Origin of the sequence: Micromonospora halotolerans (assembly GCF_032108445.1) — a bacterium.
In the GTDB taxonomy this organism is placed as follows: domain Bacteria; phylum Actinomycetota; class Actinomycetes; order Mycobacteriales; family Micromonosporaceae; genus Micromonospora; species Micromonospora halotolerans.
On record NZ_CP134876.1, the window covers coordinates 4,353,107 to 4,410,777 of the forward strand.

Below are 57,671 nucleotides of genomic sequence, written 5' to 3' on the forward strand. Positions count from 1 at the left end.
GCCCATCGGGAGCGACCACTGAATTACCAGGTTCTGGAACTCACGCTCTCGAATGCCCTTCGCCACGGCTCAAGCCTCCAGTTCGGCAGCCTCGATATCGATGGTGCGGTCGAGCAGTCCGGACAGCAGGGCCGCCCGGACTTCACGGAGACGGGAGGCCTCTGTGCGAGTCGCCTGCAAGGCCGACTCCATCGCGTCAAGTTCCACAGCCATCTCGCGTTGGCGGTCGAGTGACGGCAGGTGCACGGCCATGCCCTTCGCCCGTTTGGCGCTGATGTGCTTAATGTTGGTGCCCCCCGCGACGTCGAGGAAGGCCCTGGACTCGTAGGCCCACATGCTCCAGTGGAAGACAAACTCAGGGATGCAGACGCCGTCGAGCGCCCGGAGACGGAGCAGGGTCATCTGGGTGCAGACGGGTGCTGGCAGCTCGTCCCGCCACATGGCGGGCATCCCCACCGCATTCGCGCTTGCGCTTCCCTCGGAAACCAAAACGTCGCCGTAGCGAAGGCCGAACTTCTCGCGCTCCGCAGGGTGGTAGTTCATCTCCAGCACGTCGGACAGGTCGAGTGTCCCGTAGCCAACGTTCGCGGAACGCAGGTAGGGCGTCATGTAGGGGCCGGTCGCCCTGTCGGGTGTCCTGCGCACGCCGGTGGAGAAGTCGAAGGCGTGCTCGGCCCTCACGGCTTCAACCGAGCCGTCGGTGATGAGGTCGGCTCGTCGGCGACGCAGAACCGCTGTCAGCGCTCCCGCCTCGGCGTCGAGTGCGGTGATCTGGTCGTCCACCGCACCGATGACCTCGACGATCCGCTCTTGCGTGGGTGCGGGCGCCAGGGTGAGGGTAGCGGCGTAGAACTCGTTCAGGCGGACGTTGAGCAGGCCGTGGGCACGCGCACCCTCCCGGAGCATGCCAGCGAGCGAGCCAAAGAACTGGTCCGAGTTGAGGGCAAGCTCCAGGTACTCGGGAAGTGCAGCCCCGTCCTTGGCCTCGAACACGAAGTACAGCGGGGAGACGATGCCCGGCTCGTCGCTGAGGTTACGAGCCACCGTGCCGTACGCGGCCGACTTGGACGTGCTCTTGTTGTAGACGAACTGCCCCGGCGCAACAACGTAGTAGCCCGAGGTGTCTTTGCTGGCGACCTTCTTTGTGAAGAATGATTCCTGCGCGATCAGCCCGTGCTCGGCGGAGACGGTCAGAACCTTCTCGTTGGTGCCGTCCACGTTCTTGGTCGTGACGCGCGTGACGACTTCCGACAGCGAGACCTGCCGCCAGTCACTCATCGAAGCCCTCGATCCCGGCGGCAGCCAAGACGGCGAGCATGCGCTGCTCAGTCTTCTGGCGCTCGGCTCGAGCGATGTTGTAGGCGTCGATGAGAGTTCCGAGGTCTTCCTGCTCGGCGGCGGCCTGCTTGACGTAACGGCCGATGTTGAGGTCGTACCCGTTCGCCACGATCTCCGTGGTGCGGACGAACCGCGCCGAGAGGCCGCCCTCTCCGTCGGGGTCGACCGGGTTGCCATCGGCGTCGAATTTCGACTGGTAGGCCGTCACCGTGTCGGCGATGTCGGCGTCGGTGAGGACGTTGCGGTTCTTGGCCTTAATGAACCGCTTGGAGGCGTCGATGAACGGCACCCCGTCCCGCCGCTCTTCGGCCTTGGTGCCAGGGGCACGGAACACGAGGATGCAGGTCGGGATGGCAGTCGAATAGAAGAGGTTCGCCGGCAGGCCGATTACAGCTTCCAGGAGGTCGTCGTCCAGGACACGCTGACGGATGGCTGCTTCCTGGCCACCGCGGAAGAGGACGCCGTGGGGTAGGACGACACCGGCGCGCCCCTTGCTTGGGTCCATCGACGCGATCATGTGCTGTACGAACGCCCAGTCGGCCGACGACTGCGGGGCGACACCACCGATGGCGCGCAGGTCCTTGGTCCAGGGCTTCCACTTTAGACTGTAGGGCGGGTTGGCGACGATCACATCGAACTGCGCGATGGACCCGTCCGGCTTCTTGAAGCGCGGGTCCTTGAGGGTGTCGCCGACTTCGACTTGGAACTGGGTGAGGTTGTGCATGAAGAGGTTCATGCGTGCCACACCCGCAGTGTCCGGTACGGCCTCCTGCCCGTACAGCTTGAGCGTGTAGCCACGGCCGCCGTGGGCCTTCAGGAGGTTCGCGGAGGCGATGAGCATGCCGCCCGACCCGCAGGTCGGGTCGTATACCGATTCGAAGCTCTTGGCGGCCAGGACTTCGACGATTAGCTCGACGACCTCGCGCGGGGTGAAGAACTGGCCGGCGCGGGTGCCAGACCCGTCAGAGAACCGCTTCAGCAGGTACTCGTACGCCCCACCGAGCACGTCGTGGGACATGTTGCCCTCGTGCATCTTCGGGGTGCGGTCCATCGCCTGCATGACCGCCGCCAACACTTCCCCCGACAGGACCTCTTCTGAGGTCCAAGTCATGGACCCGAACAGGCGGGAGAACTTGTCAGGGTTGGCCGTCTCGATGGCTTGCAGGGAGGCGCGGACCCGCTGGCCGAGGCCGGGCTGGGTAATGGTGGCAAGGATGGACGACCAGGAGGCGCGACGCTGCTGGACGGTGCCGGGGTGGATGAACGGAATCTCGAACGATTGGTAGTCGCGGTACTCGATCTCGTGGGCTTCCTCGGCGGAGAGGCCGTCCAGGCCCTCGTTGTCGGCCAGGAACTCCTGGTGGTGGTGCTCCCAGGTGTCCGACAGGTACTTCCAGAACATCAGCGGGAAGACGACCGAGGCGTATTGCGCTTCGGGCATCGCCACGCGCAGCTCGTCGGCGGCGTCCCATAACCGGTTCTCGATCTCCTGCTGGGTCACTGCCATCAGTCGGGGTGTCCTTGCTCGTCAGGGGTGGCGACCCGAAGGCCGCAGTGTTCCTCGCTGCTCACCCTATTTCGGGCGTGCCCGGCATGTACACGCCGGGCGTGTCCTGCCAGGTGAATACACGCGGCGCGTTTTGTCCCCGTTCGATCGCTCCGCTCGCCCGGCCACCGCTCGCTGAGCAGCCATCGCGTTCACGATTAGTCGGACTTGGAGGGTGCGTCGCCGATGCCGTCCCGGCGAATGAGCGCCAGCCTTTCGTCTAGCGCCTGTTTTTCGCGCTGCCATGCGAGGCGCATCTGTTCGCGGCCCTCCGGAGTTTGCAGCCTCCAGAGGTATTGGCTCACGCCGGCTGGTCGGCCGTCCCATCCCGGACCCCACGATGCCTTGCGCCATGTCACGCGGTCGTGGCAGAGCTCATACAGTCGGTTACGGATGTACGACAAGCTCCACGAGTCGTAATGCTCGAGCTCGCCCCACTCGTCCTGGAACACGATTCGCGTGCGCCCGGTCTTGACTTCCGCCTGCACTTGCCAGGTCGTCATTTCTCCGTGCTCGGCGAGTAGTTTGAGGATTTCGCGCTCGACTGCCTCTTGCATTTCTCGTGCCGCTTGCCTCCTGCTCACGAGTTGTTGATCTTAGTCGCTGCCACCCGACGTGTTCCTCCTCCAATCAGGTCGCCATCGCTGGGATGTACGGCTGCTCAACACAGCAGGGGCCGCTGAGCGGGCCGCCAGGGGGTAGGCGGTACCGGAGGGAGACGGCGCGGCAAGACTGCGGGGGCGTCCCTGAGGAGGCCTGGTTCGCTACGAAGCTTGCTCTGGCCCGGCAGATGATCGCCGCCGCGTTGAACGCCGGCGTCCCGGCCGGTCGGGTGACCAGCGACGAGGTCTACGGCGCCGACCCCGGCCTGCGTGCTGACCTCGAGCAGCGTGCGATCCGCACTACGTGATGACTTCGTCGAGGCCTGGCATACCAGGGCGAGGCCCAGTCACCCCAGCAAGGGAGCCCATCCGATACCCGCTGGGGGGCACCCTCCTAAGCCTCGCCGTGGCAAACTCAAACGATCGCTGGCTGTCCTGAGTCGCGAACAACAGAAGCATCCCTGACAACAGCGAGAACGCGTCGCCTCGGACCCGCTGCGGATCCGGCTCGAAGACGGCCGCCGGATAGCCACTCTCATCGACCAGCAGCACCCCGCCAGCGTACCGAGGATCGGCTGTACTCCAGCCCACGTCCGCTTGGATTCCGTGCGCCGCTTGAAGCATGGCTATGGCAGTTGCAATCTCGGGCTGGCGGGCAAGTCGATCACGCCGAGCCGCAGCGATCGGGTCGGAACGTGCCGCGGCCTCTGCCTCGATGGCCGCTCGCAGCACCTCCGCCCTGGAGGCCGCATTCGTCCTCCGGGCAGAGGCCCTGCGGCGTTCCTGTGCCCACTGCCACGCTGCCTCACGGCCGTCGGTGAAGAAGTCAACTTCCGCCTGTACGTACTGAGGTGCTGTCCAGATCACCGCCACCGGTTGCTGTGGACACCGCAAGGGCGGGACACGTGGCACATGCGGAATCACCCGGCCGGTAAACATCAACCCCAGAAACCGGGCGAGCGGCAACGTAGGCACCACGTCCCAGCTACCGCTGCTGAACCGCGCCACGCCCTCGACGACAGCGAGCCCAATGCCGTCAGCGTGGGCAAGCCGAACGGACGGAACCGCCCCGAGCCAGGGCGCCCGCAGCCGGTCGGTAAACCAGCAGCAGGAAATGCCTTCTGCTCGCATCCGCTCAGTCCGCGCGAGGAGATTCGAAACCGTGATGGCTGCCAGCTGCGCCTCAAGCGCAAACTCCTCGCCACCGTCGGCACGGGCGAGCACATCAGCCCGCCAAGCACCCGTGGGCGAGCGCACCTCAAGCTCGGCCCACGCGCCAGCGTCTCGGGCCGCCTGGGCCAGCTCGAGCTTGAGGAGGTGATGGGCCTCGGACTCTCGTCCTGATGCACAGGCTGGAGCGCCAGGAGCGTGGGCGAAGAATCGAAACCCCGTCCGGGCCACCTTGGCATACATTGCATGGCCGCACTCATCACAAGCCAGTGGTGCGGGAGGCCGAACCTTCCACACCGCGTCCCAGCTACGCGCGCATCCCAGGTCCGGCAGATGCGCGAGAACCGTTCCCCAATGCTGGTGCACCGCTCGGAATGCCACCAGGTTCCCCCTAGTCAGACCAGCGGAAGCCTACCGGGAAGAGGAACGTAAAGATCTCCTGCAGGCAGCCGGCCGCCGACTACCTCCGACGTCCGCAAACACTGAGCCTTCACCAAGCTGATCTAGCTGTCGACGGTCCTCATCGCGGAGGCAGCGCTGGACGGCACGGCGTCAGGGGGCGCGCCGGTACGCCTCGCCCAAGACGTCTTGCATCAGCTCGATCGGATCGGCGAACGTCACCGCGCCGTCGCCGGCACGGCCTCGAGTTCGGCTTCTGGACGGAGGATCGGCGCTGCTGCGGGCGGCCGAGGGGTTCGTGTTGAGAACGGGTCGCGGACTCCGATGGCGGGCCGGATCGTCAACTGACCGTGGCTTGCGGGCCGGAACAGGCCGCCCCGGCCGCGGCCTGTAGGGCCAACTCGGGGCAAAGCCCGGCGAGCACCGGCAGTGGCACCAGCCAGTGCCCGGTGGCCAAGGCCTCGCCCAGCAGGCGGCCTGCCTGGTCGGCGTCGCCTGCGGCGGCGGCCGCCTGGGCGATCGCGGTGAGCGTCTGGGCCAACTCGTCCGGGTCGGTGATGTCGCGGGCGAGTGTCTCGGCGTGGGCGAGGTCCCCGGCCGCGGCACTTGCCTGGGCGACGGCGGCGAGGGCCTGTGTCCGCTGGAACGGTTCGGTGATGTCGCGGGCGATGGCCGCGGCCTCGCTGGTCCACTGCCTGGCCTGGGTGGCGTCGCTGGCGGCGACCGCTTGGGCGACGGCGGCGATGATCCATGCGCGCTGGAACGGCTCGGCGAGGCCGGGAGCGAGAGCTTCGTCGGTCAGATGCTTGCCGTGGGCGGCGTCGCCGGCGGCTGCGGCCGCCTCTGCGACGGCGGCGAGGATCCACGCCCGGGGGAACGGCTCGGTGACGGTACGTCGGGTGAGGGCTTCGGCCTCGCCGGTCAGTCGCCGGGCCCGATCGAGGTAGCGGGAGGCGACCACCGCCTGCCCGACGCGGTAAAGGGCCACCGCGCGCTGATCCCGGTGTGGCATGGCGCGGGCCAGCGCCTCGGCCTCGTCGATCTGGCCTGCGGCGGCCGCGGCCGCGATGATCCTGACCACCGCCCTGGGATGTTCGTACCCGAAAATCAGCTTGGGTTCTTCATATGAGTCGGAGATGGCCTCGATGAGCGTCCTGGCCCGTTCGATGTCTCCGGCTGCGGCGGCCGCCTCTGCGGCGATGGTCAACGCCTTCGTCGACTCGTCAGCGACGGCGTTGGTTTCCCAGTCCTCCCGGTTCAGCATGTCTAGAAAGGGCTCATACCGCTGCGCGTGCCGGTTTCCGACGGTGATGGCGCGGGCGTGGGTCTCGGCGCGGTCGACGTCGCCTGCTGCGGCGGCCGCCTCGGCGAGGCAGCTGCGTGCTTGCGCTTTATGACGCGAGCCGGAGATGGCCTCGACGAGTGCTTCGGCCCGGCCGATGTCGCCGGCGGTGCAGAACCCGTGGATGACGGCCAGGAGGGCATCCGCCCGGTTAAAGGAGTCGGTGACGGTGCGGGCGATCGCCTCGGCCCGGTTGAGGTGGCCGAGGGCGAGTGCCGCCCGCGCCACCTCGGCGAGCGCATGTTGCTTCCCGTGGTGGTCGGTGATCTCGTGGGCCAACTGTTCGGCCCGGTCGATGTCTCCGGCGAGTGCCGCAACTTCGGCGACCCGGCCATGCATGCTCCATTTGATCTCACGATGCGTCTGCTGGTCGGCCTCGATGCTGGCCTGGGCCAGTTGCTCGGCGTCCGTGGCCAGGCCGCGAGCCCGATCGGCGTCGCCCGCGCCGGCCACAAGCGCGAGTCCTGCCAGGGCTTTAGCCTGCGCGTACGGCTTGATGATCTGCCGGGCCAGCGTCTCGGCATGGTTGACGTCGCGGGCGGCAACCGCCCGCACCAGGGCCTCAAGTGCCGTCGCCTGGTGGTAGGGGTCGGTGATGGCGCAGGCCAGGGACTCGGCCCGCGCGAGATCGCCGGCGGCGATGAGTGCCTCCACGAGCACCACCTGGGCATATGGCGCGCCGAACTTATGGGTGATGGAGCCCGCGAGGGCCTGGGCCCGATCGAAGTCGCCAGTGGCGGCAACCGCCCGCACAAGGCTGACGGGCGACTCCCAGCTGTAATGATCGTCGGTGAGGGAGTGGCCGATGTCCTGGGCCAGGTCGATGTCGCCGGCCGCGGTAGCCGCCACCGCGACTCTCGCTAGGGTCCGATCCCGGAGGTCGCGGTTGTCCATGGCCAGGGCGGCAGCCCTGGCGTCGGCGGCCAACCGGCGTGCCCTGTCGCTCTCGCCGACGCTGGCCACGATCATTGCGACGTCGACGAGGCCCTCCGCATCCCCGTTTCGGCCGTTTTGCGCGCGGACGAGTTCCTCGGCGTCGCTGGCCAGCCGGCGGGTTCGGTCGAGATCTCCGGCGGCAGCGGACACCTTCGCGAGCTCAATCAGTGCGGACCAGCGGCCGAAATCGCTAGGACGGTCGGGGGCACGGGCGATCGCCTCGGCTTCGTCGGTCAATCGTTGCCCCAGGCCGCCGTAGCGGCTGGCGATGAGTTTCGCGACGTGCGCCAGTGTCCACGCTTGCAGGCCCTCGTTGGTGAGGGCGCGAGCAATCGTCTCGGCCCGCCCCAGTTCCCCGGCGGCCACCATCGCGTGGGTGACCTCGGCGAGGGAGACCATCCGACCGAGCCGCCCGGTTTGAGCGCGGGCGACCGTCTCGGCTTGTGCGGCCAACCGGCGGGCCAGGGCGAGATCGCCGGCGGCGGCCGCGGCCTCGGCCAGTACCGCTCTTGCCTTTGCGGGCTGGAGCTGCCTGGTCAGGTTGCGGGCGACCGCTTCGGCCCGCGCTGAGTCGCCCAGCATGGCCCGTACGACGGGCAGCGCGGAGGGAAGGTGCCGGTGGCGGTCGACGTGGGCGTTGCGGTAAATCGAGAGTTTTACCAGCGTGGGCAGGTCAGGGGGGCGGGCGAGCATGAGTTCCTGGGCGATCGCGATCTCCGCGAGGGCGACGGTGTCACTGCCGGTGCGGGTACGCATCCGGTCGTGCCGGACTGGATCGGTGACCACGGCGATCAGCCGGTCCACGTCACCGGTGGTCGCCAACATCCGAGGGTAGTCGCGCAGCAGGTACTCGGGGGTGTCCGCCGGCCATGGCTGCCGGTCGCCGTCAGGTGCGAGATAGCGCTCGGCCCAGATGTGCAGCCGGTCCTCAAATTCACTAAGGCGTTCGGCGCCGAGATAACGGCGCGCGGCCATGGTCAGTTCCTGGTGGGCGAGCGAGTAGAGGTCTGGTGCACCGTCGGTGGCGTGGCGGGTCAAGCTGCGGCCGGCCGTGGTGTGTAGGACATCCTCGACGGCCACGAGTTCGGCGCGGGTCAGCTCGCGCAGGTCGGCCACGGAGAGACTGCCGCCGGCAGCGGTGAACAGACCCAGCAGGTCCTGGGTGAGCGGGCCGCCTTTGAGCATGCCCTTGATTTCGCGACCGGCTAGGCGGGGCAGGCCGGTGACGTACCGGGAGGGGGTCAGGGTGCGAATGATGCCGGTGTCGCGCAGCGGGTGCCAATCCGGCACGTCATCGGGCACCGGCGGGTTGGCCCTCCCCCCGACGATGACGCGCATCCCGGCCATCGGTCCGACCGGCAGCAGCCCGGCGATGCTGTGCGCGTCCGGGCCGCACGTGACGCCGGAGTCCTCGTCGAGGCCGTCGATCACCAGGACCAGGCGTCCGCCGCCAGCCTGACAGGACTTAGCGGCCCGGTTGAGGCCGTCGCGCAGCAGCGAGGATAGGCGGACTGGGTCCGCTCCGGCCTCGGGCATCTCCCGGCCGGTGAGTTCGCACAGCTGCTCCAGCATGACAGCGGCGAACCGGTCCCGGGTGTCGTGGCCGGAGATGAAGTACGACACCACCCGAACCTGCTCGGGCGCGTGCAGCACGAACGTCGACAGCAGTGCAGTCTTGCCGGCCCACGGCCCAGCCTGCCACCACACGTACGGGCCGCGGTCGTCATCGAGACAGAACGCGGTCAGCTCGGTGAGTTCCGACTCCCGATCGAAGAGTTCTGGCGGTGCGATGCGTTTGACCTGCTGCAGGTAGGCGGACCTGGCCGGGCGCACCGGTCGCCTACCGACGTGGACATTAACGTTCCCGACGACCTGGCCGAACCCGAACCCGCCGCCCTCCCCGCGCCCGGACATCGGCGGCACCTGCGCAGGGCGGGACGACCACCGCGGCGCCGAGTCCGCGCCGGAGCTGCCGGGGACGGTCGGTGGCGTTACCGGCCCGGCCCCGAAGGGCCCCGCCGCTCCCCATCACGGCCGACGGTCACGTCGCCGCCGACCTGGCCGACCGCGAGCCCGTCGCCCATAGCCCGGGCATCGGCAGGCCCGGTGAACACCCTCGACTGATCGCCGGCGACCACCGAAATGGAACTCCCCGCGACGCCGTACCTCGCCGCCAGCTCCGGATCCGCAAGCAACAACAGCCTCTGCGCCGCCGCCACCACCTCGTCGTCCTCGGCCGCGCCTGAGACCTGCAACTCCTCGCCGAGCTGAGCCTGCAGCACCAGCGGCTCCCGCTCGTCAGCGTTCAACGCCGCCCGTGCCTCGCCCCGCACCCACGGCCGAAGCAGCTTCTTCAAACCCGCGTAGGCATCCTGAACTGCGGTACTGGCCGTGGCGGTAACTCCCGCGCTCGCGCCGGCAGCCAATGCCGCCACCACCAACTCGACGTCCGACACCCCATGCCTCGATTCGTCGGCCCCACCGGACCACACCAGTGTGACCCGGCCTCGCCACCTTGCGCACACCTGTCGGATCCACGACACCGCCCCCGAGTTCAGCGTTCTGGCGGCACTACCGAACTCGGCCAGGTCGACCCGGCCGTGCTCGTCCAAGAGGTTCAAGGACCACGGCGACTACTGCTCGGTGGCCGGACCTGGCACGTCACTTACATCGACTGGACCAGGCGTCGCTGCTTCGTTGAACCCTCAGAAGGCGGCAGCCGGGCTCACTGGACCGGCACGGGCGTCCCTGGCCCGTCCTTTGAGCTCAGCCGAGCCATGCGCCAGGTTCTGGTCGGCGCCGACCCACCGGTCAGGCTCACCCGACGGGCCGCCGAACGGTTGGCGGAACTCCCGGGTGAGGACGCCCTCCAAGTCGATGGGATCCCTGCCTGCTGCGCAACCTCGTCCCGCCTCATCGGCGTCCCCTTCCTGTGCATCTGCTGGTTCGAAGACGAATTTCAACTGCCGGAACTCACTGCAGGTTGCGGCCTAATTCGATACAAGGGAATGCGTCCGCCGCGAGCTTGATCAGTTAGCTGGGTGGCGACACTCCACCGCAGGATCTTTGCGATTGTTTCGTCGGCGATGTCGATGCCGAGCCTGTCGCTCGCCGCGTCAGCAAGCTCTGCTACGTCACCGACGAATTGGCCCTCTGAGTCGGCCGCCGCGAGGATGGCCTGCCACACAGCCCGCCAGGTGCGGCGTCTTTGCGGGCTCCATGCCTTGGCACGGATGTCGAAGGCCTTGAGCCGGTGATCTTGCGCGGGTCGCTGCCGTCGGGTCGATCCCCTTGGCTTTGGGATGCAGAGTTGGTACGTGTTGCAGCGCTGGCCGTTGCCATGGTCAACGATTCTCAGCAGTCCAGCCTCCTTGTAGCCGTTTCAAGGAGGCCTGGATGTTGGCCCTGTTCGCCGGACGTCGTCCAGACGCTGTTGCGATCGCCGCGGCCAGCTGGGTCGGTGACAGCGCTACCTGCATGGCGTCGTCAGCGCGGTCCACGAGTACCCGCCAAACCGCACGACGGAGACTTGCCATTCGGCCAGCGATGGTGTGGGTGTGGACCCACGGTGCGGACGGATGGCGGTCGTCGAAGGCTCGGTAGGCCCGCTCACGGTCGATCATCGCATCGCCGTCCTGCAGGCACGGGCGCCGGTGGTCCAACTCGTTCGCGACCAGCCGGAACCTGGGGGCCGCACTTGGTTGCCGAAAGGAGCTGCAGTGGAGGGATGGGCGACGGCCGCATGTTCAACAATTTAGGGCATTATGCTGCACTGACAAGAGTTCTGGTGGCGACTTGCCTGAATCCTTGTGATCGAGCCCCCGCCGCCCGTGGATCTCGCGGCGCTCGGCCATGCGGTCGCGAAGGCCAGACACGCGGCCAATCTCACCCTCGACGGCCTCGCCGAGCGCAGCGGCGTCTCGCGCCGGATGCTGGTTGAGGTCGAAGGGGGCCGCATCAACTGCACGATCGGCGTCCTGCACGGCATCGCGCATGCCGTCGGCGTCCCATTGGGCGACCTAGCCCAATCGGCCTGCAGAGACGACCGCACCAACTAGCTGGCATCGCAGCAGACCGAGGACGGCGCCGATGCCCGTAAAGCAGACGTCGGCCGGACGCTAGACGCGTCGAAGCACACAGACGACCTTGCCCAGAATGACCGCGTGTTCGGCGGAGATCACCTCGTAGAGCGGATTCCGCGGGACGAGCTCGGCGCGGCCGTCGCGGGTCCGGTAGACCTTGACCGTCGCCTCGCCCTCGATCATCGCGGCGACGATGTCGCCGTTCTCAGCGACCGCCTGCTGGCGCACGACGACCACATCTCCCTCGCAGATCGCCGCCTCGATCATAGAATCGCCCTTAACTATCAGAGCGAACAACGTACCGTGCCCGACTAGGTTGCGAGGCAGCGTCAGCTCGTCCTCCACGTGTTCCTCGGCGAGGATCGGGACGCCGGCAGCAATAGTGCCGAGCACCGGAACTTTGACGCCTGGCTGGCCTGCTCCGCTCGATGTCGCACCAACCTGCGCCCTGCGGATATCGACCGCCCTGGACGCGTTCGCCTCACGGCGCAGGAGGCCACGCCGCTCCAGCAGGTTCAAGTGGTACGCCACCGACGAGGGAGAGCCAAGCCCGACAGCTGCACCGATCTCGCGGACCGTGGGTGGGTAGCCGTGCCGCTGGATCCAATCGTGTATCACAGTCAGGATGCGCTTCTGTTTGGCGCTTACGTGGGGCGGCTCGGCCTCGGCAGCATCGGAGGTTGTCATCCACGGACAATACAACGGATTTTAGAACGCGCGTACTAACCCGCTCGGTGCGGTTCGGGTATTCGAACGCCTCGGGCTCCCGCCGGAGCCGAAGCCGTTTCCGGAAGTGCGTCCTGAGGGCAGACGTGGATGTAGTCGAGGTCGTCGCCGATCGCGGTCAGCCATAACCGACCTGGGTGTTCCTACCGACGTACGCGTCGTTCCTGAACTGGATCGGGGCCAAATTCGCCCCCTTCATCCCGTACAGCGAAGATCATGACCGCAGCCGCAGCCGCAGCCGCAGCCGCAGCCGCAGCCGCAGCCGCAGCCGCAGCCGCAGCCGCAGCCGCAGCCGCAGCCGCAGCCGCAGCCGCGGCCCGGCTGGTTCACGCGTTGATGCCGCCCCCGCCGTACTCAGATCTGAACATCGCCCACGTTGGCTATCACCTGGCCCACCATGAGAAGGCAGCCGCTGGAATAGCGATCGCTGCGCCGCCGCCGGTTACCGGTGCTCGCGGACTTTGTCGACCGACCAGCCGATGAACTGTGGCAGCTCGGAGAGGCGGGCGTGACCGCCGCCCAGAGTCTACGGGTGTCGGCGCGCGATGCGAAGCACCACATCCAGCGACCGCACGTCAGCCTGGGCACAGCGGAGGCATGACTGCTGCCTGCCCTAGCCAGCGGTATGAACAACCGGACAACCGCATCCGGGATGGCCGGCGCAGGCGTGACACCAGGAACACCGGAACCGGGCACCCGGCGCAAGGCTGCGGTCAACGCAAGGCGCGGCGAGCAGGTCGGCACCCGCCGTCACGTCGAGGCGATCGCCGCCGGTCCCGTCAGGCAGGACGTTGTGCAGCCACAAAACGGGATAGACTTTGCCGCACGATCCGCAGATCCGGGTACCCCAGCCCGTCGAGCAGACGTCACAGCGGCATTGGAATGTGTTCCGGTCCCGAGGCTCGAACTCGGTCATCTTGCTGTGGCAGATGGGGCACGTCTCGAACAGGTCGAACGACCGCGCCGCCGCCTCGACCGCAGCCACAGCCCCTGGCGGCGACGACGCCGTGGGCCGCTGGCCCCGCTCACGTCCGGTTGTTGCGCGGACCAGCGCTTCCACCTCGTCCATCGACGGCCGGCGGGTCACCGCGACGCGCCTCGGACCAGCCGGGCGCCACCAGCCATCGCTGCTCTTCGGCACTCTCGCGGACAGCTCCGCAGCGGGCGGATACTCGGCGACGAACCGGCGGCCTTGCAGGACCCACCGCAGCGCCCGGGCGAGTCGCTCCTCGCCCTCGATCTCTAGCGGTGTGACGGGAACCAGGCAGGGCAGCGCGCCGAAGCCGGCCGGGTGCACGAGGCGCCCCGTGGTGGACGGCAATGCCGCCCGGGCGGCGCGGAGGCCCGGATACACAACGATCGTGGAGTTGGCCTGCATGCCGAGCGCGGCGGCGCGCGCCCGTTCGGCGGCGGGCTGGCCGAGGTCGTCGCCGACCGGCGCCAGCCGGGCCAGGTGCCGTCCGTCGGCGGCGACACGCAGGGTTCCGTCTTCCGCCATCGACCACGTGGCACTGCCGGTCGGACCGTTCAGGAGCACGGGGGAGCCGACGACCGGCAGTGCATCGGCCGGGTCGTCCGGCTGGTAACCGAGGATCGCCAGCGCACGTAGGGAGAGCGCGGCGACGTAGTGCGCGTACGCCTCGGGGAACGTACGGTCCGCCGACCTCACGCCCGCCAAAACGGAGGACTCATGGACCGCCCATAGCTCCCAGAGCGCGCCGATCTGCCGGTACCGCCCATCGCCTAGGAACAGGTTGGTGCGCATGAGCCGGATCGGCACGGGCACCCGGCGGTTGGCCCGCCGCAGCACCGGCGATCCGTGCAGCGCCGCTAGCCGTGCCCGGGCACGGCGGAGCACGTCGAGGGTTTCGGTGATCGCCAGCGCCGACGCGGTGGTGTCGGAGACCGCCTTGGCGACGAGGCGGGCGACCCGGTCGAGCCGGCGCCACGACTGCGCGTGTCTCAGCGCCCGGTTGTACTCGTCGAGGTCGGCTAGGCCGTCGGCGAGCGTGGTCAGCTCGCGGATGCGTCGGGTTAGGTGCTCGCCGAGCCGGTCCACGAGCTGCGCGGCCACCCGGTTTTCGTAGAAGTCGACGTCTTCGGCGAACCGCTGCGACAGTACGCGCAGCGGCATGATGCGCCCGTGCTCCACGCCCGCCCAGTCCTCGGTGTGTCCGGCTAGGCGGGCGAGGCCGGCAGGCGGCACCCGGCGCGCCAGGTCCGCCCGAACCAGCTCGTCCACCCGGTCGAGCCGGTCGTGGGGTCGGAGGCAGACGTCGGCGAGGACGTCGAGCCCGTCGAGAACCGCGCGCTCGAACGGGCTCAGCTCGGCGTGGTGCGACGCGTCGGGCACGAACATGTTGTCAGCTAGCCACGCGCCGAGGGTCGTGTTCCTGGTCAGCGCGCGGGCGACGTCGATGACGGTGCTGACGACGAGCGGGTCCGGTCCGCCGGGGCGGTCGGCCATCACCCTTCCCTGCGCCGCTGCTCATCGTCGAGGAGGCGCACGCACCGCACCGGGGCACCGCGCAATCCGCGCAGCTCCCAGACGGTGCAGACGACGTCCCGAATCTTGTTGAGGCCGCCGGGGGTGACGTCGTACCGACCGCGCAGGGAACGAAGGACCTTCCGGGCCAGGAAGTGGTCGGCGGCGAGCGACCGGCCGTCCTGTCCGCTGTCTTCGCCCTCCGGCCGTTCGGCGACCGGGTCGCCGGCGTGGGCCGCGACGACGACAGGTACGAACGCCTCCAGCTGGCGCTCGAGCCGCGGGCCCATGACCGCCCGGCCGTGCTCGCGCAGGTCGTCGGCTATCTCCTCCAGGAACTCGCGCACCTCGGTCGTGTCTGTCCGGTGCGTCTGCTTGGCCTGCTCGAACGACTTGCGCAGCGCGACAGCGCCGTACGGCTCGATCTCCGGGACCGTTGCCGCCTGCGGCAGCCAGGGACGCTGGGCCGGCAGCTCCATCAGGTGCGCGCGATTGTAGGTCTTGTCAGCGAACTCCAGCGTCGACTCGTCCTGGTTCGCTGTGCCGATGAACCAGACGTTTCGGGGCAGGCGGATCCGCCAGCCGTCCACGAACCACTGGGGCGCCCGGCCGGTGCCGCGAGTGACCAGCTGGATCGGCTCGCCCTCGTGCTCGAGCTTCGACAGTAGGACCGAGAAGTATTGTTCCGGCCGGGCGAGGTTCATTTCGTCGAGAACGATGAAGAACGGCCGTTCCCGGTACCTCGGCGTCTGCGCCAGGTACAGGGCTTGGAGGAATTCGGACTCCTCGAAGCGGCGCTCGAATGTGTTGTGGTGTCCGAAGAGGTCCGTCCGGTCGCGCCAGCCGGCTTGCACCTCGACGACGGTGCACTCGGTGCCGAGCGCCTTGGCGAGGGCGACCGGCAGCGATGTCTTGCCGATGCCGCTCATGCCCTCCAACAGGTGCAGCCGGCTCATCGCCAGTCCGCCGAGGAGGACGCACACGTCGTTGAGCCGGTAGGCCCGCCGGCTGTCGGCGAACATGACCGCCTGCAGCGACCGGGCCAGCTGCGAGAGGTTGGGCCGCTCGGCGCTGATCGCTCCGGGTTCGTTCAGCTGCGGGTCGTCGTCCATCGCAACGCAGCGGGGGAAGAGCGGCGTGCCGGGGTCGGGACGATCCCGGGTCAGCTGCTCGACGGTGCCGTGCAGCTCGGCGATCCGGCTCTCGTAGCCGCGGGCGACCACCTCGAAGTGCCGCTCAGCGTCGCTGAGCTGCTTCAACTGCAGGTTGTTGATGCGGCTCGCGAGGGCAGCACCCTCCAGCTCCTGTACACGGTAGGCGAGGCGGTCGCGCTCGCCGGTCACCTCCCGGTGCTGCCGCTCCAGCCAGCGCAGCCGGTGCAGGTCGTCGTCGGCCAGCCGCTCGGCGAGCTTGCCGCGCAGCTCAGCGTTGTCAGCGGCCAGCCGGTCGCGTTCGTCGATGAGGTACTGCGGGTCAGTGCCACCGATCCGCAGCAGTTGCTGCTCCTGGTCGGCCAGCTGCTTGCGCAGCTCGTCGATTGTCTTGATCCGAGCGTCGGACTGGATCCGCAGGACTTGCAGCTCGCGGTCGAGGGCGGCGACGTCGGCCGCGGCGCGTGCCTGAATCTCCGCCTCCAAGTCGTCGAGCTTGCGTTGCAACTGGAACTGCTGTCCCAGTACCGCCCTGCGTTGGTCATTCAGCTCCTCCTCGGACCGGCGGAGCGCCGCTTGGTCCTCCTGCAGCCGGGCCACCTGTTCCGCGTGCTCCTCGGCGAGCCCGCGCCGCCGCTCCTCCTCTTCGATTTGTGCCGCCTGCCGGCGGCGTTCCAGCTCGGCATCGAGCTCGGCGTGGGCCGCCTGGGCCTGTGCGGTGAATCCGTCCCGGGCCTCCTGCTCGCGGGCGCTCACCTGCTCGCTCCGGAGACGCAGCTGCGCCAGTTCGGTGGTGGCCTCGGCCCTGAGCGCCTCGGCGGCGTCGCGGGCCGAGGCGGCCTCAGCGATATCCGCGTCGAGGCGCTGGCGGGCGGCGTCCGCAGCAGCCTCCGCGTCCGCGGCCGCCTGTATCCGTTCCCGAGCCGCTCTCGCCGCGCGCTCGTAGTCGGCGGCTTGGCGCAGCAGGGCGTCGTACGCGGACAGCACCGCGTCGTCGTTCGTGGTCGGCTCCAGCCCCTGCTCAGCGAGGGCAGCTCTGACCTCCGTGTCGTCCTCGGCCCGCTTATCGGCCACCGCCAAGTCGGCAATCTTGTCAGCGGCCGCCTGCTGAGCCGAGCGGCGCTGATTCGGCGGCCAGTTCGGCTTACTTCTTCGCCTACCCATTGGTGGAGCGGTCCCTTTCGCTAGGCGTCCGGAGATCGGGCAGCGGCACGCCGAGGTAGGCAGCCGCGGTGTCTTGCGCAAGCCGCCAGGCGGTCTCACCGTAGTCGAGGTTCAACGGCACCGCGGCGGCGTGGGCACCACCGATGTTCCGGTCCATCGATACATTCGTGAGGTCGCTGAGCAGCGTCGGCCGAGCCGCGGCCACCTGGCGGAACGGATGGTCGGGCGTGCTGTTGGCGGCGCTGACGAGCGAGGCGGCTAGCAGCACGGGGGTCGTCGCCCGGTCAGGGTGTCGGATTCCCCGCCGGAGCTTTTCGGCCTCCACCACGCCAAGCTGCGCGTGTTCGCCGAACGACATGCCGAGCTGCCGGCAGTAGGTGCCGAGCTGCCGGGCGAGTGGATCCCGCAGCTGTTCGACGACCCGTGGCGGTGGCCGATGCCGAGCCACGAGGTCGCGTAGCACGAGCTCGTGCAGCCGCCAGGAGTACCGCGCGACGTCGCCCACCTCGGGACTGCCGTCGCCGCGCCGACGTGCCCGGTCGATCTCTCGCTCGAGCAGCGTGAGCAGCTCAAACACGGCGTCGTGGTCGCGTACCCGGGCGGTGAACCGGTGCTCGAGCGTCTCGGCGATGCTGCGCCGCAGCTTGACCTCGATGAGGTCGGACTCGGCCAGGAGGCCCTCAGTCCGGCGGCCGATGAACTGTTGGATGTGGTCGCGCAGCCGGGCCGACCGCTGGATCTGGGTCGCCACCAGCCGCCGCAGGTAGGGGCTGGTGTGCCCGCCGAACGGGCTCATCGCGTCCCACGTCACCGTGGTTTCGCCACCCTCGTCACGCCTCCGGGCGAGCAGTGGCAGTGGGATCCACACCGGCTGCCCATCGGTCATCACTGACACGCGCGAAACTACCCGCTCGGGCGGGCCGGCCTGCCAACGCCGCGTCCGTCCGCCGCCCTGCCTTTTGGCGGTTTCGCCGCGGGAGACGGCCTCCACGACCTGCTCGTGAGCCGGTGGCTCGGTACTGTTCCAGCCGCCGGGATAAACGGCGAACGCGTGCATCCGCAGCGGCGCGCCTGCGGTGCGCAGCTGCAGCGTCGCCGCTGTCCGACTCTGCCAGTCGCATTGGCAGTGACCCGGTTCGACGGTCGAGGCCGGCCAGAGCGTGCCGGTCGTCACGTCCTGGTAGACGTAGGTAGTGATGACCCGTGTGGGGTCGGGGAATCCACCCTGCAGGACGTGGCGGCCGTTTGTCGTGATGACGCCATACTGGTCGAGGTACTTCAGCGCGCGCAGGTCGGAGCGGACCAACTCGACGAGGTCGTCCTGGAGTCCGAGGAGCCTGCCGATGTCGGCCGCCTCACGTAGGCCAGCGCGGGCCAGGCCCAGCACCGCTGCCTGGAACACGTTGAGCCGGTCCTCGTGCACCAGCGGCGACACGACGCGGTACCGCAGCGCCGGCCAGAGGAGCCACCGCTGCCGACCCCGGAACTCGGCGAAGTCGGGCCGGACGACCGGGCACTCAGGTCCGAACCCCGGCACCTTGCACCCCCTCACAGAATTCGCGAAACGCGACAATACCCTCGGCGACGGACCGGCCCGGCCGGCCTGGCAGCTCCGGCGTGGCCGCCCGGTCTGCCATGGCGGCGTCCCCGACGGCGATAAGCAACCGGCGTTGTCGGCTCATCGCCACACACATGCGGCTGTCGCTGAGCAGGTGCCCGTACCTCTGCACGGCCTCGGCGGGACCGCCCAGGGGCCGCGGGACCTGACTGCTGCGCGTCACGGACAGCAGCACGACGTCGAATTCCATGCCCTGAAACGCGTCCACGGTGCCTACCCGCAGCCTCTGCCGCGGCCGCTCCTCGTTCGTGAACTGCATCGCCGGCACGGGCATGAAGGTGCCGTCGTCGTCGACCACGGCCAGCCCGGCCTGCTGCAACTCAGCCTCCAGCAGCTCCTGCTGGGCCTTGTAGAACGTGATTACACCGAACGAGAGCCGCCGCTCCCGGTCCAGCTCGGCCAGCTCGGACAGCTCCCGGACCAGCCGACGGGCCTCGGCGGGCCGGGTCCAGCTCGTCCCGGACCGCTTCTCGTCTCCGTCCCGTCGCGGCACGTCGATCCAGGCCGCCACCTTGCCGGCGTAGGTCGACAACTCGTGGGTCAGCCGTGCTGTCGACGGATCGGGCTTGATCACGTCGGGGCCGCCGTAGAAGACCTCGCTCACGAACCGGCCGAGTGCGGGATGCATGCGGAACTGCGTGTCCAGCACGATCGTTCGCGCCGCCGGCTTCTCGTCGGCGAACAGGTCAAACCAGCGCTCGAAAAGGCTTTGCGACAGCTCCGAGCCGTCGAGGGAGCGGTTGCGGCGCAGCTCCCGCTCGACCTTCTGCTCCAAGACGTGCGGCAGCTGCTTGTGGTCGCCGACGAGGACGATGCGCCGACGAGCGAACGCCATCGGGATCATCAGGTCGAGCGGATTCGCCCGCGCCGCCTCGTCGACGACGACGGTATCGAACACGGGCAGCGGCGCGTCGAGCAGCCGCGACATCTCCTCCGAGTTCGACTGCTGGACAGTCGAGGCGAGCACGGCGTTGTAACGGGCCAGCGTCGACTCCACGAGGGCCAAGTCCTCCCGCAGATCGTCGCGGTAGGCCAGCAGGACCTCGTCCGCGCTGTCGGCAGTCTCGGCGGCCTCCTCCGCCACCGCGTCCGCGACGAGGTGCAGCAGCGCCTCCACGTCGGGATCGTGCATCGGCGCGTGGAGCAAGGCGGTGTCGGCGGCGAGCCGACCGAGCAGCTCGACGCGTAGCGCGGCGAGTTCGGCCAGCAGGCCGTCACCGCTGTCGCCGACCTCCGCAGCGGCCTCCAGCAACTGCCGGGCCGGCTTGTCGAGCAGCCGGTCCAGCTCGCGCAACGCCCGGACGGCGCGCTGCGGACCGTCGTCGGCGAACGCGACCGCAGTGACGCGCAGCGACCGCGCCTCCCGCGCCAGCCGTTCCCGCTCGTCGCCGGCCAGCGTCACGGCGACCCGGTCGACCACGGCCCGGTCAGCCAGCAGGTGGTCGAGCTCGTCCCGCAGCACGCCGGGCAAGCGGGTACCCGCCAGCTCCTTGACGGTGCCGAGGAGCGCGACCAGGTCGGAACCGCTCATCGGGTGCCGCTCGTAGGCCGACGCGAGCTCCCGCAGCTTTCGCGCAGCGTCGTGGCGGGCGGACGCAGGCCGGTGCTCCTGCAGGTACCGCTCGACCGTCGCGACCACGCCGTCGCGCCATTCGCGGGAGCTCTCCCAGTCGCGGCCCGGCCGCGCCCCGACCCGCGTCGGTGGCAGGCCGTGCCGGCGTGCCTTGCGGGCGACGTTGTCGACCGCGTCGTGCTGCACGCTGGAAAGCAGGATCCGCTGCATCGACACCGTGCGCTCGCCCAGATCGTCCAGGCAGCGCAGCAGGTCCGCGATGAAACGGGTCTTGCCGCTGCCCGGCGGCCCCTGCACGAGCAAGACGTCTGGAGTTCGCAGCGCCATGTGCAGCGCGGCCCGCTGGACATCGGTGGGGGCCGGGCCATCAGAGCCATTGATAGCCGCAGCGATAGCCTTCTCGTGAGCCCTCTCAGCGCGCGGATGCGCTCCCGGCCGCGGCACCCCCTCGATAAGCAGCCGCAGCCCGGGCATCTCGGCCTGGTCGGTCTCAATCCGTTCGCGGGCTAGGTCTCGGCGGCGCAGGCGGACCCGGTCCCCGGAGAGCGACTGGAACAGGTGGCCGGTCGGCGGGGGCGCGTCCTCTCCGCCAACAGCGAGGTCGACGGTCCAGTTGTTCCTGACCACGTACCGCACCTCGCCGTGCACGCCGGCACCCGGCCGCCCGCGTCCGCCGTGCAGCTCGGGCGGGAGGTTGGCGGACGCCTCTAGCTGCAGCCTTCCGCTGAACGAGGCCACCGCCCGGAGGAAGGCTGCGGCGCGATCGTCGGGCTGCAGCTCGAAGCGCCAGAGCCCATCCGCGGTGACCTGACACGAGCGGTATCGGGCGGAACCCATACGCCGGGCTTCGTCGACCAGCGACTCGCGCTCAATCTCGTTGTACGCCTGCCAAAGGTCCAGATATGTCCGCCCGTTCGAGGTGAGCCCCTGCAAGGCGGCCCGGATGACCTCACTGGCGGCGGCCTCATCACCCCGGTCGACGAACCGCAGGTCGATTGGGCTGAGCCGGAACCAGCGAGCGTGCTGCCGAGAAGACGCGTCGGTGAGGCGCACGAGGCGCAGGGCGTCGTCAGCGAGGGCGATGTCGGCGACCCATCGCCGACCGTGCAGAGTGAGGGCGCGGACGCCGGATCCCAACTCACTGCCCGGCCCTCCGCTATGGACGAACCGCTCCTCCGTCTGACCCGGCAGCGCGGGAAGGGCGAATTCCTCGCGCAGCCAGTCCCGGATCGGGTCGAAACCCGTCACCGCCCGCTGAGTGGCGATCCGCACCTGTTCGGCCACGCCGTCATCAATGCCGACGGTCATGCTCGCTCCGATATCCGCGGTAGCGAACGCGTGGCACTGCAGGCCGATTTGCTGCGGGGTGACGTCGACGACCCACGACACGACCCTGCGCCCAGCTGCGGTGAGCCAATCCACCGTTTCCTGGTCCGTGACCGGAAGCCGGATTGGCTGGCCGCCGCCGATTGCGGGCGCCACCTCGAACTCCGCCCGGCCGGTCCGGTGGCGGAGCACGACCTCCCGGTTCTTGGCGTACTTGTCGGCGAGCTTAATTAGCCACCGCGGGACCGAAGTGGCCGGGCCGGTGGGCAGCGACACGATGCGGATCTCGCCCGGCCTCAACTGCTCAGCGAACACGTGACCTCCGCTGGCTGCGGCACCAGCATTCGGTGCGGCCGGCTGTCGTCACCGAAGTGCCACGTCCACGCCGCGGACAGCGGCTCGTCGGCGCGACCGCCCGGCAACAGCGACCGCCCCAGGCCGCCCTTCGGCGGAACCCGGCGGATTACGCTAGTGCCCCGGTTCCGGACGACCAGGCTGTCCCCACCGTCCCAGTCAACCTCAGCGACCACCGCAAGAGGATCCGCGGCCCCGCGGTGCACGGTACGAGCAGTGACGAGCAGCGGCCGGTCCGCCTGAACAAACAAGGTCAGGCTCTTGTCCTCCAGCGTCAGTGGACGCCGGTCGCCGAGCCACGGGAACTGTTCTCGTACCAGCACCGGGACGACCGCCGGGCGAACGGCGCCGCACCACGGGCAGCGGTCCTTCGCCACAACGTAGCTGTGCGGACACTTTGAACACTGCACACACCGGTCGGCCGCGCCGTCGAGTGCGGCGGCCCATTCGCCGGCGCCCGGCCGGGAGCGAGGGTCGTGCATGCCGTCTTCGAAGGTCCGCCGGAACAGGGCCAGCAGCTGCCGCGTCAGGACCCGCTCGGCCGGGTAGCCGTAAGCGGTCCGGTTTCGGTCGTCTGTGCTGTGCTCGATCCAAGGCAGGAGGCCGTGTAGGGCGTCGTCCTCCAGCTCAGCCGGTCCCTGGTCAACGTAGTCCCCGATGAGCGGGTGATTCGTGGTGAGGGTCTCGTAGGCCAGGACCGCGAACGAGTAAACGTCGCTGAACACGGTGTTGCCGGATGCGCCCCGCAGCACCTCCGGCGCCGCGTAGTAGGCGGTGATGAGGCGGTATGAGCCGGGACCGCTCTCCGTTTGAAGGTTGTCCGCATCGACGAGCCACACCTCGTCGTGCTCCGGCTGGGCGGAGACGAGCACGTTGCCGGGCGAGACGTCGCCGTAGACGATGCCACGGTCGTGCAGCGTCCCGAGGATCGCGGCGCACCGGGCGAGCAGCCGCAGCCGACGGCGCAGCCCGCCACCCTGCGCGTACCAGCCCGCGACGTCGTCGCTTGTAGGTGCGCAGACCGCACTGAACGCGACCATGTCCTGCAGAAGCTCCATCACGTAGCCGACGTGAGGTGCGGCCAGTGGCTCCAAGGGGCGACAGATCGGGACACCCTGAAGCGGCAGCCAGCGTAGCCGGCCCAGGCGGTCCTCAAGGCGCATCGCCGAGCCGCCGTTGCAGAGCTTCACCGCCAGCCCGCCGTGGTGGGTGCGGAACACCACGCCCTCGCCGCCTTGGCCCAGCGGTGGATCGAGGACTAGTTCCAGATGTTGACCGCTTCGCGCCGTCCGCACGCTCGATGGCCAGTCTGCCGCCAGCTGACCGGCCATCAGTCGAACTCCTCCAGCCGCACCGCCTGTTGACCCGTGCGCTCGTGCAGAGTGGTCGTGACCGTGGCCGTAACCCACCGGAACAGTCCGCTGATGTCGTGAACCTGGTCGGTCCTCAGGACGTTCACGCCGGGGGTGCTGAACGTGCGCAATACCTCATCAGCCTCGGCCGTCCGGTCCGTGCCGATGCCGACGGCCACCCGCAACGCGCGGCTCCCCCAGCGCGAGGACAGCAGGTCGTCCAACGGTGCTTCCCAGTCGTCGGTCGGCATGCCGTCCGAGACCAGCACGAGTGCCGGTGGGAACGCCCGCTCCGACACCGCCTCGGCGTCGTCGAGCAACTCGCGGACCCGGGTGAACGCGCTGCCCATTGGCGTGCGGCCGCGAGGAGTCAGATCGACCCAGACAGCTCGCGACGCAGGGACCATCGCCTGGTGCAGCACGGCCTCGTCGCCGCCGAAGGCCACCACCGCCACGTGGATCTCACCCCGAACGGAGTCCTCCGCGCCGAATGCGTCGAACATCGCCGCGATGCTCCGGTTGAGCTGAGCAATCTTGTCGCCCTCCATGCTGCCGCTGACGTCCGCCAACACGATCACCGGCATCGGCCGGGGCGCCCTCCGGGACCGGGACGCAAGCGTGTCGGGCCGTACCATCGCGGGTTCCACCACAGAGTTCACTCCTCCGCCACTCGTCAAACGACGCCACTGCGCCCAATATCGACGAACCTCGCGATGGCGCAGAGCCGGTCAGGATCGCAGACATACAACCCAGACGTCAAGCGGCCAGAAGGTTGAACGACGCCTACCGCAGCGTTCCGTCAGAGGTCACGGGACGCCACTCGTCCGACCGGGTGCCAGCCGCTAGCGGCCAGGGTTACCGTGAGCCGACTCGGGGGGCCATGGTCCACGTTCTGCCTCGGACCACCCCGTAGCGGTCTGACCACACCTGTTCGCCGTTGAACGCGATCGTCAGCCCATGGGTCCATCGCAACACCAGCTCGCCCACCCCGAGCTGCCCGCTGAGGCGTCGTGCCAAGCTCACTGTGGAATCCGCCTGCGAGTATTGCTGGATCCGGTCGAGCCACAGGGTCGGCCCCGGGCACGTCAGAATTCTCAACCTGCCTAAGCCCTTCCAGTCGACATGGGTGTAGTCGACTGGCCGCGCGAGCCAACCGGTGTAGGCGTTAGTTCCGGCCTGCGCGGGCGGGAGCTTGAACTCCACACCGAAGGTGACCACGTCATCGCGCCAAGGAGTGAGATCCCTTGGGCGGATGATCGCGTCAATGCGGGCCTGCCGGCCCGAGCAATGCCGTCCGGGCCATTCCCGGCGGATGTGGAACGCCGGCCGAAGGCGGTCGAGCACCGCCTCGGCCAGTTCCGTCTCTGAGGTGAAGTTGTTGAGTGGCACTTTGTATGGATGGCCTGCCGATGACACCAGGGGCCCGACCGGGTCCGGCTCACCCGCCAGAGGGCGGAACGCTGCCAACAAGACACCTCCCATGGTCGGGACAACCAATCATGGCCGGGTCAAGAGCGGCCCGGCCTCAGGGGCATATGAGGGCTGCTGGTGGGCCGAGGTGTCCTCAGCGCCCGCGATCCCGCGGATCACCTGTCTGCCGCTCTGCCGCCGCCGCATCAGCAGCGTGAGCGGGGGCACCGAAGTTGTCGTCGAACCAGCGGATGAAGCCCAGGGTGTCGCCCCACTGGGCGGCGATGCGGGTGTGGATGGCCCGCTGGTCATGGCCCGGCAGGAACAGTCGCGCGCCCGCGACCGCCTCGCCGCAACTGCAGGCACAGGTGCGCTGGTGGTCGACCGAGTGGTCGGGGTAGGTCACTGGGTTGCGGTAGTTATCGAGGGCGGGCTGGTTGATCAGCGCGTCATGGACCGGGTGGCCAGGCTCGAGTATCCGGCCGACGACGGCGCGCTTGCCGCCGGCGACGTTCTCGATGCCGGTGTTCTCGATGACGGCCACGTTCATGCCGGTGATGAGGGAGGAGAAGACGGTGTACCGCTGGCGTTCGGCTCGGGAGCCGAGCGACCAGATGCCGCGGTTGCGGTCGTAGATCTGCTGCGGGGTCTGCTCCGGGGTCCAGCCGACCCAGTCGCGGCTCATCGGGTCATCGTCGTCGGCGGGACGGGGTGCACCGATCTTCAGGTGGATCATGTAGCTCCTAACTGATAACGCTGTTGGCTTGCGGTATCAGAGTAAGTCCAAAGCGGATACCTGACAACCCTTAGGCATGCACTTTGTGTCCATGCCGAAGGAACGAGTTGGGGCAGCTCAGCTCACGGCATGTGACGAGTCGTCAGAGCGGCGAAGATTTACTGCAGCCGCCGGCAGGCTGGGGGCGTCTCCGCCGAACTGGTAGACCTCGTGCGCGCGCAGCCGCAGCCTGCGTTCTTTGTTAACCCGTCGCCGGTGGACCGGCGCGTGGCCCAGCAGGCCATGACGACCGTGGGCGGGTGGGGTGTCGAGGCCGTTCTCCCCGGTAGGGGGTGGCTCGGGCATGGAGCCACCCCACCAGCAGGACTTACGTCAAGATGATCCACACCGAGATCAGCAGTATGGCCATGACGGCGGCGACGGTGACGGCAATGGGCGTCTTCATCGACCGTGCGCCGTCGAGGTTGCCGTTCTCGCCGGCGGCCCGCATCACCGCCGACGAGAACCCACTCCCGGGCGCTATTGGTCGCCGAATGCGGGGTGGCGGGCATGACCGGCGTGACCTCGCTGGCGCCGCGGCCCTGGCGCCAGCAACACAGGGTGCCGCATAGGACTATCAGCGAGGGCCAGCCGGGTCGTACGCCGCCGACGCGGGGCACGACGTCACGATGAAGGCAGCCGAGGACGCGGTGAAGCCGCGGAAGAGTCGGCCCCAGCGCCAAAGCTGACCGGTCTGGAGCGGTACCCCGCAGTTGAGGGAACCAGCACGACGTGTGCCAGACGGCGTCCCGGGGAGGAAACGCCGCTGTGAGGTGGAGAGGAAGACGTGACTCAGCCCTAGGCGTCTCGCTTGGTGACAAAGGTGACTGCCGTGAGAATCAAGGTGGCCATGCCGCCGAACGTTGCACCGCCTGAGGCCAACGCCTTGCCGACACTCGGCTCGGAAGCCCAAGAGACCCAGCTGGCGATTGTCCCTGCGAGGCTGGCTGCCAAGATCGCGATGGCCAGCCAGAGCACGCGAACCACGAAACCGCTCACCATCTATAACCCTTCGCGGGACAGGCTCGTCCCTTTCATGGGCTGGTGAGACCCCGAGGCAAAACTCCGGTCGTGGTTGGTGAATCCACTGTTGAGGACGAACCAGCCCCCCGCAAGTGAACGTGAACGTCATCACATGCGTCGGTCGGAGCCAAACCGGGTGGTGCCGGGTCCGCTCGCTTGTGCCTCGTCACACTTCATAACGAGTTTGAAGGCGGTGAGCACGACGAGCAAGGTCGCGCCGAAGGCGCCGCCCTAGCGAGCAGAGCCGTGCCCACCTTGGGCACGATCGACCAGATGACTCAAACGGTGAGCAGACTGGCTGTGAGCAGCGCGACGACCAGCAGCAGGAGCGCCGGCTCATCGACCAGGTGCGCGGCTGCCAGCGCACGTTCGCAGAGCCTCGGCCGCGCGGCTACTGCCCGCGCTCGGTTCGGCGCGGCCGCGCCGTCGCCCGACCGCCGGGCAAGGGGACACCGGCTGCCTCGGTCCGGCGTCCACCGAGGATTCTCCCGAGTTCAGCCGGCGCACCGTCGCCGAGCAGGGACGGATTCTCCTCGACCAGCGCCATGATGGCTGCCCGGAGACGGTCTGCGGTCGGCGCCTCCACCGTGCTATCCAGCACCAGGAGGTCATTGACGTCCTCGATCCGGGCTTCCCGGAGAACCCTGAGCTGCTCGTCGTTGTACAGCCGGGTCACGAGGGCCGCCAGGAAACGGTTCTGTGCTTCGTCGGTGCTCATGCTGGCCCGGTACGCCTCGAGTGCGTCGACCACTTCCTGCGTCTCGGTCGGGGACGCGGCCTCTGCCGCCGGGACATGCTGGGCGCGGGTGGCCGGGCCGGCGGTCCCGCGGAATATGAATCGATTCCACGTCGACGTCACGACAGGCACCGCCTGCTCCAGCCATCTCGTCACATGCGGTTGGGCTTTCTGTACTGCGGCAGTGAGCAGGGCGGTGAGCATCTCCCTGTCCCGCTCCGACAACCACGGCTCCACCGGTGCCGCCGGTCTGTCGGGCCCGCTCGAATCCTCGGTGTAGACCCACAGATCTTCTTCGTCGTCCTCGTCGATGTCGCTCAGCGTGACGTGACGTGACCGAGCTTGTTGGTGCCATCTTCACGGGTTAGGGGGCTGTACTCGCCGGGTTTCTTCTGCGACTTCGACAGATGCGATCCGTCGTCGTACTCAACCCACATCTTTTTCCGAGGCATTCGCCGCCCCTGTCCCCAGGCCGGATCCAAGGTCGCAAGTCTATTGCCCCGGAACCGCTGCTGTCTTGTGGCGATGGCCTTTGGCGGGGCGGGTTAGCGGTTACATCGGTCAGGAGCGCCTCCGGCGCGTACGGACAGGGCCCCGATGCGCGACGCCGCGCCGGCGCTGCCTTGCGGCACAGGCGCACGTATGGCAGCTGTGCTGCGTGATGGTGCTGGCCCGATTGGTGCGAGCGTGCCACAGCATGATCATCAGTGGCTAGACGTTGCTGGCTGCGGGGCGATGCTGGACGGGGTTCACGGGCGGTTCGCGGGCATAGCCGTACCGCCCGTGACAGCCGAGTCGCCGTCGGGACCTACTCGCCATTGTCGGGGTTCCGACAGACCCGCTGGCCATTCCGTACGCCGGCAGAGCCATTTGGCTGATCGCCTTCAATGTCGAACCGATCACATACTGTGCTGGTGAGGTACCTCGTCGATGAAGTGCGGCTGACCCCAGGTGATCTCGCCGACTGGACGGTCGACCGTAACGAGGACACCGCACAGGGACGCTGCCCTGCCTGCCACCATCGCATGACGTACGACTTCGAGTCGGACGCTGTGGCGCAGGGCATCGCGCCGCGCGAAGCGGACGGAGCCCCGCGCCGCATCGACTGCCGTTGCAGGCAGAGCCATCTGGAAGGCGTGACGCGGCACCCGTCCTGCGGCCGCTGGTGGTATGCGCGGATCCGGCCCGAGGGCCACGTGCCGCCGGTGGTGCCGGAGCTCGACGAGACCCTCAAGCTCGCGGCAGACGAGCTGGCCGCGTCCGGTCGTGTGGCGCAGGAGGCGGCGGTGCGCGCGGCCGCCGAGAAGTGGGTTGCTGGTGTCACCGCGCTGCTCGGGTTATTCAGCCTCAGCGGGATTGCGTTCGGCAAGGATGCGTTCGGCGGCGTTGCCGGGGTGGCGAAGGGGGTGCTAGCCACGGCGCTAATCCTCGCCGTCGTCGTCGCCGCTTTGGCCGTGATCTCGACATACTGCGCCGCGTACGGCTGGCCGCGGGTGGTCGATACCTCGAACGTCTCGGGGCTGCGCAAGTGGTGGCGGAAGCGCCGGGCCGCACCGCGCGCAGCCGCCGACAACCTGCGCCGCGGCGTGTACTTGGCGTTGACGGCGGTTGTGGCGCTCTGCGTGGCAGCGGGCATCATCTGGTTTGGGTCAGCGCCGCCGACGCCACGGGTAGAGGTGACCCAGACCGACGGCTCAACGGTCTGCGGCGACTTGGTCAGCAGTACCGCCGCCGGGACGATCCGGATACACAGCGCCGCCGGGCGGGTGCAGACGATCGCCGCCGGTGACATCGCAAAGGTGTCCAACGTCGCGAAGTGCGAGCAATGATGGCCGTAACGGCCGCGTGCGACCACGACGAGAGCACCTTGTACCACCACCGATGCCCGGCCGAGGGGGAGAGCCAGGCGGGCGTACACGCGCTCGTAATCGGAGTCAGTGATTACCGGCCTCCGCGGCGCCTCGGAAAGCGGCGGTTCCCGATACTGCGCGGCACCGCGCCGGCGGCCTCGCACTTCGCACGCTTCCTCGTCGACGATTTCCGCCATCCGCGCGGGATGCCGCTACGCACAGTTCGGCTGTTGATGTCGCCCCTGCCGGACCAGTCCGACTACCTGCTCACCGGTGCCCGGACATGGCAAGAGGCCAGCTACGACCATGTGACCGACGCGCTAGAGGCCTGGGCCACAGACTGCAACGACCACGCCGACAACGTCGCGCTGCTGTACGTGGCGGCCCACGGAGTGATCACGCCGAACGAGGCGCAGTGGGCGTTCCTGTCCCGGGCCGGGTACGTCGACGAACCGTACAACTACGCCATGAACCTGACGGTGATCCGGCAGAATATGTCCTTCCGCCGAGCCCGGGTGAACCTCTTTGTGTGGGACCTGTGCGCCGTCGTCCGGGACGTGCCGCCGAACAGCGGCAGCGGTGGCATCGGCATCGGGCCTCCCGAGGCCGCGGCCTGCGAGGAGCATCAGGGCACCACTAACCAGGTCGTCATCTCGCCCCGCATCGGGACGGAGACCTGGTCACTCAGCTCGCGCCTCGGCACTGTTCTGTCGCAGGCACTGGTCGGACGGGACACCGCCGAGTTCCGCGAGCGCCTCATGTGCCGGGCCGGCGCCATCGGCGAGGACAACCGGTACGCAGTCACCCCCCGCCGGCTCCGCCAGCTGCTACCGCCGACCGTGCGCGACCTGCTCCGTGACCGGCAGGGCAAGGCCGAGCCCGTGGTAACTGCCTGGGACTACGACGTCGGGCTCAATCAGCCGGAGCCAGCCCCGACGTTCCACGTCGAGCTGCACTGGCAGCCATCCACCGCCGGGGAGACCCTCGGTGTCGAGGTCCTCGATGGCGGCACCGACGCCGTGGTGGCGCGTCACGAGCTGAGCGGCCGGGCGGTCAGTGTACCGCTGACCGCCGGCGTCTACTGGGTGCACACGACCGCATCGCAGCGGCCGTACCAGCTCACGGTCGTCGCCGATCGGCGCATCGCTGCGGCGACCGGAAAGGACGCGCCGTGACGATGCCCCGACTTTCCCATGTGGATGACGCGAGCGTCACCGTGACGTGGCGGCGGCAGGAGCGGCCCGACGGTGAGCTTTTCGCGTTCGTGCCGGTGCGGATCCGGGCCGCCGGCGGGTTCGACATCGTCACAGCGCCCGGCGAACGGACTCCAGTACCGCCCGGCCGGATCGTCCTTGAGGTTGAGGTGCCTGGGCACGCACCGCTCATCTACACCATCGCAGTCGAGCGGGGCGAACGCCACGAGGCGGTGCTGTCGCCGGAGATGTTGGTGCCCGAACCGGGCGCGGCCGGCAGGCAGGAGGCGCCACGCGGCCTCGCCGTCGAGGTCGTGCCATGGAGCCGGCCGGTCGTCCCACCGCCGATAAGACGGGACGACGTTGTGCTGCGCCCGGTCGAGGGCGGGGTCACGATTGCCCGGCAGGCGGGCATCGCCCTGTCCGCCGGCATCGAGTTGGTCACCCGCGTTACGCCGCGCCGGCTACTCGCCGTGCCACCGGTCTCGGCGGGTGATGCGTACCGGCTGGTCTGGCACCGTCCGCAGGCGTTGGATCGCCGTCCGCGCATCGAGCCGACCGACCCGGGTGGCCGCCTGCTCATGGACTACCTGCTGACCGGGCGGTACCGGCTGGCCGCTGTAGCGGCGCGGTACGTCGACCGGGCACGCGGCGACGCTGATCCGCTCAAGTGGGTGGTCCCCTCCTACACGCAGCTGCTCATCGGGTACTCCTACGCCCTCGGCCGGGACCGCCGGCGCTTGTCCGCGTGGTGCGAACGCACCGCTGCTTCAACGGAACTGGGCCCGGACGGTCTTGTGCTGGCCGCCGAGGCTGCGTGGCAGCGCGACCGGCCGCAAGAAGCGCGCGACCTACTGATCCGCGCCACAGAGCTGCCGACCGTGACCGTCGGCGGGGAGCTGGGCGTCCGGCTGGCCACCCTAATCGCCGCTCGGTCCGCAGAGCCCGATCCCGCGTTGCTCGCGATCGGCAACCGCTGGCTGCCGGTACTGACGTGCGCCGACGGGAACGCCGCCAACCTGTCCGTCGCCGAGACCCACACGATGAGTCCGGACATCGAGGGCGCTCCACGCCTCGACCAGCTGCGCTGGATCGTCCACTACGCGCTCTCCCGCTGGCGTTACGCGCGCCTGCGCGCCCGTGTCATCGAGTTCGCTCTTACCGAGGAGAAGCCCATGAAGTCAGTACGCCACGGCGTCCTGCTGCTCGTCGTTGGCCTGACCTTGGCCGTCGGGCTGTCCCTGCTATTCGAGCGGATCACCGCCGGGTCGAACGCGTGGCTCGCGATCGGGGCGTTGCAGGCGCTGGTCTTCCTGGCGATCGGCGCATCCGCGGGGTCATACCACTACCAACGGTTGCTGGCCGAGACCAGCAACCGTGCGGACGAAGCCGAGGCGCGGGCGCGGGAATACCACGACGCAGCGATCAAAGGCCGCGCACTCGCCGCCGTGCTGTACGCCGACGCGCAGGACAGCGAGACATCCGTTCGCCATGCCCGCATCGCTCACGAGATCTTCCATCCGCGCCGGGTCAAAGTATCGCAACCGCCCGAGCTGGCGGAGTAGCCACCGGCTCTGCTGGTCGATCTGTCGCCTTTGGCGCCGAATACGCTCGACGAACCACCAGCAGCGACGACTGACCCTCGGACTCACAACATCATCACGCTTATCGTACTATCCCCTCATTGCCGAACATTTGCACAGATAGCTATCTCGGTAGGGTTGCCTGGCGTTCGGGGTGGGCAGCGTGCACGTATCGTATGGCGGTCTCGACGGAGATGCCAAAGACCCTCACGAGATGAACCGGATCTGCCGTTTCATATGCCTCGTATAGGATTCGGTCGGCACGTAATTGATTTGCGCTAACGTCCAAAGCGCTGCAGCCGATAGGAAATGGCCTTGGTGCTAATGGGTGGGTGGCGATCATCGCTAGCGGTGCGCGCAGTCAGCAGCAGGTGGGAATTGAGTGTTCGCGGCCACCTCCGCGCCCGTTCCGTCAGCCATGTCTGCATAAGCTTGTAGGTGAGCGGCTCCAAGCGACGGATGTGCGATCGGCCATCGCGACGGAGCGTGATTCGTCCGCGTGGTAGGTCGAGGTCCTCCATGCGCAGATGGCGAATCTCGTGGCGGGTGATGGCGTGCACCGCTGTGAGTGCTATGACCAGTCGTGTGAGTGGCTCCTCGGTTTCGGTGAAGAGCTTCCGGAGCTGATCGGATGGTAGCGGGCGAGGTAGCGTGACGACGTCGGCGACTCTGATTCCTTTCGTGGGATCAGCGAAGATGATCTTTTCTTGCTTGAGGGCTCTAAAGAGGCTGCGCAAGGCCGTTGCTGATCTGTGAGCATTGTGTCCCCGTAGGGTTCGTAGCGTGCTTCGGATTTGTTCGTGAGTGATCTCTCGCAGGCTGCCTGCCTGGTTGGACCAGTCGAGGAGGAGTGGCTGCATGCTTGTGAGGTACCGGCGGATGGTTGCCCAGCTAAGTGATTGATGCCGCCGGCTACCTTGACCACGCAACACCTTAACCCAGCGCTGCACTTCATCTCCAATGCCATTCGGCAGAGCGTGCACTGCTGCTCTGACGGCGCGTTCATCCGCGCAAGGTCCGGTGACTTCTGGGATAAGTCGACCGTGAGCTCTGAGGAATTGCAGAGTCCGCTTGACCGTGGTCTTTGGCGCGTGCTCACAGATCGCGCGGATGTCCGCCTCGCGGATTGGCGCATCTGCACCAAGCCACGCCACCGCCAAGCGCAGTGTCCGCTCGACTTCGTAAACGGTGCCCTGAGGCCAGTTCCGTTCCTGAGCCTCATCTTTAAGCCTTTGGAGCAGATCGACGGCGGCTGGAGTAAGTGCTGGAAGCGGCAAACGTGCGACCGCACCCCAATGCCTGACAGCGGAAAATAGTTCGAGCTGGTCAGGGATGAGTAGATGCGGCGATGTTTGCCGATGTGGCCTCGCAGCGGCGATGGCCAGTGTTCGGCCGGGGTTGCGGTCAGTCACGCGGTAGCCGAGCGTGCCTTCCGGAGTTATCAGGCGAACGGCTAGTTCACCGCCAAACCACAGCTGGACCCATCTGGATTTCCGTGCGGTTGGCCCGTTGCGAGCAACGTGGACGTGACAGGCCCGGCACCTACCCTCACGCAGGGGCAGACGAGAATAGTGACAGCGGGTGCACGTGCCGATCGTGGGATGGTTGACTGTCCAGCCGCGACAGGCGTCACAGCGGTCGGAGTAACCCCATGATTGGCACTGGTCACAGCTTTTGGGGCGGGCCGGCCGATAATACCTATTCGGCAGGCCTGAGTCTGGGAGGAGATTGGGTTGTGGGGACGGAGGGCGCCACCCGGAGTCGGCCAACAGCCCGGCTTGGCGCAGAATGAGGGCGGTAGCGTTCTGCAGATGAGGAAGGTCAACTAGCCAGCGCGGTTCTACCAGGGGCCGCCCCTCGGCATCGCGGATCGCCAACGCCAACCGCACCATTTGCCGAACCTGCTCCCGCCACCCGGTGCTGCGGTTGGGTTTGCAATTCGCGACAGCTCGCAAGGCCGCGTCGTAGCCGGCGGAGCGGCGATCCCTGATTCGCTTGGCATGTTCGATGGTCAACGTCCGGGGCACAAAGTCAATCAAAGGCAGTTGGCCGGTTAGCTGAGGTGGACAGACTCGCGGGTCATTAACTGAACTGGCCGCCCGTCTTTCAGCGAGGGCAGCTGCGGCCCACTCTGGTGGCTTGGCGCGCGTCGGGGTTCGAGCGGGCTGAGTGGACAACCGCAGTTCTGGAAGGATGAAGGCCAGTTGTGTTGCCGTCCTCCTGACCGGGTGCAGGCACCAATCGAGGTCGCCGTAGCGCACGGCTAGGGCGCACGGACGACACAGCCGCTCCAAATTGACCAGACTGTCGTGTCCGCACCGCTGGCACTCCACCCTCTTCCGAGGCGTGCGCATGAAGGCGACGCACGTCGCGCAGTATTTCGGCCCGAGTAATCGCCCCCACCCGAGGCAGATCGGGCATTGGCCGAGGCTTGGCTTGCGCGACACGGGTCAGTTCGGTGGGAGCAGAGGTCCGCGTCCCCCGGGTCGGCGCGGTGTCGGCCTGGCCGGTCCATCGGTCTCGCCGACCGCTCGACGTGATCTTTCCTGTGGCAGGTTGACCGCGACGGGTTCGGCCTCCAGTAAATCGGCGACCGTACAGTTCAGCGCAGCACAGATCATGTCGAGATCGTCGAGTCGAACTGTCACTGGCTTGGCACTCCACAACGCCGCGACCTTGCTGAGTGAGGGAGTGAATCCCACCTGTTCGAACGCAGTCTTGAGATCGCTGGGCCGCCAAATGTCACGCCGGGCGGCGGCCCACCGCAGATTCCACTTCATCGAAGGTTCCCCTTGTCAGCGACCAGCCGCTGGGCGGCTCGAGTGGCCGATGCGACCGCAGCCATCTCTGGGTCCGCCTGCACCGTAGACAAGTACCGCACCGTTGTGGTCGTTCGATCATGCCCGAGGAGCTTCTGGACCTCCCACAGCGACATTCCGGACTCGTAGTTGTGTGTTGCACAGGCATGCCGCAGCAGGTGCGGATGGAGATCATGCACTGGGCCTGGCAGGAATCGGTGCCCGGCCCGCTTGAGCGCGTTGCGGAAGGTGGAGGGCGAGATCGACGGCGATACCCCGGTCAGGTTCAGCATGGCCGCCGCTGGCGGTAATCGCTCCGATGGCCACAGCGGAGCGTGTCGGTCGTTCGGATCGTCGTGGAACAGCCCCCGGATCTCCTCCACGTACCACCACAGCAACTCCCGGCCCTCGGCGAACAGATAAGCCTCTCGGTGCCGCGGCCCCGACCCGCGGGCGCCTTTACCCGCCACCAGGAATCTGCCCCACTGTCCCGACTCCCAGTGCACGTCGCGCATCTGGACCTGGCACAACTCCGCTGCCCGCACCCCAGACAGGTAGGCGATCTTCGCCATCACATAGTCGCGGTACGCCACCGACGGCTTCCGGCTCGACCGCAGCGACTCCCGCCACGCGCTGAAGAACTCCCGAACCGCCTGCCGGGAAGGCGGCACCCGCAGCCCAAAGTCCCCACGGTGGCGCGGCCGGTTGAAGGGATCAACCGGAGACTCAACCGCCACTCCAAACCGGCGGGCAATCTCCCCGGCGTACCGCTGCTCCAGGAACGCGAAGTACCCGTCCAGGGTGTTCATCTTCTGCCGCATCGTTGACCGGCCTCGCTTGCCTGGCCCGGCGAAGTACATGTCCAGATGCCGCGGCGTCAACCGCCACGGCGCCAGCCCGTAGTGCTCGCAGATCTCCACGATCGGCCTGACCAGCCGCTCCAACGTCGTCGCGGCCAAGCCGGCGACATCCCGCGCCCACTGGTACTCCGCGATCGTGTCGAGGAAGAACCCCTCCTCATCGTCGCCCTGCGCCTTGGTTTTTCGCCGACGCTGCAGGGTCACCACCTCTGCCAACTCGCTGTCGAACACATGTTCTATCCTGGCGGAGTCGCCCGTGGGGGTGGCCTGAGCTGACACCAATGAGAGGGGGCGGGTCTCAGAATTGGCCATGAAGCGTGAGATTAGTCGAGCTACTGCTAGATTCCAAGAGTTACTGCTGGGATCCTGGGCCTTCTCGTCAGGCGATCGTCAGCTGGCTCGCCAGCAAAAACGCACTGGTGGCCCATCGGAGCGCCAAAACCAACCCGCGCGTACTCCAGTTGCCCTGGTGCCGAACCCCGGGCTGGAGTGGCCCACCGTCGTCGCCGCGCTCATCGACGGGGTCGACGTGGTGGTCACCGCCGTGCCGACCACGGTCTCCTCCTCGGTCGCCAACCGGCTGGCCGCCCGGGCCCGGCAGCGCGGCAGCGTGCTCGTCCCGTACGGCCGGTGGGACGGCGCGGACGTGACGCTCCAGGTGGTCCGCGGGGTCTGGGAGGGGCTCGGGCCGGGCCGGGGCCGGCTGCGTCGCCGGGAGGTGACCGTCTCGGCCCGTGGCCGGGGCGCGGCCGCCCGCCCCAAGGAGATCAAGGTCTGGCTGCCCGGCGACGAGCTGACCCGGGTGATCCCCCGGTCGACCGGCGGCGGCCCTGTCCGCGCCGCCGCGCCCCGGCGGTTCCGCGTGGTGGCCCCGGCCGCCGCTGCCGCCGTCCGGCCGCTCACCGTGGTCGGGTCGGCATGAGCGGTGCGCCGGCGCGGACCCTGCTGCTCTGGTGCCCGGACTGGCCGGTCCTCGCCGCCGAGATCGTCGACGGGGTGCCCGCCACCGAGCCGGTCGCCGTGCTGCACGCCAACCGGGTGGTCGCCTGCTCCGAGCAGGCCCGCGCCGAGGGCGTCCGCCGGGGGCTGCGCCGGCGGGAGGCGCAGGGGCGCTGCCCGCAGCTCACCGTCGTCGACCACGACCCCGCCCGGGACGCCCGGGCGTTCGAGCCGGTGGTGGCCGCCGTCGAGGAGGTCGTCGCCGGGGTCGAGGTGATCCGCCCCGGTGCCTGCGCGCTGGCCGCCCGGGGCCCCAGCCGCTACCTGGGCGGCGAGGAGGCGGCGGCCGAGCGGATCGTCGAGCACGTCGCCCAGACCTGCGCGGTGGAGAGCCAGGTCGGCATCGCCGACGGGGTCTTCGCCGCCGGGCTGGCCGCCCGGGACGGGCGGATCGTGCCTCCCGGCGGGACCCCGGAGTTCCTGGCCGGCCTGCCCGTCGAGGCGCTCGGCCGGCCCACCCTGACCGACCTGCTGCGCCGGCTGGGTGTCCGCACCCTCGGCGACTTCGCCGCGCTGCCCGCCGGGGACGTGCTGGCCCGGTTCGGCTTCGACGGGGCGCTGGCCCACCGGCTCGCCGCCGGCCGGGACCACCGGCCGCTCGCGGTCCGGCAGCCGCCCGCCGACCTGACCGTCACCGCCGACCACGACGAGCCGATCGACCGGGTCGACGCCGCGGCGTTCGCCGCCCGGACGCTGGCCGAGCAACTGCACGAGCGGCTGGCGGCGCACGGGCTGGCCTGCACCCGGCTCGGCATCGAGGCGGTCACCGCGCACGGCCAGGAGCTGCACCGGGTCTGGCGGCACGACGGCCTGCTCACCGCGGCGGCCATCGCCGACCGGGTCCGCTGGCAGCTCGACGGCTGGCTCTCCGGCAGCAACGGCCGGGGCGGAGCCCGCCCGGCCCGCCCCACCGCCGGGATCATCCGGCTGCGGCTGGTGCCGGCCGGGGTGCTCGCCCAGGCCGGCCTGCAATCCGGCCTCTGGGGGGAGACGGGCGAGGAGCGGGAGCGGGCGCACCGCGCGTTGAGCCGGGTGCAGGGCATCCTCGGTCCCGAGGCGGTGGTCACCGCCGTGCTCGGGGGCGGGCGCTCCCCGGCCGACCAGGTGCGCCTGGTCCCGTGGGGCGACGAGCGCCTGCCCGCCCGCCCCGGCCCGCCACCCCTGCCGGCCGCCGATCCCGCCCCGGCCGCCGGGCCTGTGCCGAGTGCCGGGCCTACGCCGGTTGCCGCGCCCGTGCCGGCCGGCGAGCCCGTGGCGGTTGCCGCGCCTGTGCCGGCCGGCGAGCCGACGGTGCCGACCGGGCGGCCCCGGGTCGGTGCGGTGGCGCGTCCGGACCGGGCCGGTGCACGCTCGGGGGGCCGCCCGTCCCGCAGCGGTGCGGCGGCGCCGGTGCCGCCGTGGCCGGGGCGGATCCCGCCGCCCGCGCCGGCCGTCGTCCTGCCCGCCCCGCTGGCCGCCGACGTGCGCGACGCCGCCGGCGAGCCGGTCGTGGTCAGCGCCCGGCTGGCGGTCAGCGCGGCACCCGCCCGGCTGACCGTCGGCGCCGGCCGGCCCGCCGAGATCGTCGGATGGGCCGGCCCGTGGCCGGTGGACGAGCGCTGGTGGGCGCCGGCCGAGGCCCGCCGCCGGGCCCGGTTCCAGGTCTGCCTGGCCGACGGGGCCGCCCTGCTGCTCGCGGTCGAGGGCGGCCAGTGGCTGGTGGAGGCGATCTATGACTGAGCGCCGTGCCTCGGCCGCGCTGCGTGCCTTGGTCGCGGGCTGTGCTTCGGCCGTGCGGTGTGCTCCGGCCGAGTGGTGCGCCGACGTGCCGCGCCGGCCCGCGCTGCGTGCCTCGGTCGTGCGGTGTGCCGACGTGCCGCGCCGGCCGGCGCTGCGTGCCTTGGTCGTGTGGTGTGCCGACGTGCCGCGCCGGCTCTTACCCGTCGGAAGCTACGAACTTGATGACGTGAACGGATCGCCGTTGGCTCCCGTTCCCGTTCCCGCTCCCGCGATTCATCTGCGTCATCAAGTTCGTAGTCAACCAACAGTCACCCGCCGCCCGGCGGGGGCGGAACCAGATCCTGCGGAACCAGATTCTGGAGGAATCCGGCCCCTGCGGAGGCCGCAACCGGCCACGATGTCGACGCGGAACCGCTCGGGAGCCGGCCGGTGAGCTTCCACAACCCGAAGATGCCCTGGTCGGAGCTGGAGCAGGTGCTCTCCGGGCGGCCCGACGGGCGGTCCGGCAAGGGGCGTCCCAGGGGCGAGCGGCACCTGCACGTGGTGGACCCGCTCGCGGTCGACGCCGACGGCGGCGACTCCCCGGCGTGGAGCCGCAAGCGGCAGGAGTACGCGCCGCCGGAGCTGCCCCGCCCCGACGATGCGGTCCCCTACGCGGAGCTGCACGCGCACTCCAACTTCAGCTTCCTCGACGGCGCCAGCCACCCGGAGGAGCTGGCCGAGGAGGCCGCCCGGCTGGGGCTCACGGCGCTCGCCGTCACCGACCACGACGGCTTCTACGGGGTGGTGCGCTTCGCCGAGGCGGCCCGCGCGCTGCACCTGCCCACGGTCTTCGGCGCGGAGCTCTCCCTCGGGCTGCCCGGCCCGCAGAACGGCGAGCCGGACCCGCACGGCGCGCACCTGCTGGTGCTGGCACACGGCCACGAGGGGTACGCCCGGCTCGCCGCCACCATCGCCCGGGCGCAGCTGCGTGGCGGGGAGAAGGGCCGCCCGGTCTACGGCGAGCTGGAGGAGGTCGCCGCCGAGCTGCGCGACCACGTGCTGGTGCTCACCGGCTGCCGCAAGGGGCACGTGCCCGGCGCGCTGCTCACCGAGGGCGTGGACGCGGCGGCCCGGGAGCTGGACCGGCTCACCGCGCTCTTCGGCGCCGAGACGGTGGCGGTGGAGCTGACCGACCACGGCCACCCGCTCGACGCCGACCGCAACGACGCGCTGGCCGAGCTGGCCGCCGCGGCGGGGCTGCCCACGGTGGCCACCAACAACGTGCACTACGCCACCCCGGGGCGGCGCCGGCTGGCCACCACCGTGGCGGCGGTGCGGGCCCGGCGCAGCCTCGACGAGATCGACGGCTGGCTGCCCGCCGCCGCCACCGCCCACCTGCGCAGCGGCGCCGAGATGGCGGCGCGGTTCGCCGCGTACCCGGGTGCGGTGGCCCGGGCCGCCGAGTTCGGCGCGGAACTCGCCTTCGACCTGCAACTGGTCGCACCGCAGCTGCCGGCGTACCCGGTGCCGCCGGGGCACACCGAGATGAGCTGGCTGCGCCACCTCACCATGGCCGGCGCCCGGGAGCGCTACGGCCCGCCCGAGGCGCACCCGGAGGCGTACGCGCAGCTGGAGCACGAGCTGCGGATGATCTCCGACCTGGGCTTCCCCGGCTACTTCCTGGTGGTCTACGACATCGTCGCGTTCTGCCGCGAGCAGGACATCTACTGCCAGGGCCGGGGCTCGGCGGCCAACTCGGCGGTCTGCTACGCGCTGCGGATCACCAACGTGGACGCGGTGCGGCACCGGCTGCTCTTCGAGCGTTTCCTCGCCCCCGAGCGGGACGGCCCGCCCGACATCGACGTGGACATCGAGTCCGACCGCCGGGAGGAGGTGATCCAGCACGTCTACGCCCGGTACGGCCGGGAGCACACCGCCCAGGTCGCCAACGTCATCTCCTACCGGCCGCGGTCGGCGGTGCGGGACGTGGCCAAGGCCTTCGGCTTCTCGCCCGGGCAGCAGGACGCCTGGAGCAAGCAGATCGACCGCTGGGGCTCGGTCGCGGCGGTCGACGTGGAGGACATCCCCGAGCAGGTGGTGGCGTACGCCAACGAGTTGCAGACGTTCCCCCGGCACCTGGGCATCCACTCCGGCGGCATGGTGATCTGCGACCGGCCGGTGATCGAGGTCTGCCCGGTGGAGTGGGGGCGGATGCCCGGCCGCAGCGTGCTCCAGTGGGACAAGGACGACTGCGCCGCCGTCGGCCTGGTCAAGTTCGACCTGCTCGGCCTCGGCATGCTCTCCGCGCTGCACTACGGCTACGACCTGATCGGGATGAGCCTGGACCTGGGCGACATGACCCTGGACGACCCCGAGGTCTACGACATGCTCTGCCGGGCCGACTCGGTCGGGGTGTTCCAGGTGGAGAGCCGCGCCCAGATGGCCACCCTGCCCCGGCTCAAGCCCCGCGAGTTCTACGACCTGGTGGTGGAGGTGGCGCTGATCCGGCCGGGCCCGATCCAGGGCGGCTCGGTGCACCCGTACATCCGGCGCAAGAACGGCCAGGAGCCGGTGACCTTCGCGCACCCGCTGATGCGCAACGCGCTGGAGAAGACCCTCGGCGTGCCGCTGTTCCAGGAGCAGCTCATGCAGCTCGCCATCGACCTGGCCGGCTTCGACGCGGCCGGGGCCGACCAGCTGCGCCGGGCCATGGGGGCGAAGCGCTCGGTGGAGCGGATGGCGCAGATCGCCGACCGGCTCTACGCCGGGATGGCCGAGCGGGGCATCACCGGCGAGCTGGCCGACGACGTCTACCGCAAGCTCACCGCGTTCGCCAGCTACGGCTTCCCGGAGAGCCACGCCATGAGCTTCGCCTACCTGGTGTATGCCAGTTCCTGGCTGAAGCGCTACCACCCGGGCCCGTTCCTGGCCGCGCTGCTCAACGCCCAGCCGATGGGTTTCTACTCGCCGCAGACCCTGGTCGACGACGCCCGCCGGCACGGCGTCGAGGTCCGCCGGCCGGACATCAACGCCAGCGGCGCCAAGGCGGTCCTGGAGTCCACGCCGGAGACCCGGTGGGGGAGCCAGCCGGGTGAGCCGCCGCACGCCTGGGGGCTGGGCGGCCCGGCGGTCCGGCTGGGGCTGTCGGGCGTGCGTACCCTCGGCGACGAGGTGGCCGAGCGGATCGAGGCGGAGCGGACGGCGCACGGGCCGTACCGGGACATGCCGGACCTGGCCCGCCGGGTCGGCCTGACGGCGGCGCACCTGGAGGCGCTGGCCACCGCGGACGCCTTCGCCTGTTTCGGGCTGACCCGCCGGCAGGCCCTCTGGGCCGCCGGCGCGGCGGCGCAGGACCGGCCCGGCCGGCTGCCCGGCACGGTGACCGGCACGGCCCCGCCCACCCTGCCCGGGATGGAGGCGGTGGACCGCCTGGTCGCCGACGTCTGGGCCACCGGCCTGTCCCCGGAGAGTCACCCGGCCCGGTTCATCCGGGACCGGCTGGACGCCCTCGGCGCGGTGCCGATCGCCCGGCTGGGCCGGGTGGAGCCCGGGCAGCGGATCCGGGTCGGCGGGATCGTCACCCACCGGCAGCGGCCGGCGACCGCCGGCGGGGTCACGTTCCTCAACCTGGAGGACGAGACCGGCATGCTCAATGTCACTTGCTCCCCGGGGCTCTGGCAGCGCTACCGTCGAGTCGCCCGCACCAGCGGCGCGCTGGTGGTGCGGGGCCGGTTGCAGCGGCACGAGGGCGTCACCAGCCTCACCGCGGACCGGCTGGACGCGATCGAGCCGCCCGTCACGCCGGCGTCCCGGGATTTCCGGTGAGTGGAGTGATCCACATTACGGTTTCCGGGCCCCGGAGGCGGGAGACTCCCGGCACGGGTGGGCAGAGTGGCCCACCCGGGTATGGGGGATGAACCGATGACCTTTCACAGCACGTACCCCGGTGGCGTGGCGAACGCCCGGCGGACCCGGCTCGGCGCCGGCTGGGCGCCCACCCACGAGGTGGAGCCGCGGGAATACCAGGTGACCGAAGGGCCGGTGGCCAACGCCCAGCGGTCCCGCGCCGAGGAGGACCCTGCCGGCGGTGGCGAGTCCTGACCCCGGGCCCGGGGGTGACTAGGCTCGGCGGCGTGGACCGGACCCGAACCCTGACCCCCCGCACCGCCGTCATCTGGGCGGTGCTCCGGGCCGAGCTGGACCGGCGGGCCGGCGAGCGGCTCACCGTCCTCGACGTCGGCGGCGGGACCGGCGGCTTCGCCGTCCCGCTCGCCGAGGCCGGCCACCAGGTCACCGTCGTCGACGCCAGCCCCGACGCGCTCGCCGCGCTGACCCGCCGGGCCGCCGAGGCCGGGGTTGCCGAGCGGGTACGCGCCGTGCAGGGCGACGGCGACGCGCTCGCCGGGCTGGTCGAGCCGGCCACCGCCGACCTGGTGCTCTGCCACTCGGTACTGGAGGTCGTGGACGACCCCGCCCCGGTGGTGGCCGCGCTGGCCGCCGCCCTGCGCCCCGGTGGCGCGGCCAGCGTGCTGGTCGCCGGACGGGCCGCCGCCGTGCTGGCCCGGGCCATGAACGGCCACCTGGACGTGGCCGCCGCGCTCGCCGCCGACCCGGCCGGCACCGCCGGCCCCCGGGACACCCTGCGCCGCCGCTACGACGCCGACGAGGCCACCGCGCTGCTCGCCGCCGCCGGTCTCACCGTCGAGGAGATCCACGGCGTACGCGTGCTCGCCGACCTGCTCCCGGCCGCCGTGGCGGACGGCCAGCCCACCGCCCTGGTCGAGCTGGAACGGGCCCTGGCGGCCCGGCCGCCGTACCGCGACCTCGCCGCCCAGCTGCACCTGTTCGCCCGCCGCCCGGCATGACCGGCCCGGCGGTGGACCCGCTCGACCGGGTCGCGCCCCGCTACGGCGGCGGCAGCCTGGCCGACGTGCTGCCCAGCGCGCTCGCGCTGCTCGGTGTGCCCGGCGCCGCCGACCTGCTCGGCCTGGCGCCCCGGCTGGCCGGGGTGCGCCGGATCGCCGTGCTGCTGGTCGACGGGCTCGGTTGGTACCAGATCCCCACCGCCGCCCCGTACGCGCCGACGCTCGCCGGGCTGGCCGCCACGGTCGGCGTCCCGCTCACCGCCGGCTTCCCCTCGACCACCCCGACGAGCCTGGTCAGCCTCGGCACCGGCACCCCGTCCGGCGCCCACGGGGTGCTCGGCTTCAAGGTGCGGGTGCCCGGCACCGACCGGGTGCTCAGCCACATCGAGTGGGCCGGCGACCCGGAGCCGCTGCGCTGGCAGCCAGTCACCACCTGGTACGAGCGGGCCCGCGCCGCCGGGGTGGCGGTCACCGTGGTGAGCCGCCCCGAGTACGGCGGCAGCGGTCTCACCCTGGCCGCGAACCGGGGCGGCGACTACCGGGGCGCGGCCGGCGCCGACGCGGTCGCCGAGCGGATGCTCGCCGCCCTGTCGGCCGGTCCCGGGCCGACCCTGGTCTCCGGCTACCACCCCGACCTGGACCGGCACGGGCACCTCAGCGGCGTGGACTCCGCGCCGTGGCGGCTGGCCGCCGCCGAGGTGGACCGGCTGCTCGCCCGGCTGGTCGACGGGCTGCCGCCGGACGCCGCGCTGCTGGTCACCGCCGACCACGGGCAGCTCGACGTGCCCGACGAGCACCGGATCGACCTGGACACCGACCCCCGGCTGCGGGCCGGCGTCCGGGTGGTGGCCGGCGAGCCCCGGGTCCGCTACCTGCACGTCGAGCCGGGCGCCACGGCCGACGTGGTGGCCGCCTGGTCGGCGGTGCTGGACGGCGCCGCCCGGGTGCTGACCCGGGCCGAGGCGGTGGCCACCGGCTGGTTCGGCCCGGTGCCGGAGGCGCACCTGGGCCGGATCGGCGACGTGGTGGTGGTCTGCCGCGGCACGTACGCGGTGGTCGCCACCCGCTCGGAGAAGCCGATCGAGTCCCGGCTGGTCGCGTACCACGGCGCGGACACCGCGGCCGAGATGATCATCCCGCTGCTCGTGGTCCGCGGCTGACCCGACGCGGGCGATCGGCCGGCGGGACTGTCGGACCGGGCGGCTAGCCTGCGGGGATGGGCCGCAGCCAGTCGTTGCCCCGGGGCGGTGATCCGCGCTTCGGGCCGGACGCCGACGACACCGGCTGCCCCATCCTGCACGTCGACATGGACGCCTTCTTCGCCTCGGTCGAGGTCCGCCGCCGCCCCGAGCTGCGCGGCCGCCCCGTCGTGGTGGGCGGGATCGGGCCGCGCGGGGTGGTCAGCTCGGCCAGCTACGAGGCCCGCCGCTTCGGCGTCCGCAGCGCCATGCCCACCGCCCGGGCCCGGGCGCTCTGCCCGCAGGCGGTCTACCTGCCGCCCGACTTCACCGCCTACTCGGCCGCGTCCCGGGCGGTCATGCGGATCTTCCGCGACGTCACCCCGCTGGTCGAGCCGCTCTCGCTGGACGAGGCGTTCCTCGACGTGGCCGGCGCCCGGCGGCTCTTCGGCACCCCCACCGAGATCGCCCGGCTGATCCGCCGGCGGGTGTCCGAGGAGCAGGAGCTGACCTGCTCGGTCGGTGTGGCGTCGAGCAAGTTCGTGGCGAAGCTCGGCTCCACCCGGGCCAAGCCGGACGGCCTGCTCGTGGTGCCCGCCGCCCGGGTGCTGGAGTTCCTGCACCCGCTGCCGGTGGCCGCGCTGTGGGGGGTGGGGGAGCGCTCCGCCGAGGCGCTGCACCGGCTCGGCCTGCGCACCGTGCGCGACCTGGCCGAGGCGCCGCCGGGCCTGCTCCGCCGCGCGGTGGGTGAGGCGTCCGCCGGCCACCTGCACGAGCTGGCCTGGGGGCGGGACCCACGCCGGGTCTCCCCGGAGCATGTGGAGAAGTCGATCGGCGCGGAGGTCACCTTCGACACCGATGTCACCGACCCGGCGGAGATCCGGCGCGCGCTGCTGGCCCTCGCCGAGAAGGCCGGTGCCCGGCTGCGCGCGGCGGGCCAGGTCGGGCGCACCGTGTCGCTCAAGGTGCGGTTGGCCGACTTCCGCACGGTCAGCCGTTCCCGCACGCTCGGTGTGCCCACCGACACCGCCCGGGAGATGTTCGACACTGCCTGGGCGCTCTGGACCGCCCTGGCCCCCGGCGAGCCGGTCCGCCTGGTCGGCGTCCGGATGGAGGGTCTGGCCGCCGCGGAGGAGACGCCGCAGCAGCTCACCCTGGGCGCGCCCGAGCGCGGCTGGCGGGAGGCGGAGGCGGCGGCCGACGCCGCGGCCGCCCGATTCGGGCGGTCCGTCATAGGTCCGGCCAGTCTTCTCGGCAGGCGTGATGCCCGGCGCGGCGAAAAACCGACCCGGCCGTAGGTCGTCCCGCTTTCCGACGCGCGAGCCCCCTCGTAGACTTGCGGGTAAGCAGCCGGATGGCTGCCACGGTCTGTCGGCCCGAGCGGGCCGACCAACGTGACCGGGGAGGAGTGCCGTGCCGCTCTCGGAGCACGAGCAGCGGCTGTTCGAGCAGATCGAGCGGTCGCTTGCCGAGGACCCCAAATTCGCCTCGGCCGTGCGCGCCAGCGACCCGCGTTTCCACGCGCGGCGTCGCGTGCTCGTCGCTGCCGGCGTGGTCATCGCTGGTCTGGCCCTGTTGATCTACGGTGCCGTGATCAAGACGCCCCCGCTGGCCGTGGCGGGCTTTGTCGTCATGCTGGCCTCGTTGGGCTACGCGGTGCAGTCGCACCGCCGATCCCAGTCGCCCGACCTGCACGTGGTCGGCGGCACGACGAGCCGTCGTCGTCCCCGTGGCCGCAGCGGCCGCCGGGGCTCCTTCCTCGACCGGATGGAGGACCGCTGGCGGCAGCGCCCGGAGGGCCACCGCTGAGCACGCCCCGCCCCTGACCGGGCGGGTCCTCGCGACAGCGGATCGCCGGCACGCCCGGCGAGCGTTGTCGCTTCCGCGCGCCCCGATCCTCCTCTTTGACCGACGCCCCGTCCCCGCCCGACCAAGCCCCGCTCGATACGCGCCGCTCCCCGTAGCCGCACCTCCGAAGCGCCGCGGTCCGACGCCGCGCCGGTGCCCGGGGCGGTGGGGACCCGGTCCGGCCCGCCGCCGGGGGAGCGGCGGCGGGCGGAACCGGGTCAGCGGGCCGGTCGGCCCGCCAGGAAACGACGCGGGTCCCAGCGCAGCATCCGCTGCCGCACCTGCCCGGTCGTGGTGACCAGTCGGGTCGAGCGTTCGGTCAGGGCGGTCCGCCAGCGCAGCAGCACCGACGGCGGCAGCAAGGCCGCCAGCAGCCGGGTACGCCGGTCCGCCTGCCCGGCGAGGGCACCGCGAACCGACCGCAGGGCGGGCTGCAGCGCCTCGCCCGTCAGCGGGTCGCGGGCGTAGCGGGCCCGCTCCTCGGCCCGGCCCAGCAGCCGGACCCCGGTCACCGCGCCGGCGTCCTCGACGAGCGTCTCCCGCACCAACCGCTCGGCGGTCGTCCGGGGGGTCTCCGTCAGGTCCACCCGGACGTGGAAGTCGACAAGCGTGTCCAGCAGCTCGTCCCAGGCGGCGTGCGCGTCCGCGCGGGCCCGGTCGGCGTCCACACCGACCACGATCTCGCGCGCCTCGCCCCGCTGCCCGGGCACGGCGGCCAGGGTGGTGGCCGCGGGCACGACCGCCCGGGCGCGCCGGCGCCGACGCAGCGCGGAGCGGCGCAGGGCCGGCACCGCGAGCAGCACCAGCAGGGCGAGCGCCCCGGCCACCCACCACGGCCACACCGGGCTCTGCCGGGTCGGACCGCCCCCGTCGACGGCCAGGCCCTGGTCGGCGTCCTTGTCGAGGCGATCCGGGTCGTCCGCGCCGGCCGACGGGTCGACGCCCTCGGGAACGGTGGTGCTCCCCGGCGCCGGCGTGACGTCCTCGGGGGCGTCGGTGTCCGGGGCCCAGGCCGAGCGGACCGACCCCTGGACGCTCGCCGCTGGGGTGGCGTCGAACGGCACCCAACCGATCCCGCTGAAGAAGACCTCGGTCCACGCGTGCAGGTTCTTGTTGGTCAGCACGTACGTGCCGTCGCCGGAGTTGCTGCCGTTGCTGAAGCCGAACGCCACCCGGGCCGGGATGCCGGCCGACCGGACCAGCCAGGCCATCGCCGCGGCGTACTGCTGGCAGAAGCCGACCTTGGTGGCGAGGAAGTCGGTGATGTCGTCCCCGCTGGTGCCGCTCCGGGTCGACAGCGAGTAGGTGAACCCGTTCTCCACCGAGAAGTAGTCGTAGATCGCCCGAACCTTGTCGTAGTCGTTCGTGCGGCCCTTGACCAGCTGGTCGACGAGCCGGTCGACCGCACGGACGGCCGGCGTGACGGTCTGCTGCGCCAGCACCGGGTCGTCGGCCGGCAGGGACGGCGCCGCGCGCAGCGCCGCCGGGCTGTACGTCGAGCGGACGTAGTCGAACGAGTAGCGCTTGCCCCGGGAGTTCTCCCGGTTGGAGAAGACGATCTGGAGATTCGTGTCGTAGAGCCAGTTCCCGCTCAGGTCCTCGGTCTTCACCGGCTCGGCGTAGACCGGCAGCAGCGGCATGTTGAGGTTCTTGGTCACCTCGACGCTGGCCCGGTAGCGCTGCTGCGCCACGCCCCGGCCGCTGCGCGGGTCGGGCAGGTTCCGGTTGGCCGGCTTCCCGGTGGGCACCCGCACCCGGAAGCCGTCCGGCCGCAGCTCGTCGGCCACCCCGAAGCGCAGGTAGAACGGGGCCGGTTCGTTGGTGGTCACCTTGACCAGCTCGCTCACCTCGGACTGGTTGAGCTGGCCGCTGAGCGCGGCGAAGAGGTCGATCCGGCCGGGGCTGCCGCCCTGGCCCGGCCGCCCGTTGCCGGTGCCGTTGCCGTTGCCGACGGCGCTCATGAGCCCACCGGTCATCCCGGGCACGGCCAGCGGCAGGGCCACCGCCAGGACCACTCCGACCACGGCCAGCCGGCGGCCCGCCGCGGCCAGCGGCGACGCCTCCCAGACGTCGACGTCGCGCCCCTCGCCGGTGAACCGGCGGCCGAACCGCCGTACGCGGTCGACGTTGTCGGTGACCAGCAGCCACAGGTAGCCGCAGGCGCCCACCACGAACGGGGTGGCGGGGACGCTGTCCACGTAGACCGCCACGGGCACCGAGTAGATGGCCAGCATGGGCAGCCCGGCCAGCGCCGGCCGGCGCAGGCCCACGGTGAGCACGTCGACCACCACGGCCACCGCGCCGATGCCGAGCACGGCGAGGAAGAGCAGCGAGTCCACGTCCGGCACCTGCACGCCGTAGGAGCGCATGTCCGACAGCGAGGCGTTCAGCAGGTCGCCGAAGTGGGCGAAGGTGGCCGGGGTGGGCACGAACGCGAAGAACTCGGTGCCGCCCGGGAAGACCCAGGTCAGGCCGAGCGTGAGACCGGCCAGCATGGCCAGCACCTGGCCCCACAGCGGCGCCCGGGCCAGCCGGCTCAGCGCGGCCGAGCCGGCCACCACGGCGACCACGATGGCCGCCTGGACGAGCCAGGTCCAGCGCTCGAAGATCGCCGACAGCGGGGCCGCCGCCAGCAGGGTCGCCGCCGCGGCGACGAAGCCGAGGTTGCGGTGCGCGGTCACGGGTCCACCCTTCCGGTCATCGCACGCCTCCGGCCACCGTCTCGGCCAGCGCCGCCCGCAGCGCGAAACCCTGCGACCCGCGGCCTGCCTGCGGCCAGAGCATCGGCAGCCGGTTGCCGTGCTCCACGCCGATGACCCGCCAGCCGCTCTGCAGCAGGGCGAGGGCGGCGGCGCCGTGCGCGTGTTCCGCCTCGGCCCGGGCCTTCGGCGGCAGGTTCAACCACGTGTTGCTGTCGAGCAGGAACGCCACGCAGGTGGCGCCGTTGCCGCGCAGCCCGGCCAGCAGTTCGGCCTCGGCGGTGCCCAGCGTGCCGAGCAGCGCGATGATCAGACCGCCGTCGGACCGCTGCCGGACCTGCTGCACCAGCGAGGTCAGCTCGCCGCGCTTGTCCAGGTGCACCTCGGCGAGGTGGTCGAGGAGCAGGCCCTCGCCGCCGGCCTCGGTGGCGTCCACGTCCACGCCGGAACCGGTGACCAGCCGCAGCTTGTAGCCGGCCTGCCGCAGGTGCACCGCGATGCTGGCGGCCGTGGAGACCGCCCACTCGAAGCTCGCGGTCGGCCCCTCGCCCCGGTGGCCGGCGGCGCGGGTGTCCAGCACCACGGTGGCCCGGCTCTCCCAGGGCTGCTCCTCGCGGCGCACCATCAGCTCGCCGGTGCGGGCCGTCGACTTCCAGTGCACGCGGCGCAGGTCGTCACCCATCCGGTATTCCCGGGTGGCCGCGTCGTCCTCGCCGTGCACCGCCACCGAGCGGGCCCGGCTGTCGCCGCTGCCCGCGTACTCGCCGGGGAGGCGGACCGGTGGCAGCGAGGTGACCTGCGGGATCACGGTGAGGTGGTCGGTGCTGGGGAAGGCCCGGCTCAGCTCGCAGAGCCCGAACGGGTCGGTCAGCCGGATCACCAGCGGCCCGACCTCGTAGCGGCCGCGCACGTCGGCCCGGACCGTGTAGGCCACCGAGCTGGCCTGGTGGGCGCCGAGGCGCTCCAGCACCACCCGCGGGCGGCTGCCGAGCGCGTAGGGCAGCCGGTCCTCCAGCAGCAGGGTGCCGGTGGGCAGCCGGGACAGGTTCTGCAGCCGCAGCACCACCCGCGAGTTGGCCCCGACCGGCACCCGGTGCGGCTCCAGGGACCGGTTGCAGGCGAGCTTGTAGCGGCTGCGCCCGACGTAGGCCGCCGCCAGCAGCGGCAGGATGGCGAGCAGGACGGCCACCCGGAGCAGGTCCTTCTCGCCCAGGATCGCGGCGGAGATCGCGGCGGCCACCGCGGCCGCCAGGAAGGATCGGCCGCGGGTGGTCAGCCCTCGCAGGCCGTCGCGCACCTCACGGCCTCCGCGGCTCGTACGGCCCGTGCCCGTTGCCGGGGGCGGGGGGCCGGGTGTCGTAGGGGGAGCGCTTGCGGTCGTGCGGGAGCGGAAGGCGGTGCACCAGCTCGGCGACGATCGCGTCGGTGGTGCGCCGGGCCAGCTGCGCGTCGGCGGTCGGGATGATCCGGTGCGCCAGCACCGGCACCGCGAGGGCCTGGAGGTCGTCGGGCAGGACGTAGTCGCGGCCCTCCAGGGCGGCGACCGCGCGGGCGGTGCGCAGCAGCTGGAGGGTGGCCCGCGGGGACGCGCCGAGCCGCAGGTCGGGCGCCTCGCGGGTGGCGGTGACCAGGTCGATGGCGTACTGCTTGACGGCGTCGGCGACGTGCACCTGCCGGACGTGGCCGATCAGCCGGCGGACGGTCGCCGCGTCGGAGACCGGCCGCAGCTCGTGCAGCGGGTCGTTGCCGCCGTGACCGTCCAGCATCGCCAGCTCGGCGCCCGCGTCCGGGTAGCCCATCGCGATCCGGGCGGTGAACCGGTCGCGCTGCGCCTCCGGCAGCGGGTAGGTCCCCTCCATCTCGATCGGGTTCTGCGTCGCGACCACCATGAACGGGGTCTGCAGCTGGTAGGTCACGCCGTCGACGGTGACCTGCCGCTCCTCCATGCACTCCAGCAGCGCCGACTGGGTCTTCGGCGAGGCCCGGTTGATCTCGTCGCCGACGACCAGGTTGGCGAAGACGGCGCCCGGGCGGAACTCGAAGTCGTGCGTCTCCTGGTTGTAGACGCTGACGCCGGTGACGTCGCTGGGCAGCAGGTCGGGGGTGAACTGGATCCGGCGCACCGAGCAGTCGATCGACCGGGCCAAAGCCTTGGCCAGCTTGGTCTTGCCGACGCCCGGCACGTCCTCGATCAGGAGGTGGCCCTCGGCGAGCAGCACCGCCAGCGCGAGCCGGACGGTGGCCGTCTTGCCCTCGATGACCTGCTCGATGTTGGCCACGATGGCCTCGCTGGCGGCGCGGAACTCGTCGTGCGGCAGCAGACCGCCCACCTCGTCCCAGGTCTGTTGTGTCACGGGCCTCCTCCTCGTCGCCGGACGGCAGCTCTGAATAGAGCACCTGGACCCGCCGTTGGGTTCGCGACGCCGAGCCTCTTCTGCCGCAAAAATCTCACTGGCCTCTCAGGCTAACCATGTTTCTCGTTGTCGCCGACCCCCGCAGGCGGTCGGCCGGTTACGCCCGGAATATTCGCCGGACCGGGGGACGGGTGTCCGGCTCGCCCCCCGGGACCCGGTCCCGGTTGCCGTGCCGGCGGCGGGGGAGAGGCGCGACCCGCCGACGGGGTACACTGCCGGTCATGGCCGGAGTCTTCCTGCTTCTTACCGAGCCGTGCTGATGCGCTGAGCGCGCGACAGCACGGCGGCCCCTCCTGCGCGAGGGGCTTTTTTGTGCCCGCAGCAGACCTCCCATATCCGACATGACCCGCGCCGAGGAGACACGCCATGAGTGAGGCAGCCGCACCGGCGACCGACATTCCCCCGTTCCGGTACACCGCCGCCCTGGCCGAGGAGATCGAGCACCGCTGGCAGGACACCTGGGAGCGGGAGGGCACCTTTTACGCGCCGAACCCGGCCGGTCCGCTGGCCGACCCGACCCACCCGCGCGCGGGCGCCGAGAAGCTGTACGTGCTGGACATGTTCCCCTATCCCTCGGGCGCCGGCCTGCACGTCGGCCACCCGCTGGGCTACATCGGCACCGACTGCTACGCCCGCTACCAGCGGATGGCCGGGCGCAACGTGCTGCACGCGATGGGCTTCGACGCGTTCGGCCTGCCCGCCGAGCAGTACGCGGTGCAGACCGGCACCCACCCGCGGACGACCACCGAGGCCAACATCGAGCGGTACAAGGAGCAGCTGCGCCGGCTGGGCCTGGGCCACGACGAGCGGCGCTCCGTGGCGACCATCGACACCGAGTTCTACCGCTGGACCCAGTGGATCTTCCTGCAGGTCTTCAACTCCTGGTACGACACGGACGCGCGCAAGGCCCGCCCGGTCGCCGAGCTGATCGCCGAGTTCGAGGGCGGCACCCGCCCCACCCCCGACGGCCGGCCGTGGGCCGAGCTGACCGTGGGCGAGCGGCGGAAGATCGTCGACGACCACCGGCTGGCGTACGTCTCCGAGGCGCCGGTGAACTGGTGCCCGGGCCTGGGCACCGTGCTGGCCAACGAGGAGGTCACCGCCGACGGCCGCTCCGAGCGGGGCAACTTCCCGGTCTTCAAGCGGAACCTGAAGCAGTGGATGATGCGGATCACCGCGTACGGGGACCGGCTGCTGGAGGACCTGGACAAGCTGGACTGGCCCGAGCCGATCAAGCTGCAGCAGCGCAACTGGATCGGCCGGTCGACCGGCGCGCACATCGACTTCCCGACCGAGCGCGGCCCGGTCCGGGTGTTCACGACCCGGCCGGACACCGTCTTCGGTGCCACCTACATGGTGCTGGCTCCCGAGCACGAGCTGGTCGACGTGCTGGTTCCGGCCGCCTGGCCGGAGGGGACCCGGGACGCCTGGACGGGCGGGCACGCCAGCCCGCGGGCCGCCGTCGAGGCGTACCGGAAGGCCGCCGCGGCCAAGACGGACGTGGAGCGGCAGGCGGAGACCAAGGAGAAGACCGGCGTCTTCGTGGGCGCCTGGGCGACCAACCCGGTCACCGGCGGGCAGAGCCCGATCTTCATCGCCGACTACGTGCTGGCCGGCTACGGCACCGGCGCCATCATGGCGGTGCCCGCGCAGGACGAGCGGGACTGGGAGTTCGCCGAGGTCTTCGACCTGCCGATCGTGCGCACCGTGCAGCCGGCGGAGGGCTTCGCCGGCAAGGCGTGGACCGGCGAGGGCCCGGCGATCAACAGCGCCGCCCCCGACCGGGGCCTGGACCTGAACGGCCTGGGGGTGGCCGACGCCAAGGCGCGGATCATCGAGTGGCTGGAGGCCAACGGGCACGGCGCCGGCGCGGTCACCTGGCGGCTGCGGGACTGGCTGTTCTCCCGGCAGCGCTACTGGGGCGAGCCGTTCCCGATCGTCTACGACGAGACCGGGGCGCCGATCGCGCTGCCCGAGTCGATGCTGCCGGTCGAACTGCCCGAGGTGGACGACTTCTCGCCGAAGACGTTCGACCCGGAGGACGCCGACAGCAACCCGGAGACCCCGCTGTCCCGGCGGCGCGACTGGGTGGAGGTGGAGCTGGACCTGGGTGACGGGCCGAAGCGCTACACCCGGGAGACCAACGTGATGCCGCAGTGGGCCGGCTCCTGCTGGTACGAGCTGCGCTACCTGGACCCGACCGACTCGCGGCGCTTCGCCGAGCCGGAGAACGAGGCGTACTGGATGGGGCCGCGCGGCGCGGGCGACTGCGGCGGCACCGACCTGTACGTCGGCGGCGCCGAGCACGCCGTGCTGCACCTGCTGTACGCCCGCTTCTGGCACAAGGTGCTGTACGACCTGGGCCACGTCTCGTCCTTCGAGCCGTTCCGCCGGCTGTTCAACCAGGGCTACATCCAGGCGTACGCGTTCACCGACCCGCGCGGCGCCTACGTGCCGGCCGAGGAGGTCGTCGAGGTCGACGGCCGCTACTTCCACGGCGAGACCGAGGTCCGGCGCGAGTACGGCAAGATGGGCAAATCCCTGAAGAACGTGGTCACCCCGGACGACATGTGCGCGGCGTACGGCGCGGACACCTTCCGGGTCTACGAGATGTCGATGGGTCCGCTGGAGGTGTCCCGCCCGTGGGAGACCCGGGCGGTGGTCGGCTCGTACCGGTTCCTGCAGCGGGTCTGGCGGGCGGTCGTCGACGAGCAGACCGGCGCGCTGCGGGTCACCGACGCGCCGGCCGACGAGGCCACCCGGCGGCTGCTGCACAAGGTCGTCGACGGGGTCCGCGGCGACATGGAGGCGATCCGGTTCAACACGGCGATCGCGAAGCTGATCGAGCTGACCAACGGGCTGACCCGGCTGGCTCAGACCCCGCGCGAGGTGGCCGAGCCGCTGGTGCTGATGGTGGCACCGTTCGCCCCGCACATCGCCGAGGAGCTGTGGCGGCGGCTGGGCCACGACACCTCGCTGGCGTACGCGGACTTCCCGACCGCCGACCCGGCGCTGCTGGTCGCCGAGACGGTGACCTACCCGGTGCAGGTCAACGGCAAGGTCCGGGGCCGGGTCGAGGTGGCCGCCGACGCGTCCGAGGACGACGTCCGCGCGGCCGCCCTGGAGGCGGTCGCCGGCCCGCTGGCCGGTAAGGAGCCGCGCAAGGTCATCGTGGTGAAGGGCCGGATGGTCTCGGTCGTCGCCTGACCGTTTTCGATCGTCGGAGGCGCGTCCCTGCTCGGGCGCGCCTCCGGCGGTCGCCGCCCCCGGAGGAACCAGCGAGCGGTCACCGGGTGCCGAGGGCGGCCTCGACCGCCGGGCGATGCCGGCCCAGCCACTCGTGCCAGCCCCGTACCGCATCGACCGCGCCGGCGGCGCGGAGCCGGCGCATGCCCGGCTCGTCCCGGTCGGCGCCGGCGTCGATGCCCCGCCAGGTGCCGTCGAGCTGGTCGAGCATGACGGCGACCAGCTCGCCGCGGGGCAGCGACACCCCGGGGGCGGCCGCCTCGTAGGCGTCGCACAGCAGCCGGCCGCGCCGGGCCAGCTCGGCCGGGTCGGCGTCGCCGCCCAGCGCGGCCCAGTGCCAGCCGGCGAAGGCCACGTCCTCGATCCGTCGGCCCGGCCCGGCCAGGTCCCAGTCCAGGAACGCCACCGGCAGCGGCCCGGCCGGCGCGTCCCGGTAGACGGTGTTCTTCGGCGACAGGTCCCGGTGGCAGACCGTCTCCGCGCCGCCGGCCAGCGGGGTTCCGGCGCAAGCGTCGTGCAGCGCCCGGATCAGCTCGGCCAGCCGGGCGAGGGCCGGGTCGGCGAAGAAGGTGGGATCCTCCCGGTCCCGCCAGGGCACCCGCCCGGCGAGGTGGGTGAGCACCTGCCGGCCCTGCTCGTCCACCCCGAGGTGGCGCGGCGCCAGGCCGGGCGCGGTCGCGGCCAGGTGCCGCAGCAGGGCGGTCACGAACCCGGCCCGCGCCGGGGGAGAGCGGCGTACGGTGTCGCCGATCCGGATCACCTCGGTGACGAAGCCGCCGGGCAGCCGCTCCTCCGCGGCGGCCATTTCAGCTCGGGCCCAGCCGGCGGTGCCGCTCCGCGCGCCACCAGCGGTGGATGATGAGCACGCTGGCGATCAGGCCGAGGCTGGCCGGGGCGGCGGCGTACCAGTTGATCGAGTCGGGGGAACTGACCGCCGCGCCGATGGCCGCGTAGCCGATGGCGGTGGGGGCGGCGGCGATCACGCTGCCGGCCAGGAACGGCAGCACCCGCGCCCCGGTGGTGCCGTAGCCGTAGCTGACCAGCCCGAACCCGGCGATCGGCAGCAGCCGGACGGTCATCACGCCGAACACGCTCTGCCGGGCGAACCAGCCGTCCAGCCGGGCCAGCCGGCCGCGGACCCGCTCGGCGACGAACTGCCGGCCCAGCAGGCGGCCGACCGCGAAGCCGAGGGCCGCCGCGAGCAGCGCCGCGCCGAGGGCGTACGCGGCGCCCTGCACCGGGCCGAAGATCGCTCCGGCGGCCAGCGTGACGAAGGTACGCGGGACCAGCGCCACGAGCAGCAGCGCGCCGCCCACCACGGCGGCGACCGGCGCGAACGCGCCGAGCGAGTGGGCGAGCCGGGGCAGGTCGCCCGGGTCGGGGTGGGGGACCAGCAGCAGCGTGATCCCACACCCGGCGAGCAGCAGGAGCAGCAGCGCGAACCGGCGCGCCGACGGCTGCCGGAGCAGTCGGACGAGCCGGCGGGTGAGTCGCCGCCACCGTCGGGCGGCGCCGGTCATGCCCTCGCGGCGGCGGCCACCGCGGCGCGGCGCTCGGACCGGAGCCGGTCGGCCCAGGTGTCGTCGAGCGGGGGGAGCTGGTGGACGCCGGTCGCCCAGCGCAGCAGCAGGTCGGCCAGGGCGGGGTTGCGGGCCAGCGCCGGGCCGTGCGAGTAGGTGCCGAGCAGCTTGCCGCGCCAGGCCCCCTCGGTGGTGCCGTCGTTGCCGACCCCGGCGGTCACCCGGGCCAGCGGCGACACGCCGGGCCCGAGGTGGGTGCGCCCGCCGTGGTTCTCGAACCCGGTCAGGTAGGGGATGCCCAGCCGCGGGTCGACCTCGCCGGCCAGCTCGCCGACCGCCCGGGTGGGACCCCGGTCGGAGGAGATGTCGAGCAGCTCCAGGCCGGTGCACCGGGTGCCCTTGGCGAAGAAGGAGGTGCCCAGCAGCTGGTAGCCGGCGCAGACGCCGAACACGACCGAGCCCTGGGCGACCGCCCGGTGCAGGCCGCCGTCGGCGATCAGCCGCTGCGCCCCCAGTGCCTGCGGGCCGTCCTCGCCGCCGCCGAGCAGGTAGATGTCGGCGGTGGCGGGCAGCCGCTGGTCGGAGCGGACCTCCAGCACCTCGACCGGCATGCCACGCTGCTGGGCCCGGCGGGCCAGGATCAGCGCGTTGCCCCGGTCGCCGTAGGTGGACAGCAGGTCGGGATAGATCCAGACGATGCGCAGGCTCTCAGTTGACACGGTCCAGCTCCGCTCGGATGTCCTGGAAGGCGGTGTAGTTGGCGATGACCTCCAGCCGGCCCGGCGGCACGGCGCGGACCGCGTCGTCGAAGGTCCGGACGTGCTGGAACGGCACGCCGTTGACGTCGAGCCGGACCGCCAGGTCGTACGCCCGGTCGCCGGTGATGAGCACCTGCCGGCCGGCCAGCGGGGAGAAGTCGACGTCGAAGAGCCAGGAGGTGTCCATTCCGTCGGGGTCGCGCGCGTTGATGGAGAGCAGTGTCGGCGCGACGTCGGCCATGTCGAACGCCTCCAGCCAGCTGGCCGGGTTCTTGGCCAGCAGCAGCCGGATGTTGCGCCCGTCCCGGTCGACCTGGGCGTAGCGGCCGGCCACCGAGGTGACCGAGCCGAGCCGGGAGACCGCGTCCACGGGGCGTACCCCGAACTCGGCGGCGACGGCCAGGGCGGTGGCCGCGTTGCCGAGGTTGACCTTGCCGGGGAGCTGGAGCTGCACCTTGTGCCAGGCGCCGGTGGGGTCGAGCACCCCGTCGTCCTCGACGGTCCACTGCGGCTGGGGGCGGCGCAGCGGGCAGCCGGTGCACCACCACTGCTCGCCGGAGCGCTGGATGGTGGAGCCGCACTCGGGGCAGACCCAGGAGTCGTCGTGCCAGCGCTGGCCGGCGCTGAACCAGGTGACGTGCGGCGGGACGTGGCCCTGAGCCGGGTCGGCCGGCGGGGTGGCGGCCCACACCACCATCGGGTCGTCGGCGTTGGCGACCACCCGCACGTCGGTGTGCCGGACCAGCGCGGCGCGCCAGAGCTGCGCCATCATGGCGACCTCCTTGGCCCGGTCCAGCTGGTCGCGGGAGAGGTTGAGCAGCGCCACGACGTGCGGCTCGGTGGCCTCCAGCACCTGGGCGAGGTAGTGCTCGTCCACCTCCAGCACCGCGTAGGGGGTGCTGCCGGCCTTGGCCAGCGCCGAGGTGTGCCCGCTGGGCATGTTGGCGCCGAAGGAGTTGGTGGCGACCCGGCCGAGCACGCCGACGGCGGCGGTGGTGAGCCGGGTGGTGGTGGTCTTGCCGTTGGTGCCGGACACCAGGGCGATGGCCCG

At 70.9% G+C, this 57,671-nt stretch carries 42 protein-coding genes and 1 pseudogene (2 of these 43 running past the window's edge); 15 read left to right on the plus strand and 28 right to left on the minus strand.

The window, feature by feature from the left end; genetic code table 11:
• The 4 genes from RMN56_RS20675 to RMN56_RS20690 form a co-directional block, all read right to left on the minus strand.
• Positions 1 to 66, minus strand: the 5' portion of a protein-coding gene (locus RMN56_RS20675; protein WP_313719155.1) for a type I restriction endonuclease subunit R. The gene continues 3,042 nt to the left of window position 1, outside the view; 66 of the gene's 3,108 nt are visible here — the first part of the coding sequence; it begins with the start codon at positions 64 to 66; its stop codon lies off the left edge, out of view.
• A gap of 3 nt (positions 67 to 69) precedes the next feature.
• Positions 70 to 1,278, minus strand: a complete 1,209-nt coding sequence (locus RMN56_RS20680; protein ID WP_313719156.1) for a restriction endonuclease subunit S domain-containing protein — start codon at positions 1,276 to 1,278, stop codon at positions 70 to 72.
• Positions 1,271 to 2,845, minus strand: a complete 1,575-nt coding sequence (locus tag RMN56_RS20685; RefSeq protein WP_313719157.1) for a type I restriction-modification system subunit M — start codon at positions 2,843 to 2,845, stop codon at positions 1,271 to 1,273. Before RMN56_RS20685 ends, RMN56_RS20680 begins: the two co-directional genes overlap by 8 nt.
• Before the next feature lie 197 nt (positions 2,846 to 3,042).
• Entirely contained in the window at positions 3,043 to 3,468 is a 426-nt protein-coding gene (locus tag RMN56_RS20690; RefSeq protein WP_313719158.1) for a hypothetical protein, read from the minus strand.
• On the opposite strand from RMN56_RS20690, the gene RMN56_RS20695 reads away from it, so the two are divergent.
• On the plus strand, positions 3,447 to 3,794 hold the full coding sequence (locus RMN56_RS20695; protein WP_376787211.1) for a transposase: 348 nt from the start codon (positions 3,447 to 3,449) through the stop codon (positions 3,792 to 3,794). The two genes, RMN56_RS20690 and RMN56_RS20695, sit on opposite strands and share 22 nt — an antisense overlap.
• On the opposite strand, the gene RMN56_RS20700 is transcribed toward RMN56_RS20695, so the two are convergent.
• The 3 genes from RMN56_RS20700 to RMN56_RS20710 form a co-directional block, all read right to left on the minus strand.
• Positions 3,787 to 4,899: a competence protein CoiA family protein gene (locus tag RMN56_RS20700; protein ID WP_446685803.1), complete on the minus strand. Its 1,113-nt coding sequence runs from the start codon at positions 4,897 to 4,899 to the stop codon at positions 3,787 to 3,789. The two genes, RMN56_RS20695 and RMN56_RS20700, sit on opposite strands and share 8 nt — an antisense overlap.
• 496 nt (positions 4,900 to 5,395) lie before the next feature.
• Positions 5,396 to 9,247, minus strand: coding sequence for a hypothetical protein (locus RMN56_RS20705; RefSeq protein WP_313719161.1), 3,852 nt, complete (start codon positions 9,245 to 9,247; stop codon positions 5,396 to 5,398).
• Positions 9,248 to 9,324: 77 nt separating this feature from the next.
• A complete protein-coding gene (locus tag RMN56_RS20710) occupies positions 9,325 to 9,789 on the minus strand; it encodes a Het-E N-terminal domain-containing protein (protein WP_313719162.1) in 465 nt (154 codons plus the stop codon).
• A gap of 1,353 nt (positions 9,790 to 11,142) precedes the next feature.
• Between RMN56_RS20710 and RMN56_RS20715 the strand changes: the two genes are divergently transcribed.
• Positions 11,143 to 11,391, plus strand: a complete 249-nt coding sequence (locus RMN56_RS20715) for a helix-turn-helix domain-containing protein (RefSeq protein WP_313719163.1) — start codon at positions 11,143 to 11,145, stop codon at positions 11,389 to 11,391.
• A 60-nt stretch (positions 11,392 to 11,451) separates the two neighbouring features.
• Here the strand turns inward: RMN56_RS20715 and lexA are convergent, their stop codons facing one another.
• The 10 genes from lexA to RMN56_RS20765 all read right to left on the minus strand — a co-directional run bounded on the left by lexA (position 11,452) and on the right by RMN56_RS20765 (position 25,803).
• The gene (gene lexA / locus RMN56_RS20720; RefSeq protein WP_313719164.1) at positions 11,452 to 12,102 is read right to left on the minus strand and encodes a transcriptional repressor LexA; all 651 of its coding nucleotides are present in this window, start codon (positions 12,100 to 12,102) and stop codon (positions 11,452 to 11,454) included.
• Between the two features lie 652 nt (positions 12,103 to 12,754).
• Entirely contained in the window at positions 12,755 to 14,608 is a 1,854-nt protein-coding gene (locus RMN56_RS20725) for a DUF2357 domain-containing protein (protein WP_313719165.1), read from the minus strand.
• Positions 14,608 to 16,851, minus strand: coding sequence for an AAA family ATPase (locus RMN56_RS20730; protein ID WP_313724808.1), 2,244 nt, complete (start codon positions 16,849 to 16,851; stop codon positions 14,608 to 14,610). Before RMN56_RS20730 ends, RMN56_RS20725 begins: the two co-directional genes overlap by 1 nt.
• Positions 16,852 to 16,933: 82 nt before the next feature.
• A complete protein-coding gene (locus RMN56_RS20735; protein WP_313719166.1) occupies positions 16,934 to 18,376 on the minus strand; it encodes a hypothetical protein in 1,443 nt (480 codons plus the stop codon).
• Positions 18,377 to 18,458: 82 nt separating this feature from the next.
• A complete protein-coding gene (locus RMN56_RS20740; RefSeq protein ID WP_313719167.1) occupies positions 18,459 to 21,773 on the minus strand; it encodes a DEAD/DEAH box helicase in 3,315 nt (1,104 codons plus the stop codon).
• On the minus strand, positions 21,755 to 23,143 hold the full coding sequence (locus tag RMN56_RS20745; protein ID WP_313719168.1) for a protein kinase domain-containing protein: 1,389 nt from the start codon (positions 23,141 to 23,143) through the stop codon (positions 21,755 to 21,757). Before RMN56_RS20745 ends, RMN56_RS20740 begins: the two co-directional genes overlap by 19 nt.
• Complete coding sequence (locus RMN56_RS20750; protein WP_313719169.1) at positions 23,143 to 23,748, minus strand: vWA domain-containing protein; 606 nt, start codon at positions 23,746 to 23,748, stop codon at positions 23,143 to 23,145. Before RMN56_RS20750 ends, RMN56_RS20745 begins: the two co-directional genes overlap by 1 nt.
• Positions 23,749 to 24,019: 271 nt before the next feature.
• The gene (locus tag RMN56_RS20755) at positions 24,020 to 24,553 is read right to left on the minus strand and encodes a hypothetical protein (protein WP_313719171.1); all 534 of its coding nucleotides are present in this window, start codon (positions 24,551 to 24,553) and stop codon (positions 24,020 to 24,022) included.
• A 175-nt stretch (positions 24,554 to 24,728) separates the two neighbouring features.
• On the minus strand, positions 24,729 to 25,310 hold the full coding sequence (locus RMN56_RS20760) for a hypothetical protein (RefSeq protein WP_313719173.1): 582 nt from the start codon (positions 25,308 to 25,310) through the stop codon (positions 24,729 to 24,731).
• A gap of 367 nt (positions 25,311 to 25,677) precedes the next feature.
• Positions 25,678 to 25,803 carry a hypothetical protein gene (locus tag RMN56_RS20765; RefSeq protein ID WP_313719174.1) on the minus strand — a complete coding sequence of 42 codons (126 nt, stop codon included), beginning with the start codon at positions 25,801 to 25,803 and terminating at the stop codon, positions 25,678 to 25,680.
• Between the two features lie 378 nt (positions 25,804 to 26,181).
• On the opposite strand from RMN56_RS20765, the gene RMN56_RS20770 reads away from it, so the two are divergent.
• Positions 26,182 to 26,397 carry a hypothetical protein gene (locus RMN56_RS20770; protein WP_313719175.1) on the plus strand — a complete coding sequence of 72 codons (216 nt, stop codon included), beginning with the start codon at positions 26,182 to 26,184 and terminating at the stop codon, positions 26,395 to 26,397.
• A 366-nt stretch (positions 26,398 to 26,763) separates the two neighbouring features.
• Here the strand turns inward: RMN56_RS20770 and RMN56_RS20775 are convergent, their stop codons facing one another.
• The gene (locus RMN56_RS20775) at positions 26,764 to 27,312 is read right to left on the minus strand and encodes a hypothetical protein (RefSeq protein ID WP_313719176.1); all 549 of its coding nucleotides are present in this window, start codon (positions 27,310 to 27,312) and stop codon (positions 26,764 to 26,766) included.
• A 710-nt stretch (positions 27,313 to 28,022) separates the two neighbouring features.
• Here RMN56_RS20775 and RMN56_RS20780 point away from each other — a divergent pair.
• The 3 genes from RMN56_RS20780 to RMN56_RS20790 are packed head-to-tail and all read left to right on the plus strand — an operon-like array spanning position 28,023 to position 31,716.
• Positions 28,023 to 28,937, plus strand: coding sequence for a hypothetical protein (locus RMN56_RS20780; RefSeq protein ID WP_313719177.1), 915 nt, complete (start codon positions 28,023 to 28,025; stop codon positions 28,935 to 28,937).
• Positions 28,925 to 30,133, plus strand: coding sequence for a hypothetical protein (locus RMN56_RS20785; protein ID WP_376787212.1), 1,209 nt, complete (start codon positions 28,925 to 28,927; stop codon positions 30,131 to 30,133). The genes RMN56_RS20780 and RMN56_RS20785 overlap by 13 nt, the downstream gene beginning before the upstream one ends.
• The gene (locus RMN56_RS20790) at positions 30,130 to 31,716 is read left to right on the plus strand and encodes a hypothetical protein (protein ID WP_313719178.1); all 1,587 of its coding nucleotides are present in this window, start codon (positions 30,130 to 30,132) and stop codon (positions 31,714 to 31,716) included. Before RMN56_RS20785 ends, RMN56_RS20790 begins: the two co-directional genes overlap by 4 nt.
• Before the next feature lie 296 nt (positions 31,717 to 32,012).
• Here the strand turns inward: RMN56_RS20790 and RMN56_RS20795 are convergent, their stop codons facing one another.
• The 3 genes from RMN56_RS20795 to RMN56_RS20805 form a co-directional block, all read right to left on the minus strand.
• Complete coding sequence (locus RMN56_RS20795) at positions 32,013 to 33,146, minus strand: site-specific integrase (RefSeq protein WP_313719179.1); 1,134 nt, start codon at positions 33,144 to 33,146, stop codon at positions 32,013 to 32,015.
• Positions 33,147 to 34,184: 1,038 nt separating this feature from the next.
• Positions 34,185 to 34,514, minus strand: a complete 330-nt coding sequence (locus RMN56_RS20800) for a helix-turn-helix domain-containing protein (protein ID WP_313719180.1) — start codon at positions 34,512 to 34,514, stop codon at positions 34,185 to 34,187.
• The gene (locus tag RMN56_RS20805) at positions 34,511 to 35,623 is read right to left on the minus strand and encodes a tyrosine-type recombinase/integrase (protein ID WP_313719181.1); all 1,113 of its coding nucleotides are present in this window, start codon (positions 35,621 to 35,623) and stop codon (positions 34,511 to 34,513) included. The genes RMN56_RS20800 and RMN56_RS20805 overlap by 4 nt, the downstream gene beginning before the upstream one ends.
• A gap of 229 nt (positions 35,624 to 35,852) precedes the next feature.
• On the opposite strand from RMN56_RS20805, the pseudogene imuA' reads away from it, so the two are divergent.
• The 8 genes and pseudogenes from imuA' to RMN56_RS20845 all read left to right on the plus strand — a co-directional run.
• A pseudogene (imuA', locus tag RMN56_RS20810) lies at positions 35,853 to 36,314 on the plus strand (DnaE2-dependent mutagenesis accessory factor ImuA'); the annotation flags it as partial.
• Positions 36,311 to 38,110 carry a DNA polymerase Y family protein gene (locus tag RMN56_RS20815; protein ID WP_313719183.1) on the plus strand — a complete coding sequence of 600 codons (1,800 nt, stop codon included), beginning with the start codon at positions 36,311 to 36,313 and terminating at the stop codon, positions 38,108 to 38,110. The pseudogene imuA' and the gene RMN56_RS20815, both read left to right, overlap by 4 nt.
• Positions 38,111 to 38,539: 429 nt before the next feature.
• Positions 38,540 to 41,917 carry an error-prone DNA polymerase gene (locus RMN56_RS20820; RefSeq protein ID WP_313719184.1) on the plus strand — a complete coding sequence of 1,126 codons (3,378 nt, stop codon included), beginning with the start codon at positions 38,540 to 38,542 and terminating at the stop codon, positions 41,915 to 41,917.
• A 96-nt stretch (positions 41,918 to 42,013) separates the two neighbouring features.
• Positions 42,014 to 42,193: a hypothetical protein gene (locus RMN56_RS20825; protein ID WP_313719185.1), complete on the plus strand. Its 180-nt coding sequence runs from the start codon at positions 42,014 to 42,016 to the stop codon at positions 42,191 to 42,193.
• Positions 42,194 to 42,207: 14 nt separating this feature from the next.
• A complete protein-coding gene (locus tag RMN56_RS20830) occupies positions 42,208 to 42,957 on the plus strand; it encodes a methyltransferase domain-containing protein (protein ID WP_313719187.1) in 750 nt (249 codons plus the stop codon).
• The gene (locus tag RMN56_RS20835; RefSeq protein WP_313719188.1) at positions 42,954 to 44,117 is read left to right on the plus strand and encodes an alkaline phosphatase family protein; all 1,164 of its coding nucleotides are present in this window, start codon (positions 42,954 to 42,956) and stop codon (positions 44,115 to 44,117) included. The genes RMN56_RS20830 and RMN56_RS20835 overlap by 4 nt, the downstream gene beginning before the upstream one ends.
• 56 nt (positions 44,118 to 44,173) lie before the next feature.
• A complete protein-coding gene (locus RMN56_RS20840) occupies positions 44,174 to 45,433 on the plus strand; it encodes a DNA polymerase IV (RefSeq protein WP_313719189.1) in 1,260 nt (419 codons plus the stop codon).
• Between the two features lie 115 nt (positions 45,434 to 45,548).
• Positions 45,549 to 45,944: an SCO2097 family morphological protein gene (locus RMN56_RS20845; protein WP_091268111.1), complete on the plus strand. Its 396-nt coding sequence runs from the start codon at positions 45,549 to 45,551 to the stop codon at positions 45,942 to 45,944.
• Positions 45,945 to 46,201: 257 nt separating this feature from the next.
• Here the strand turns inward: RMN56_RS20845 and RMN56_RS20850 are convergent, their stop codons facing one another.
• The 3 genes from RMN56_RS20850 to RMN56_RS20860 are packed head-to-tail and all read right to left on the minus strand — an operon-like array spanning position 46,202 to position 51,036.
• Positions 46,202 to 48,664, minus strand: a complete 2,463-nt coding sequence (locus tag RMN56_RS20850; protein WP_313719190.1) for a transglutaminase TgpA family protein — start codon at positions 48,662 to 48,664, stop codon at positions 46,202 to 46,204.
• Positions 48,665 to 48,680: 16 nt separating this feature from the next.
• On the minus strand, positions 48,681 to 49,979 hold the full coding sequence (locus RMN56_RS20855; RefSeq protein WP_313719191.1) for a DUF58 domain-containing protein: 1,299 nt from the start codon (positions 49,977 to 49,979) through the stop codon (positions 48,681 to 48,683).
• Between the two features lies 1 nt (position 49,980).
• Positions 49,981 to 51,036 (minus strand): AAA family ATPase, encoded by a 1,056-nt coding sequence (locus RMN56_RS20860; RefSeq protein ID WP_313719192.1) that lies wholly within the window; start codon positions 51,034 to 51,036, stop codon positions 49,981 to 49,983.
• Between the two features lie 426 nt (positions 51,037 to 51,462).
• Between RMN56_RS20860 and leuS the strand changes: the two genes are divergently transcribed.
• On the plus strand, positions 51,463 to 54,303 hold the full coding sequence (gene leuS / locus RMN56_RS20865) for a leucine--tRNA ligase (RefSeq protein ID WP_313719193.1): 2,841 nt from the start codon (positions 51,463 to 51,465) through the stop codon (positions 54,301 to 54,303).
• A gap of 79 nt (positions 54,304 to 54,382) precedes the next feature.
• Here leuS and RMN56_RS20870 read toward each other — a convergent pair whose 3' ends face one another.
• The 4 genes in view from RMN56_RS20870 to RMN56_RS20885 are tightly spaced (at most 1 nt apart) and all read right to left on the minus strand, a layout consistent with a single transcriptional unit that may run on beyond the window.
• Positions 54,383 to 55,147 (minus strand): phosphotransferase, encoded by a 765-nt coding sequence (locus RMN56_RS20870; protein WP_313719195.1) that lies wholly within the window; start codon positions 55,145 to 55,147, stop codon positions 54,383 to 54,385.
• A 1-nt stretch (position 55,148) separates the two neighbouring features.
• Entirely contained in the window at positions 55,149 to 55,862 is a 714-nt protein-coding gene (locus tag RMN56_RS20875; protein WP_313719197.1) for a TVP38/TMEM64 family protein, read from the minus strand.
• Complete coding sequence (locus RMN56_RS20880) at positions 55,859 to 56,581, minus strand: type 1 glutamine amidotransferase (RefSeq protein WP_313719198.1); 723 nt, start codon at positions 56,579 to 56,581, stop codon at positions 55,859 to 55,861. The genes RMN56_RS20875 and RMN56_RS20880 overlap by 4 nt, the downstream gene beginning before the upstream one ends.
• A protein-coding gene (locus RMN56_RS20885) for a MurT ligase domain-containing protein (RefSeq protein ID WP_313724810.1) crosses the window boundary here: on the minus strand, positions 56,571 to 57,671 show its 3' portion. The gene runs 147 nt beyond the window's last position; only the last 1,101 of its 1,248 coding nucleotides appear in the window; its start codon lies beyond the right edge, outside the window — the gene reads right to left on this strand; it ends in the stop codon at positions 56,571 to 56,573. The genes RMN56_RS20880 and RMN56_RS20885 overlap by 11 nt, the downstream gene beginning before the upstream one ends.

Excerpts from the sequence above, each read along its gene's own strand:
- RMN56_RS20700 (WP_446685803.1), bottom strand. The coding sequence starts at position 4,899 with ATGTATGCCAAGGTGGCCCGGACGGGGTTTCGATTCTTCGCCCACGCT.
- lexA (WP_313719164.1), bottom strand. The coding sequence starts at position 12,102 with ATGACAACCTCCGATGCTGCCGAGGCCGAGCCGCCCCACGTAAGCGCC.
- RMN56_RS20725 (WP_313719165.1), bottom strand. The coding sequence starts at position 14,608 with ATGGCCGACCGCCCCGGCGGACCGGACCCGCTCGTCGTCAGCACCGTC.
- RMN56_RS20705 (WP_313719161.1), bottom strand. The coding sequence starts at position 9,247 with ATGTCCGGGCGCGGGGAGGGCGGCGGGTTCGGGTTCGGCCAGGTCGTC.
- RMN56_RS20875 (WP_313719197.1), bottom strand. The coding sequence starts at position 55,862 with ATGACCGGCGCCGCCCGACGGTGGCGGCGACTCACCCGCCGGCTCGTC.
- RMN56_RS20775 (WP_313719176.1), bottom strand. The coding sequence starts at position 27,312 with ATGCTCACCGCCCTGCTCACTGCCGCAGTACAGAAAGCCCAACCGCAT.
- RMN56_RS20870 (WP_313719195.1), bottom strand. The coding sequence starts at position 55,147 with ATGGCCGCCGCGGAGGAGCGGCTGCCCGGCGGCTTCGTCACCGAGGTG.
- RMN56_RS20745 (WP_313719168.1), bottom strand. The coding sequence starts at position 23,143 with ATGGCCGGTCAGCTGGCGGCAGACTGGCCATCGAGCGTGCGGACGGCG.
- leuS (WP_313719193.1), top strand. The coding sequence starts at position 51,463 with ATGAGTGAGGCAGCCGCACCGGCGACCGACATTCCCCCGTTCCGGTAC.
- RMN56_RS20760 (WP_313719173.1), bottom strand. The coding sequence starts at position 25,310 with ATGATCCACCTGAAGATCGGTGCACCCCGTCCCGCCGACGACGATGAC.
- RMN56_RS20835 (WP_313719188.1), top strand. The coding sequence starts at position 42,954 with ATGACCGGCCCGGCGGTGGACCCGCTCGACCGGGTCGCGCCCCGCTAC.
- RMN56_RS20685 (WP_313719157.1), bottom strand. The coding sequence starts at position 2,845 with ATGGCAGTGACCCAGCAGGAGATCGAGAACCGGTTATGGGACGCCGCC.
- RMN56_RS20800 (WP_313719180.1), bottom strand. The coding sequence starts at position 34,514 with ATGAAGTGGAATCTGCGGTGGGCCGCCGCCCGGCGTGACATTTGGCGG.
- RMN56_RS20815 (WP_313719183.1), top strand. The coding sequence starts at position 36,311 with ATGAGCGGTGCGCCGGCGCGGACCCTGCTGCTCTGGTGCCCGGACTGG.
- RMN56_RS20750 (WP_313719169.1), bottom strand. The coding sequence starts at position 23,748 with ATGCCGGTGATCGTGTTGGCGGACGTCAGCGGCAGCATGGAGGGCGAC.
- RMN56_RS20680 (WP_313719156.1), bottom strand. The coding sequence starts at position 1,278 with ATGAGTGACTGGCGGCAGGTCTCGCTGTCGGAAGTCGTCACGCGCGTC.
- RMN56_RS20825 (WP_313719185.1), top strand. The coding sequence starts at position 42,014 with ATGACCTTTCACAGCACGTACCCCGGTGGCGTGGCGAACGCCCGGCGG.
- RMN56_RS20840 (WP_313719189.1), top strand. The coding sequence starts at position 44,174 with ATGGGCCGCAGCCAGTCGTTGCCCCGGGGCGGTGATCCGCGCTTCGGG.